45 protein-coding genes and 2 pseudogenes (2 of these 47 running past the window's edge) are annotated in these 57,671 nt (G+C 35.8%); 4 read left to right on the forward strand and 43 right to left on the reverse strand.

Going from position 1 to position 57,671, the window contains the following annotated elements; genetic code table 11:
* Positions 1-411, reverse strand: partial view of a Gfo/Idh/MocA family protein gene (locus IGJ76_RS08960; RefSeq protein WP_067480593.1) — the 5' portion only. It extends 603 nt beyond the left edge of the window; only the first 411 of its 1,014 coding nucleotides appear in the window; it begins with the start codon at positions 409-411; its stop codon lies off the left edge, out of view.
* 18 nt (positions 412-429) lie between these two features.
* Positions 430-1,167 carry a DNA/RNA nuclease SfsA gene (sfsA, locus tag IGJ76_RS08965; RefSeq protein WP_067480590.1) on the reverse strand — a complete coding sequence of 246 codons (738 nt, stop codon included), beginning with the start codon at positions 1,165-1,167 and terminating at the stop codon, positions 430-432.
* A gap of 171 nt (positions 1,168-1,338) precedes the next feature.
* On the opposite strand from sfsA, the gene IGJ76_RS08970 reads away from it, so the two are divergent.
* From IGJ76_RS08970 to zwf, 3 genes are all read left to right on the forward strand, one after another.
* Positions 1,339-1,695, forward strand: coding sequence for a DUF4828 domain-containing protein (locus tag IGJ76_RS08970; RefSeq protein ID WP_067480587.1), 357 nt, complete (start codon positions 1,339-1,341; stop codon positions 1,693-1,695).
* 219 nt (positions 1,696-1,914) lie between these two features.
* Positions 1,915-2,562: a metal-dependent transcriptional regulator gene (locus tag IGJ76_RS08975; protein ID WP_067480584.1), complete on the forward strand. Its 648-nt coding sequence runs from the start codon at positions 1,915-1,917 to the stop codon at positions 2,560-2,562.
* Positions 2,563-2,576: 14 nt separating this feature from the next.
* Positions 2,577-4,100 (forward strand): glucose-6-phosphate dehydrogenase, encoded by a 1,524-nt coding sequence (zwf, locus tag IGJ76_RS08980; protein WP_067480580.1) that lies wholly within the window; start codon positions 2,577-2,579, stop codon positions 4,098-4,100.
* 150 nt (positions 4,101-4,250) lie between these two features.
* Here the strand turns inward: zwf and ileS are convergent, their stop codons facing one another.
* The 18 genes and pseudogenes from ileS to IGJ76_RS09070 form a co-directional block, all read right to left on the reverse strand.
* Positions 4,251-7,043 (reverse strand): isoleucine--tRNA ligase, encoded by a 2,793-nt coding sequence (gene ileS, locus IGJ76_RS08985; protein WP_067480578.1) that lies wholly within the window; start codon positions 7,041-7,043, stop codon positions 4,251-4,253.
* Between the two features lie 254 nt (positions 7,044-7,297).
* On the reverse strand, positions 7,298-8,002 hold the full coding sequence (locus IGJ76_RS08990) for a DivIVA domain-containing protein (RefSeq protein WP_067480576.1): 705 nt from the start codon (positions 8,000-8,002) through the stop codon (positions 7,298-7,300).
* Positions 8,003-8,022: 20 nt separating this feature from the next.
* Positions 8,023-8,805, reverse strand: a complete 783-nt coding sequence (locus IGJ76_RS08995; protein WP_067480574.1) for an RNA-binding protein — start codon at positions 8,803-8,805, stop codon at positions 8,023-8,025.
* An 18-nt stretch (positions 8,806-8,823) separates the two neighbouring features.
* A complete protein-coding gene (locus IGJ76_RS09000; RefSeq protein ID WP_075491582.1) occupies positions 8,824-9,087 on the reverse strand; it encodes a YggT family protein in 264 nt (87 codons plus the stop codon).
* 20 nt (positions 9,088-9,107) lie between these two features.
* Positions 9,108-9,482: pseudogene (locus tag IGJ76_RS09005) on the reverse strand (cell division protein SepF); the annotation flags it as partial.
* A gap of 122 nt (positions 9,483-9,604) precedes the next feature.
* Positions 9,605-9,701: pseudogene (locus IGJ76_RS09010) on the reverse strand (cell division protein SepF); the annotation flags it as partial.
* Positions 9,702-9,714: 13 nt separating this feature from the next.
* Positions 9,715-10,392 carry a YggS family pyridoxal phosphate-dependent enzyme gene (locus IGJ76_RS09015; RefSeq protein ID WP_067480565.1) on the reverse strand — a complete coding sequence of 226 codons (678 nt, stop codon included), beginning with the start codon at positions 10,390-10,392 and terminating at the stop codon, positions 9,715-9,717.
* A gap of 17 nt (positions 10,393-10,409) precedes the next feature.
* Positions 10,410-11,648, reverse strand: coding sequence for a cell division protein FtsZ (gene ftsZ / locus IGJ76_RS09020; RefSeq protein ID WP_067480562.1), 1,239 nt, complete (start codon positions 11,646-11,648; stop codon positions 10,410-10,412).
* 22 nt (positions 11,649-11,670) lie between these two features.
* The gene (gene ftsA, locus IGJ76_RS09025) at positions 11,671-12,993 is read right to left on the reverse strand and encodes a cell division protein FtsA (RefSeq protein WP_067480559.1); all 1,323 of its coding nucleotides are present in this window, start codon (positions 12,991-12,993) and stop codon (positions 11,671-11,673) included.
* Between the two features lie 150 nt (positions 12,994-13,143).
* Positions 13,144-14,283, reverse strand: a complete 1,140-nt coding sequence (locus tag IGJ76_RS09030; protein ID WP_071868213.1) for a cell division protein FtsQ/DivIB — start codon at positions 14,281-14,283, stop codon at positions 13,144-13,146.
* Positions 14,284-14,298: 15 nt separating this feature from the next.
* Positions 14,299-15,390, reverse strand: coding sequence for an undecaprenyldiphospho-muramoylpentapeptide beta-N-acetylglucosaminyltransferase (murG, locus tag IGJ76_RS09035; RefSeq protein WP_270608081.1), 1,092 nt, complete (start codon positions 15,388-15,390; stop codon positions 14,299-14,301).
* A gap of 20 nt (positions 15,391-15,410) precedes the next feature.
* Positions 15,411-16,772: a UDP-N-acetylmuramoyl-L-alanine--D-glutamate ligase gene (murD, locus tag IGJ76_RS09040; protein ID WP_430596567.1), complete on the reverse strand. Its 1,362-nt coding sequence runs from the start codon at positions 16,770-16,772 to the stop codon at positions 15,411-15,413.
* 13 nt (positions 16,773-16,785) lie between these two features.
* Complete coding sequence (mraY, locus tag IGJ76_RS09045) at positions 16,786-17,748, reverse strand: phospho-N-acetylmuramoyl-pentapeptide-transferase (protein ID WP_071868210.1); 963 nt, start codon at positions 17,746-17,748, stop codon at positions 16,786-16,788.
* A gap of 26 nt (positions 17,749-17,774) precedes the next feature.
* Complete coding sequence (locus tag IGJ76_RS09050; RefSeq protein ID WP_067480544.1) at positions 17,775-19,970, reverse strand: penicillin-binding transpeptidase domain-containing protein; 2,196 nt, start codon at positions 19,968-19,970, stop codon at positions 17,775-17,777.
* The gene (gene ftsL, locus IGJ76_RS09055; protein ID WP_067480541.1) at positions 19,971-20,363 is read right to left on the reverse strand and encodes a cell division protein FtsL; all 393 of its coding nucleotides are present in this window, start codon (positions 20,361-20,363) and stop codon (positions 19,971-19,973) included. It abuts the gene before it with no gap.
* A gap of 4 nt (positions 20,364-20,367) precedes the next feature.
* Entirely contained in the window at positions 20,368-21,330 is a 963-nt protein-coding gene (gene rsmH / locus IGJ76_RS09060) for a 16S rRNA (cytosine(1402)-N(4))-methyltransferase RsmH (protein ID WP_067480538.1), read from the reverse strand.
* A gap of 19 nt (positions 21,331-21,349) precedes the next feature.
* On the reverse strand, positions 21,350-21,781 hold the full coding sequence (gene mraZ, locus IGJ76_RS09065; RefSeq protein ID WP_067481326.1) for a division/cell wall cluster transcriptional repressor MraZ: 432 nt from the start codon (positions 21,779-21,781) through the stop codon (positions 21,350-21,352).
* Positions 21,782-21,947: 166 nt separating this feature from the next.
* Entirely contained in the window at positions 21,948-22,316 is a 369-nt protein-coding gene (locus IGJ76_RS09070; protein WP_067480535.1) for a DUF3397 domain-containing protein, read from the reverse strand.
* A gap of 352 nt (positions 22,317-22,668) precedes the next feature.
* Between IGJ76_RS09070 and IGJ76_RS09075 the strand changes: the two genes are divergently transcribed.
* Positions 22,669-22,785 (forward strand): DUF4044 domain-containing protein, encoded by a 117-nt coding sequence (locus IGJ76_RS09075; RefSeq protein WP_067480532.1) that lies wholly within the window; start codon positions 22,669-22,671, stop codon positions 22,783-22,785.
* 52 nt (positions 22,786-22,837) lie between these two features.
* Here the strand turns inward: IGJ76_RS09075 and recN are convergent, their stop codons facing one another.
* From recN to IGJ76_RS09190, 23 genes are all read right to left on the reverse strand, one after another.
* On the reverse strand, positions 22,838-24,526 hold the full coding sequence (gene recN / locus IGJ76_RS09080; protein ID WP_067480529.1) for a DNA repair protein RecN: 1,689 nt from the start codon (positions 24,524-24,526) through the stop codon (positions 22,838-22,840).
* 16 nt (positions 24,527-24,542) lie between these two features.
* Positions 24,543-24,992 (reverse strand): arginine repressor, encoded by a 450-nt coding sequence (gene argR, locus IGJ76_RS09085; protein ID WP_067480526.1) that lies wholly within the window; start codon positions 24,990-24,992, stop codon positions 24,543-24,545.
* An 81-nt stretch (positions 24,993-25,073) separates the two neighbouring features.
* Positions 25,074-25,892, reverse strand: coding sequence for a TlyA family RNA methyltransferase (locus IGJ76_RS09090; RefSeq protein WP_071868208.1), 819 nt, complete (start codon positions 25,890-25,892; stop codon positions 25,074-25,076).
* 8 nt (positions 25,893-25,900) lie between these two features.
* Positions 25,901-26,791 (reverse strand): polyprenyl synthetase family protein, encoded by an 891-nt coding sequence (locus IGJ76_RS09095; RefSeq protein ID WP_071868207.1) that lies wholly within the window; start codon positions 26,789-26,791, stop codon positions 25,901-25,903.
* On the reverse strand, positions 26,791-27,015 hold the full coding sequence (locus IGJ76_RS09100) for an exodeoxyribonuclease VII small subunit (RefSeq protein WP_067480516.1): 225 nt from the start codon (positions 27,013-27,015) through the stop codon (positions 26,791-26,793). Before IGJ76_RS09100 ends, IGJ76_RS09095 begins: the two co-directional genes overlap by 1 nt.
* A gap of 3 nt (positions 27,016-27,018) precedes the next feature.
* Complete coding sequence (xseA, locus tag IGJ76_RS09105; RefSeq protein WP_067480513.1) at positions 27,019-28,359, reverse strand: exodeoxyribonuclease VII large subunit; 1,341 nt, start codon at positions 28,357-28,359, stop codon at positions 27,019-27,021.
* On the reverse strand, positions 28,360-29,214 hold the full coding sequence (locus tag IGJ76_RS09110) for a bifunctional methylenetetrahydrofolate dehydrogenase/methenyltetrahydrofolate cyclohydrolase (protein ID WP_071868206.1): 855 nt from the start codon (positions 29,212-29,214) through the stop codon (positions 28,360-28,362).
* 94 nt (positions 29,215-29,308) lie between these two features.
* Positions 29,309-29,758: a transcription antitermination factor NusB gene (gene nusB / locus IGJ76_RS09115; RefSeq protein WP_086270789.1), complete on the reverse strand. Its 450-nt coding sequence runs from the start codon at positions 29,756-29,758 to the stop codon at positions 29,309-29,311.
* The gene (locus tag IGJ76_RS09120; RefSeq protein WP_071868204.1) at positions 29,751-30,176 is read right to left on the reverse strand and encodes an Asp23/Gls24 family envelope stress response protein; all 426 of its coding nucleotides are present in this window, start codon (positions 30,174-30,176) and stop codon (positions 29,751-29,753) included. Before IGJ76_RS09120 ends, nusB begins: the two co-directional genes overlap by 8 nt.
* A gap of 18 nt (positions 30,177-30,194) precedes the next feature.
* Positions 30,195-30,752: an elongation factor P gene (gene efp / locus IGJ76_RS09125; protein ID WP_067480502.1), complete on the reverse strand. Its 558-nt coding sequence runs from the start codon at positions 30,750-30,752 to the stop codon at positions 30,195-30,197.
* A 157-nt stretch (positions 30,753-30,909) separates the two neighbouring features.
* Positions 30,910-31,974, reverse strand: coding sequence for a M24 family metallopeptidase (locus IGJ76_RS09130; protein ID WP_430596568.1), 1,065 nt, complete (start codon positions 31,972-31,974; stop codon positions 30,910-30,912).
* Between the two features lie 195 nt (positions 31,975-32,169).
* Positions 32,170-32,415, reverse strand: coding sequence for a GlsB/YeaQ/YmgE family stress response membrane protein (locus IGJ76_RS09135; protein ID WP_067480496.1), 246 nt, complete (start codon positions 32,413-32,415; stop codon positions 32,170-32,172).
* Between the two features lie 134 nt (positions 32,416-32,549).
* The gene (locus IGJ76_RS09140) at positions 32,550-32,924 is read right to left on the reverse strand and encodes a DUF956 family protein (protein ID WP_067480493.1); all 375 of its coding nucleotides are present in this window, start codon (positions 32,922-32,924) and stop codon (positions 32,550-32,552) included.
* Between the two features lie 121 nt (positions 32,925-33,045).
* Positions 33,046-33,705, reverse strand: a complete 660-nt coding sequence (locus IGJ76_RS09145) for a 4'-phosphopantetheinyl transferase family protein (protein WP_430596569.1) — start codon at positions 33,703-33,705, stop codon at positions 33,046-33,048.
* On the reverse strand, positions 33,702-36,131 hold the full coding sequence (locus tag IGJ76_RS09150; protein WP_430596570.1) for a non-ribosomal peptide synthetase: 2,430 nt from the start codon (positions 36,129-36,131) through the stop codon (positions 33,702-33,704). The genes IGJ76_RS09145 and IGJ76_RS09150 overlap by 4 nt, the downstream gene beginning before the upstream one ends.
* 64 nt (positions 36,132-36,195) lie before the next feature.
* Positions 36,196-37,107, reverse strand: coding sequence for a bis(5'-nucleosyl)-tetraphosphatase (symmetrical) YqeK (gene yqeK / locus IGJ76_RS09155; RefSeq protein ID WP_071868200.1), 912 nt, complete (start codon positions 37,105-37,107; stop codon positions 36,196-36,198).
* Between the two features lie 2 nt (positions 37,108-37,109).
* A complete protein-coding gene (gene panD, locus IGJ76_RS09160) occupies positions 37,110-37,505 on the reverse strand; it encodes an aspartate 1-decarboxylase (protein WP_071868199.1) in 396 nt (131 codons plus the stop codon).
* The gene (locus IGJ76_RS09165) at positions 37,506-53,393 is read right to left on the reverse strand and encodes an amino acid adenylation domain-containing protein (protein ID WP_430596571.1); all 15,888 of its coding nucleotides are present in this window, start codon (positions 53,391-53,393) and stop codon (positions 37,506-37,508) included.
* 69 nt (positions 53,394-53,462) lie between these two features.
* On the reverse strand, positions 53,463-54,377 hold the full coding sequence (locus IGJ76_RS09170; protein ID WP_067480490.1) for a PTS system mannose/fructose/sorbose family transporter subunit IID: 915 nt from the start codon (positions 54,375-54,377) through the stop codon (positions 53,463-53,465).
* Positions 54,378-54,394: 17 nt separating this feature from the next.
* Positions 54,395-55,204, reverse strand: coding sequence for a PTS mannose/fructose/sorbose transporter subunit IIC (locus tag IGJ76_RS09175; protein WP_067480487.1), 810 nt, complete (start codon positions 55,202-55,204; stop codon positions 54,395-54,397).
* Positions 55,205-55,252: 48 nt separating this feature from the next.
* Positions 55,253-56,218, reverse strand: a complete 966-nt coding sequence (locus IGJ76_RS09180) for a mannose/fructose/sorbose PTS transporter subunit IIA (protein ID WP_067480484.1) — start codon at positions 56,216-56,218, stop codon at positions 55,253-55,255.
* Positions 56,219-56,315: 97 nt separating this feature from the next.
* Positions 56,316-56,807, reverse strand: a complete 492-nt coding sequence (locus IGJ76_RS09185; RefSeq protein ID WP_067480482.1) for a mannose/fructose/sorbose PTS transporter subunit IIB — start codon at positions 56,805-56,807, stop codon at positions 56,316-56,318.
* A 205-nt stretch (positions 56,808-57,012) separates the two neighbouring features.
* A protein-coding gene (locus tag IGJ76_RS09190; protein WP_218657888.1) for a sigma 54-interacting transcriptional regulator crosses the window boundary here: on the reverse strand, positions 57,013-57,671 show its end. The gene runs 2,155 nt beyond the window's last position; the window shows 659 of its 2,814 coding nt (coding positions 2,156-2,814); its start codon lies beyond the right edge, outside the window — the gene reads right to left on this strand; its stop codon occupies positions 57,013-57,015.

A 57,671-nucleotide genomic window follows, 5' to 3' on the forward strand; every position in this document is an offset into this window, starting at 1 on the left:
TAAGTGATCTGTAACTTTTTTAAAGCCTTTTTCATGAATATTACGAGCGGCTTCAAAGAAGTACACTTTTTGTTCATTCGCTAGATGAATGATTTCATCCATTTCTTTTGGTGTTGAGAATGCAGGTTTTTCAACGATTACATTCTTACCAGCTAAAATAGCTTGTTTTGCCTGTTCAAAATGAAGACTGTTTGGCGAAGCAATATAAACGGTATCCATATGGGCAATTCCAAAGAATGTTACTAAGTCTGTTGCAAACTCAATATCACCCGAGTATTTTTCGCCAAATGCTTGCGCTTTTTCCAATTTTCTTGAATAAACTGCTGTTAGTTCATATTTTTTTGTACTTAAAGCTGCTTCAACAAATTGATGTGTGATCCAATTTGTTCCAATAATACCTAAATGAATCATTTTCTCGTCCTCTTTTCTTTAATTATTTTCATTCACTGGATTTTTAAACGGTGCATCCAGATCAAAAGGAATTCTTTGCTTTAATCGTACACTATCCGCGTTCACCAAACAATTATACGTAAGAACTTGGACGCCTTCTGTTTGAGCTGCTCGAATAGCCAGTGCAAATTCTGGTTGCATCTCTTGATGAATCGTAGAGACTGTTAATTGTTCAAATTGAGCAATAAACAAAACATATGTCAAGTACCCTTCTTTGTGTGCGTCTACTAATTCCAAAATATGTTTTAGCCCTCGCGTCGTTGGCGCATCCGGAAATGCTCCGACAGCTAAATTTTCTAACGTCATTCCTTTGACTTCCACAAAAATTTTTTGATTCGTTGAAGTTTCCAAATAGATATCAAATTTTGAATGATGATACACAACTTCACGTTTCAAAAAAGTAATTTCCCCCATCAGCTCAGGCAACTGGATTTTCCCATTTAAAATTCCTTCAGCAGCTAACTGATTAGGCAATTGGCTATCAATGTTGAACCAAGCGTCTTTTTTCTTAACTGCAATTAAATCATAATCTGTTTTTCTTTTAGGACTTGGCGTGTAAGTCACTGCAACTTGCGCACCTGGAAGAAACACTTCTCTTCCGCGTCCTGTATTCTTGACATGAGCAGTGATGACCTCGCCGTCTGTTTTTTGACAATAGGCAATAAAACGATTGGGTCGTTCAAGAAAAGAGACGACCTCGACTTGCTGATAATCCACTTGTTGTCACCTATCTTTCTATTTAGTATCCTATCATAATTTTACTAAAAACACTTGAAAAACCAGTCGAAAGTCTTAGAGAATTTTTATCCTTTTTTCGGTAGAATGAATGTAAGCATAAAAATGACTACGAACTTTCCCCGTTTAATTTAGTTAAGAAGGAGCGATTCGATGAAAAAAAGAATTTCGTATCTGATTGGCATGTCGTTATTGACCTTGCTCGGTGGGGTCGCTGTTCAAAAAAGGCAACAAAAAAAGCAAGAAAAAGCAAGTGATGTTACAATTTATGTTCGCACCTGGTATTTTCAAGATCAGCTTCAGCAAAAGCATCAACTAACTGTTCTTCCTGAATACACGTTAGTTTTAGATCAGCAACCAATCCAAGCAACCTTAATCGAATTAAATGCTCAAAAATTTGTTGTTCGTGATCAATATGGTTACCATCTCGTATTGACGAACCAATCGCCGATGACATTTTATGATGAAGCTGAAGATATCTCATATGTTTTGAGCAAAAAAGAGCAATAATTTATTTCAATTTTCTTGTCACAAAAATAACCTAGAAAATCACTTCAAACAATTCAATTGATTCTGGTAAATAATCCAGCTGACCAATTTGTGTCAGCTGTTTTTGTTTGTGAAGAGCGAACAAAAATTCCTCATTTTTTCATTTAGAAAAATAGTCATTTTCATTTTTTTTTGTTACACTTACTATTGATGGTTTTTACCATGAAAGGATGATCGAACATGACACCAAATCGAGAGGATTACTTAAAAATCATTTTAGAGTTGGGTGGCGATACAACCAAAGTTAACAATAAACAAATCGTATCCAGCCTGGATGTCTCGCCGGCGTCCGTTAGTGAAATGATTTCAAAACTTGTGAAAGAGCAATTAGTTGAACATTCACCCTACCAAGGCGTACAATTAACGACCGCGGGACTTTATAAAGCTAGTAGCTTGATTCGCAAACATCGTTTATGGGAAGTTTTTTTAGTTGAACATTTAGATTATCGTTGGAATGAAGTACATGATGACGCTGAAGTCTTAGAACATGTTACGTCAGAACAACTTGCAGATCGTTTAGAAAACTATTTGAATCATCCTAAGCATTGCCCTCACGGCGGCATTATCCCACAAAAAGAACAAGTTGTTCATGAAGAGCGCCGCCAAACATTAGAATCTTATCCACTTGGCACACACATTCGGATTGCTCGCGTACTAGATGAAAAAGAACTACTCGACTACCTTGTAACCATTGATCTAAATATTGATGAAGAATATGAAATCATTGATATCGCAGCTTACGAAGGCCCGATTACGATAAAGAACGAAACCAAACAAATTTCCGTCAGCTTCAAGGCGGCTAGTACCATTTTTGTTGATAAACTATAAAGGAGGACATCTGCATGTCAAATGAAAAAAATGTTTTATTTACGATTTTTGGCGGTACAGGCGATTTAGCACAACGCAAGCTGTACCCTTCCTTATTCCGCCTTTATAAAAAGGGGAATTTAAATGAACACTTTGCAGTGATTGGTACCGCGCGCCGTCCTTGGTCAGATGAACACTACCGTGAAGTAGTCAAAGAGACGATTCAATCATTGAACCCAACTGCTGAAGAAGCTGAACGCTTTGCTGACCATTTCTACTATCAGTCACATGATGTAAATGATTCTACGCATTACCAAACCCTTAAAGAATTAGCGGACGAATTGGATGAGAAATACCAAATCAGCGGAAATCGCGTGTACTATTTAGCAATGGCACCACAATTTTTTGGAACGATCGTTACACATTTGAAATCAGAAAAAATCGTTACCGAGACTGGGTTCAATCGTTTGATTATCGAAAAACCATTTGGCGCAGATTATCAATCTGCTTTTGACTTGAACCAACAAATTCGACAGGTTTTTCCTGAACAGGATATTTTTCGAATCGACCACTATCTAGGAAAAGAAATGATTCAAAACATTTCAGCTATTCGCTTTGCTAACAATATCTTTGAATCACAATGGAACAACCGTTACATTGACAATATCCAAATCACATTTGGTGAAAGCCTCGGTGTCGAAGATCGTGGTGGATATTACGATCACAGTGGTGCACTAAAAGATATGGTGCAAAACCACATTCTACAAGTTGTCGCTTTATTAGCGATGGAACCTCCTGTTGCCTTTTCTGAAAAAGAAATTCGTACAGAAAAAATCAAAGCCTTAAAAGCTGTTCGGATTTATAACGAAGATGAAGTCAAAGAAAACTTTGTTCGTGGACAATATGCAGCTGGAGAATTGGATGGACAACGTTTCAAGGCTTATCGTGATGAAGATAAAGTAGATGAACATTCTGAAACAGAAACATTTGTCGCTGGAAAATTCACTATCGATAATTTTCGATGGTCCGGTGTTCCCTTTTATATCCGAACTGGTAAGCGTTTGACGGAAAAAGGAACCCGAATCAACGTGGTCTTCAAACAAGTACCCGTCAATGTTTTTAAAACTTCTGTTGATGAAGCTTGCGAAGAAACAAACCTTCCACCAAATGTTTTGACCATCTACATTCAACCAACAGAAGGTTTTTCTCTTTCACTTAATGGGAAAGAAGTTGGACAAGGGTTTGATACTGAACCAATCAAGTTAGCCTTTCGAAATAGTGCTGAAATGGTTGAAAATAGTCCTGAAGCTTACGAAAAATTACTTTTAGATTCCTTAAATGGTGATGGAACAAACTTTTCACATTGGGAAGAAGTTGCTCAATCTTGGCATATCGTTGACGTAATTCGTAAAACGTGGGATCAAATCCAGCCAGATTTCCCCAATTATAAAGCTGGTTCAATGGGGCCTGATGAAGCATTCGAACTTCTAGAAAAAGATGGTTTTGAATGGATCTGGCAACCCGACCATTGGTACCGTGAACGTGGAAAATTAAATTAACAACTCTTTTGACTCAAAGAAGTACGTTTCTTATCATCAACAGTTGATAAGAAACGTGCTTCTTTTTTGTCTAGTTAGTTTACATAAAAAAGAACTATCCAACTAAATGGATAGTTCTTTCTTTTGTTCTTTTCTTCTCTTGTTCTTTTCTTATTCGAATCCTTCTGCAACAGCTTCTGGATAGTTTTCTTCAACAATTTTGGCACAACGTCCGCATAAGTGTGGTAATTTTTCATCCACACCAACATCTTTACGGATTTGGCGACAACGATCACAAACTTCTCCGTCTGCTTTTTCAACTAAAATTGCTACATCTTCAAAATCAACTGCGTCAGCTGGAGCAACTTCTCCTGCAGAGGCAATTTCAAAATAGTCAGGAGAAATAATCAACAATTGTGGAATATCAGCATCCACTGCTGTCAATAATTCACGAACTTGTTCATTTGGATAAACCGTTACTTTTGCTTCTAAAGATTTACCAATCAATTTTGCATTTCTTGCTTCTTCCAAAGCTTTCAACACTTTGTCACGGAAATCCATAAATGCTTCCCAAGTATCCATCAATTCAGCTTGATTTGAAAATTCTTCATAACCAGGCAATTCACTCAATTGTACATAGTCTTCTTCTTCTTTTAAGAATGACCAGATTTCTTCTGTTGTATGAGGAATGATTGGTGTTAATAATTTTGTTAATGCAACAGCAGTTTGGTAGAAGACAGTCTGCATACAACGACGTTGATAGTCATTTTCTGACTCGATATAAACAACGTCTTTGGCAAAATCTAAATAGAATGCAGATAAATCAACGGTTAAGAAATTCATCACTGTACGATAAATATGCATGAAATTATATTTTTCATAGCCTTCATCACGGATTTCTTTAATCACTTGGTTCAAACGAACGGTCATATACTTATCAACTGAACGTAATTCATTGTAAGAAACCGCATCTTGTTTTGGATCAAAGTCTTCTGTATTAGCAATCAAGAAACGCATTGTATTTCTGATTTTGCGGTATACTTCTGCTACTTGACCTAAGATATCCATTGAAACACGAACGTCTGCTTCATAATCAACACTTGACACCCATAAACGAAGAATATCTGCACCGAATTGTTTGATTACTTTATCAGGAACAATCGTATTCCCTAAAGATTTACTCATCTTGCGTCCTTCACCATCAAGTGTGAAACCTTGAGAAAGAACTGAGCGATAAGGCGCTACACCATTGATTGCTACACTCGTTGTAATACTTGAGTTGAACCAGCCACGATATTGGTCAGAACCTTCCAAATACATATCTGCTGGGAATGATAATTCTGGTCGTTGACGTAAAACAGCTTCATGTGAAGAACCAGAGTCGAACCAAACATCCATGATATCAGTTTCTTTAGTAAATTCGCCATTTGGTGAGCCAGGATGTGTAAAGCCTTCTGGTAAAAGATCTTTCGCCTCTTTTTCAAACCAAATGATTGAGCCATGTTCTGCAAATAGTTTTGCCACGTGCTCGATTGTTTCTGGTGTAATGATTGCCTCACCATTTTCCGCATAGAAAATTGGTAATGGTACACCCCATGCACGTTGGCGAGAGATAACCCAGTCCCCACGATCACGAATCATGTTGTACAAACGAGTTTTGCCCCATGGGATAATCCAATCTACATTTTCAACTTCATCTAAAATGTTTTGGCGGAAGTCATCAATTGATGCAAACCATTGTGGTGTTGCACGATAGATAACTGGTTTTTTTGTACGCCAGTCATGTGGATAGCTATGTGTAAAGAATTCAATTTTCAATAACGCGCCTTTTTCTTCAAGCAACTCTGTAATCATTGGATTTGCTTTATCATAAAAAATGCCTTCAAAGCCTGGTGCTTCATCAGTAAACACACCTTTGGAATCTACTGGTGAAACAACTGGTAATTTATATTTATTCCCAGCAATGTAGTCATCTTCCCCGTGTCCAGGAGCCGTGTGAACTAAACCAGTTCCTGCTTCTAATGTTACATGGTCACCTAAAATAACTACAGATTCACGATCATAAAAAGGATGTTGTGCTGTCATGAGTTCCATCTCTTTACCAGAGATTTCCTTCAGTACAGTAACATTTTCCCAACCAATTTCAGCTTGAACTTTTTCTAATAAATCTTTTGCTACAACAAACTTGCGTCCGTCTGCTTCAACTAGAACATAAACAAAGTTTTCGTTTACAGCGATTCCTTGGTTTGCTGGCAAAGTCCATGGCGTTGTTGTCCAAATAACAAATGACGTATCTTCATCTAAGATTCCTTTGCCATCTTTCACTTTAAAAGCAACAAAGATTGATGGTGATTTTACATCTTTATATTCAATTTCAGCTTCGGCAAGAGAAGATTCACTTGATGGAGACCAGTAAATTGGTTTTAATCCTTTATAGATGTAACCTTTTTCTGCCATTTTTCCAAACACACGAATTTGTGCCGCTTCGTACGATGGATCTAATGTTACATAAGGATGTGCCCAATCTCCAGCAACACCTAAGCGTTTAAAATCTTCACGTTGCTTATCAACTTGAGAAAGCGCATATTCACGACATTTTTCTAAATACTCAGTGATTGGCATTTCTTTACGTTTGATACCTTTGTTTGCTAATACTTGTTCGATTGGCAATCCATGTGTATCCCAACCTGGAACGTAAGGTGCACGGAATCCAGACATTGATTTTGAGCGAATGATAATATCTTTACTAATTTTATTCAAAGAGTGACCTAAATGAATATTACCGTTCGCATAGGGAGGTCCATCATGTAGAATAAAACTTGGTTTGCCTTCATTTAATTCTTGTCTTTTTTGGTAGATGCCTACTTCTTCCCATTCTTTTTGCCATTCACCTTCACGGTTGGGCAAATTTCCACGCATAGGAAATTTTGTTTTTCCTAATTGTAGTGTCTCTTTCATTTTCATAAAAGAACTTCACTCCTTTGATTTTTTCTAAACGCAAAAAAGGCACGTGCATCCCAAAGGGACGAACATGCCGTGGTACCACCCAAATTTAAGTTACAAAAAACGTAACTTCTTCGAGACCAATAACGAGGTCAGCCGTTACTTCTTACTTTTATTTCAGAAATAATTAAGGTAGAGGATCTTTCACTTTGTAGGGTCTTGCCAAACTCACACTATCATTGGCTCGCTAAAAGAATTCAAAGTGCTTTTCTGTTCTACTCGTTTTCGTCAGCAATAACAGAGAGATCAATTTCTCTCGTATCAAATGTTTGAACTGCTGGAGACTCTAACGTTTCTGATTCTGAGTTTACAACAGGATTATTTTCATTGTCAAGCTGTTTTGCCAAAACTTCTTTAATCACTTCGTGGCTATCATTCACATAACTTGAGAATGGTTGTAAAATTTCATCCCACTCAGGACTCTTCACTTGTTCTAGTTGTGATTCTAACATCAAGCTGATACGTTGGTGGAAGACACGTGTCCGTTTTTTCAAGTCTTCCGTTTCTGTTGCAAGTTGTTTTGCTTTTTCAGTCGCATCTGTTAAGATTTGACGTGCTTTTTCTTCCGCATCAGTTGTTAGTTGGTGTGCGCGTTTTTCAGCATTAGCAACTAATTCATCCGCTTTATTTTGAGCAGATGTCACAATAACTTCTGATTCTTTGCTTGCACTTGTTTTTACTTTATCTGCTGTATCTTGTGCAACAATAATTGATTGGTTCAATGCATCTTTTAATTCATTGAAGTACTCTAATTTTTCTTCAGAATGTTTAATTGCTTTTTCTAATTCACGATTTTTAGTTGTTGCTTCCTCATAGTCACGAACAACTAAATCTAAAAAATCATCTACTTCATCTTGATTATACCCACGCATTTTTGTTGGGAATGTTTTATTTTGAATATCTAATGGAGTTAAAGCCATGAATAAACCACCTCTTTGTTTTATTTGCGTAATACACCAAATAATACCCTATATTTTTCTTTTTTCGTTTTTCCCTCAAGTTCTTGAATCTGGATTCGCCCATATCCACGAATCGAAACAATATCTAATAATTCAAGAATAAAATCTGGTCGTGTGTTTTCCGTCCAGTTCACTTTCACTTTACCAGATTCAATCAATTGTTTCGACCTTTGCCTAGAAATATTATAGATTTCTGAAATGACGCTATCAAGGCGCATCGAAGTCACTGTTCCTCTTTCTTGTGTCCAACTATCTTTTGGCAATAACATTTCTGTATAAGCAATTGGTTCTAATCGAGCCGTTACTTTACCAATTTTCGTTATTTGAGCAACAACAAAGTGTTCAATCTCTCTTGCAACAAAGATTTGCCATCGTTCACCATCTGAGATAATATCTCCAAAATAAGCACGCTTAATGCCAGTACCTACCAATGTACCTAATATTTTCCCATGACTTAAGCTAGCAAATTTACTAGGATAGTGCACCTCATACAAGCTCACTTCAAAATCGTCTTCAGTAGGTTCGTAATACTCCGGATAAATCAAGCATCGTTTTCTCTCCGCTTGTTCATATCCACCATAAAACGTAAAACGCAACTCACTGTCTTGGCGAATCAAAGTTTCCAAAATATAAGCTTGTCTTGGATCTAAGAAATCAGTTAAGTACGGTGCATATTGGCTTTGTACTTGCTCAATCCAATCGCCAACCGAATCAATAAATGTCCGTTCTTCCGTTCGAAAATGTTGGTAGATATTTTCATCCATACTACTCACCTCCTAAAACTATAAAAGTGAAACAATAATCATTGTTAATCCTTGGCTAGCTAGATTCAAAATAATAACTGCCACCATGATTGTAAGGTCGATTGGTCCAAAGCGTAAATTTAATCGATCAAACAAGCTAAGGTAAGGTTCACAGATTCTGGATAAAAATTTTCCAAAAGCTGATTGATACCCTCCAGGAAACCAGGACAACAATGCATAAATAACTAATAAAATAGTATATAGATAAACTGCATCATTAAGTAGATTAAGCAAACGATAAATTAAAATGGTCCTTCCTCCTCTTACAGATCAAAAATATTTGCATCTGCGAATGTTTGAGCAGTTGAACTATCAATTTCCATACCAGTTGGTGTACAAAGAAACATTTCATCGCCAACCCTTTTGATGTCTCCATCCAATGCGTAAACTGTTCCAGTTAAGAAATCAACAATGCGACGTGCTTGTTTTTCTTCCACTAAATGGAAGTTCACTAATGTCGCTTCACCAGCAATGATTTTTTTAGCAATCATCATTGCTTCTGAGTAGGCACGTGGTTCCATCACTGTGATTTTATTTGCCAAATTAGTTTTCGGTTCATAAGATTGACGAGCAGTCTTTTCTTCTTGTTTCACTGGTCGTGTTGGAGCTTGACGAAGCTCAATTACTTTCTTCTGCTCAACAGTCGGTTTTTCCTCACGTATCGCATAATGCGAAGTATTGGTAACTGTTTGAGTTGCCTCACGCGTTGGTTTATTAACTGTTGGTTTTACTGTTTTTTGTGTTTGTGACTGAGTCACCGTTTGTTTTTTTGTTTCAGGAAAATCTGGATATTCGTACTCTTCTTCATCGGCTAATCCGAAAAAATTAGCAATTGCTCCTCTATTTAAAAGTGGCATGACTCTTCCTCCCTTATTTGTCCTTGAATAGCGCTGTACCTACACGGATAAATGTTGCTCCTTCTTGTATCGCAATCGGAAAATCTTGACTCATTCCCATACTTAATTCTTCACACGGTGCATGAGCAAATCCTTGCTGATGGACAAGGTTACGTAAGTCTTCAAGTGTTCCAAATACTTTGTGGATTTGTTCAACAGAAGCATCTTTGGGGGCCATAGTCATCAAGCCAATTACCTTGATTTTTGAATAATCACCTAAAGATTCAACAAATGAAAGCAACTCATCTGGAGAAATTCCATGCTTGGATTCCTCACCTGATACATTTACTTCAATAAAGCAAGCCAATTCTTTCTCAGCCCTCTTTTGGATTTCTTCTGCTAATTTCAAACTATCCAGCGCATGAAAATAATCAATTTCATTTACAATCAATTTTACCTTCCTACGCTGTAAATTACCAATCAAATGCCATTTTATTTCAGGAAAATCAACTAAATCTTGCTTCTTCTGTAATAATTTGTCTACACGATTTTCTGCACAATGCAGAACACCCGCCTCAACAAGTTGTTTGGTCGTATCTGAATCAACTGATTTTGTTACAGCAACTAATTGAACTTCTTTCGGATTTCGATGAACAAGAGCACACGAATCCTGAATTTCTTGCTCAATTTCTTGCAAGTTGTCAGCAATCATGTGCTCTTTCCTCTCCTTTATCGCTTGCGACGGAAAAACGGTGGCGTATTTAATTCGTCATCGTCATTCGCTTTTGTTTCTTCGCGGCTGAATGTATCAAAATCTTTTTTTTCAACATTATCAAAGTTTGATTCTTCAACTTTAGGACGGACATTTTGTTCACGTCTGATATCCCAGTCACCAAAGCTGTTTTCATCTTCAGTTGAAGTTGGTTTTGCTTGGTCCATATCTAAGATTGGTTTTTGAGCTTGTGATTGCATTTGTTGTCTAGCTGGACGGCTAGACTTACGCTCCTTTTTTGACTCATCAATACCTGTTGCAATAACCGTTACGCGGATTTCATCGCCCAATTCTTCGTTAATTGATGTACCTAAGATAATGTTTACATCACCTGTAGCAGCATTGGCAACAATATCAGACGCATCTTGTGCTTCAAATAATGTCATGTCTAGCCCACCAGTAATGTTCAACAATACTTGTTCTGCTCCATCGATTGATGTTTCAAGAAGTGGAGAAGAAATAGCTTTCTTCGTTGCTTCAATGACACGTTCTTCACCGCTGGCAACACCAATTCCCATTAATGCAGTTCCTTGATTTTCCATCACAGTTTTAACGTCAGCAAAGTCAAGATTCACATAACCTGGTGCAGTGATTAGATCAGAAATTCCTTGAACACCTTGTCGTAAAACATTATCTGCTTCACGGAATGCTTCAAGCATTGGTGTCTTCTTATCAACAACTTCAAGTAAACGATTGTTTGAAATAATCAATAATGTATCGACATTTTCTTTCAATCGAGCAATACCTTCAGCAGCGAAACGTCCACGTTTAGGACCTTCAAAAGTAAATGGTCGTGTAACAACTCCCACTGTCAAAGCGCCTAATTCTTTTGCAATTCCTGCAACGATTGGTGCAGCACCGGTACCAGTACCTCCACCCATTCCAGCAGTGATAAAAATCATATCTGCGCCATCTAAAGCTTCACGCAATGATTGTTCACTTTCTTCAGCAGCTTTTTGGCCAACTTCTGGTTGAGAACCAGCACCAAGACCACGTGTATATTTAGGGCCTAATTGAATAACAGTTTCAGCCTTTGAATTTTTTAATGCTTGAACGTCTGTGTTGGCTGTGATGAATTCAACACCTTTAACGTTTTCTTCAATCATACGGTTTACAGCATTTCCACCGCCGCCACCGACACCGATGACTTTGATAACTGCGCCGTCATTGATATTATTATCAATTGAGAATTCCATGTTTTATTCCTCCCAGGATGAATTAATCAAAAATATTTGTAAAGAAACCTTTGATTTTACTTGTTACGTTTTCACCAGATTTTTTTTCTTCTGGTTCTTCATAAGTTACCTCTTCAGCTGATTCGTAAGAGTCATAAGAAGGTGCTTCATGTTCAGTAACTGATACATGCTGAATGGCTGTTTCGCCAGTAACTGCTGATTTAGCAAGTTGATATACTTCACTTAAGTTTGCTGAATAATCAACAATACTAATGACGTTTGTAAAGACTGGATTTCTTAGTCCCATATGGTTAGGAACATACAGTTTTACATTAACACCAAAAATTTCTTGTGCTAGTTCAACTACGCCTGGCAAGCTAGCCGCACCACCTGTTAATATGACACCACCAGGTAATTCCAACGCTTCGATTTGATCCAAAGCATCTTTTGCTTTATTAAAGATTTGTTCCATACGAGCTGAAATTACTTCTGATAGATAACGTTCATCAACCTTGACAGGTTCTGATTGTCCAATTACATCCACAGGAAATTCTTCGTTTTCTGATGTTCTTTCTGGATACGCATCACCATAATTAATTTTTAATGCCTCTGCGTTGTTGAATGAAGTATTCAAAACGATTGAGATATCTTTAGTGACAAATTCGCCACCTTCTTGATCTGTGTTTGTAAATTTCAATTGTTTGTCATGCATAACAGCCGTTGTAGTTTGGCCACCACCCATGTCAATAACAATCGTTCCAAAATCTTTTTCTCCGTCAGAAAGAATCGTTTCCGTTAAAGCTAACGGTGTAATTACTAATTCATTGACAATTAAGCCAGCTTTTTCGACGCACTTTCTGATATTGTGAACAATCGTTTTTGGTCCAGTAAATAATAGACCAAACATTTCTAAGCGCACACCGATCATTCCTCGAGGATCTCTAATCCCTTCAAAACCATCTACAGTAAAGTCTTGTGGCAAAATTGACACGATCTGACGTTCAGGAGGAATTGAACGAACAAGGGCAGCTGAAGCCACATTTCTGACATCTTCATCGGTGATTTCTTTTGAATCCCCATTTACTGCAATCATTCCTTGGCAATTTTCGACTTCAAGCATATTTGCAGGTAATCCCACACTGACACCCTTAATTTGAATGCCGGCTTTTTCTTCTGCTTGTCGTACTGCACGTTGAATTGCTTGAACTGTTTTATCAATATCAACGATAATGCCGCGGTTAATCCCTTCTGATTTTGCGTTTCCTACTCCAATAATATTCATTTGGCTGTCGATATATTCAGCCACGACAACTTTGACAGATGTCGTTCCAATATCAAGGCCTACATACATTCCTGTTTTTGCCATGAATGGGATTCCCTCCTACTTACTATTCCATATACAAGCGAACAACTAACGTTCGTTTTTAAATATACTATATTATAGATATTCACTGCTTTCAATTCTACCATAAATTAATAGTTTTTAGAAAGTAGATTATCACTTTTTAAGGTTGTTTTATTGATTTTCGATTGAACTACTTGAAGATGGCGTTGACTCATCAGCTTGTTGGTCTGCTTCAGTTGACTCACCAGACTCTATTTCTGTTGATGTGACAGCATTTTGATTTGTTTCTTCGTCAGCGGAAGTTTCGGTTTGCTCTTCTGTACTATTTGAGTAAGGATAAGAAAAAATTCCAACTTCCATGTCAATCACACCATTTTCTTGCATCTCTTTAGCAACTTGTGGGTAATATTTCATTTGACTAGCCAAATTCGTGATATTCACTAATACCTGATTACCATCGTTCATGTTCATCTGAAGTAAATTTTCATTACTTTCTGTGGGTGCATATTTAATTTCTGAAATGGCTTTTTGTAGCTCAGCAGAAAGTTGATTGTATTGTTTTACCAAGGCCTTAATTTTTGCATCACTTTTGAAGTCTTCAAGAATCGGTAAATTTTTCGTAGGGTTATCTACTTTTTGATCTAAAACAATGCCATTTTCAAGTACAGGATAATACTTGTTTTCAGTAGCAATTAACGCAATATCTTTATATTCCGTGATTGCTAGCTCAAATTGATTGATTGAATGAAAACTAATTTCTGCTGTCTTCACTCGAGGTTGTTCAGTTTTCAATTCTTTTACATGTTGATCTCTGTCCCAATATTGTGTCCACAAATTGTCACCAATTCTTAACTTTGATTCAGCGATCACTGTCTGATTAGAAATGAGCTCATTTCCAGTTACAGTAACTGCTTCTAGCTTACTATATGGTGAAATATAATAAATCAAAAATAACAACGGAATCCCTAAGATTGTTATAATTAATGACAGTCTACGCATCAAGACTTTGTTACGCTGATTTTTCAAATTAGGCAATCGATTTAAGAAAGAACCATTATATGGACCTGTCTGTTTTGTTGACTCTTCTGGTTCAGTCAGAAACGCTGGAAGTTCATCCTTTTCGTCTTCGTTGGACGAATCTTTTGACTGTTCTTCTTGGTTTGTAACAGATTCGTCTGAATCTTCGTGAAGTTTCTCGTCCTTTTTATGATGTTCAGCTAAATACTTTTGGTTGGCCTTTTGCCACGGAGTTAATTCATCTTGGTTATCAGATGAATTGGGTAAATCATTGGGTTCTTTCTTTTTACTCACTAAGACCACCACCTTTTACTTTTTAATAACACTTTGAACCAATTCATATAAACGTTTAGATGCGTCTGGCATCCCTTGTTTTTTTGAAGCCTGTGACATTTGCTGTTGCACTTTTTCGTCTGTCATGATTTCATTGATTGCTCTTCCTAAAGTTTCACCTGTTAACTCGCCATCTGCGATCATTCTTGCAGCACCCGCATTCACTAAGCTTTGCGCATTTTTAGTTTGATGATCATTAGTAACATAAGGACTTGGGATCAAAATCGCTGGTAATCCTAATGCTGTAAATTCTGCAATGGACGTTGCACCAGCTCTTCCTACAAGCAAATCACTACTTGCCATTACTTCAGCCATCTGTCGAATATATGGTTGAATACTGACATTGCTTAACTTGATAGCACCAACTTGACTTTTAATTTGTTCATAGTAGCGATCTCCTGAAGCGTATAATACTTGATAACTATCATCATTAAAGCTTTCTAGGAAATTAATTACTGCTTCATTCAACTTCAACGCACCTTGGCTTCCACCAAAAATCAGAACTGTTTTTTTATCTGTTGCTAATCCGAAATTAGCTAAAATAGTCGATTTCGGTGTGTCGGCGACTTCCTGTGCACGAGGATTACCAATCAGACTTGATTTTTCTTCTGGAAAAAATTGTGCTGCATCTTGGAAAGAAAGCGCAATGTGGTCAACATAACGACTAAGAAACTTATTGGTAATTCCTGGAACACTATTTTGTTCATGAATGATTGTTGGAATATTCAACTTTGCCGCAGCGTATACAACAGCACCTGATACATATCCACCTGTTCCAATCACCACATCTGGCTGAAAATCTTTCAAGATTTTTTTTGCTTGGCGAATACTTTTCAAAAATAGTTGGACTGTTTTGACATTATCAAATGACAATTTCCGTTTAAATCCTTGAATTTCTAAAGTATGAAAAGGAATACCATTCTCTGGAACAATCTTATTTTCTAATCCTCGTTTTGCCCCGACATACATAAACTCAGCATCTTGATCTTGAGATTTCACATAATTAACAAAGGCTAATGCTGGATAGATATGACCACCTGTTCCGCCGCCTGTAACCAAAATTTTCATTTTTATCGCTCGTTTCTTTTCTATTTTAATTTATTGACAGCTTCCATGAAGCGCGTACCACGAATCTCGAAGTTAGGATATTGATCCCAGCTTGCATTAGCTGGAGATAACAAAATAACATCTTCTTCATCACTCAACGCTAATGCTAGTGGTACAGCTGTTTCAACATTTTCTGTTATTTCAATTACTTGAATACCGGCCTTTTGACCAGCTTCAACTAGTTTATGTTTCGTTTCGCCGAACGCAATCAACGCTTTCACATTTTGAAGAGACGGAACTAGTTCATCAAAACTATTACCTCTGTCTAATCCACCAACTAATAAAATCGTTTTTTCTGGGGCAAAACCACTTAGTGCCATTTCCGTTGCTAAGATATTGGTTGCTTTAGAATCGTTATAAAATTTTCTTCCCTGAATTTCTCCTACATATTGAGTGCGATGAGGAACGCCATGGAATAAATGCAGTGTTTGTTTAATTGCTTCCGTCGAGATATCGTATAATTTAGCAACCGTAATTGCCGCCAAAGCATTTTCAATATTGTGCGCACCAGGAACGCCTAAATCTGAAGCATCCATGATTTTTTCTTGATTATAATAAATGATTCCCTCTACGCAATACGCACCTTTTTCCAATACTTCTGTTGTCGAGAAAGGTAAGATCTGTGCTTGTGTCGTTTGAGATAACATTCGTAGTTCTTCTTGGTTCCAATTCAAAATCAAATAATCTTCAGTTGTCATATTTTTTTGAATTTCCCATTTTGCTTTTACATACTCTTCACGTGTTCCATGATAGTCAATATGTGCTTCATAGATATTTGTGATAACTGCTACATTTGGATGAAAGTCTGTAATACCCATTAGTTGAAAACTTGACGATTCCATAACAATTTTATCGTCTGCTTGTGCTTCCTGAGCTACGCTACTTGCTGGATAACCAATATTTCCGGCTAAACGAGCCATTCCCTTACTTTCTCCTGCATTTAACAGTAATCCCGTCATTGTTGTCGTTGTCGTTTTTCCATTCGTTCCAGTGATACCAATAATTGGACATTCCGCTACCTCGTAAGCTAACTCTACTTCCGTAATTACCGGAATACCCATTTCTTGTGCCTTCGCCACCAATGGATGGTTATAAGGAATACCAGGATTCTTTACCATTACAGAAAAATCTTCATCCAAAAGTTCAATTGGATGACTACCTGTAACTACTTTGATTCCTAAAGCTAATAAATCTTGTGCCTCAGGGTTCTCATCAAATGGTTTTCCGTCGTTAACGGTGACAAGTGCGCCCAATTCATGTAACAATTTGGCCGCACTAAATCCGCTTTTTGCAAGTCCTAAGACTAGGACTTTTTTATTTTCATATGTTGTTATTTTTTTCATTTCCTGTCATCTCCTACCAAACAAGCCATAATGTAATAAGTGAAGTTCCTAAGCTAACTAACCAAAAAACAATATCGATTTTCCATTCAGACCAGCCACTCATTTCAAAGTGATGATGAATTGGTGACATTTTGAAAATTCGTTTCCCAGTTAACTTAAATGAAGCTACTTGTAACATTACACTTGCCGTTTCCATAACATAAATCAAACCAACTAATAACAACGTCCATTCTTGATTTAGCATCATTGAGATTGCTGCTAACAAACCACCTAAAGCCAAAGAACCCACATCACCCATAAAAATTTTCGCAGGTTTGTGATTGTAAGAAAAGAAACCAATTAATCCACCAACGACACTTAAACAAATAATCAAAACATCTAGTTGGTTTTGATGCCAAGCAATAAGGGCATAAGTTGCAAAAGAAATCGTTCCTAGTCCTGCAACTAAGCCATCGATTCCATCCGTCAAATTCACTGCATTTGAGAACCCAACCAACCAGAAAATTGCGAATAGCCCATAGAGAATTCCTAAGCTAATTTCTAATCCAAAAAAGTTAAGTATACCTGGGTAACCTTCTGAACGATAAACGAGATAAAAAGCTACTCCTCCAACAATTTGACCAATCAATTTTTGAATGGAATTTAATCCCATATTTCTTTTTTTAAAAACTTTAATGAAATCATCTAAAAAACCAATGGCACCATATAACGCTAAAACAAATAACAAAATAAAGAGTATGGGTGTTAGCTGGTTTTGCCATGCTCCCACCCAGATGCCAGTTAAGATTGCTGCAATTAGGAACACTAAGCCACCCATCGTCGGAGTCCCGGCTTTGATGTTATGCCATTTAGGTCCTTCTTCACGAATCGCCTGTCCTTGTTTTTTCATTTGAAAGTAGCCAATAAACAATGGCATTACTGCAACTGTCATCGCAAAGCTACTCACAATGGGAATTAATGCTTGTGTCCATTCCATGCTTTTTTTCTCTCCTATTTCTTTTCTTACTCTTTTAAAGTAAAGTGTAATTTTTTATCGGTAATTTTTTCATACGGCGCGAGACTTTGCTCGGTACAATAACCATCACCATCAAAAGTGACTTCAATGCCAAGAATTTTGCCTAACTTCATAATATCGGCTTTTGACCAACCAGTAACATCAGGCATCAGTTCATCGCCACCCGTTTGTAGAATCAATTTTTCTCCCAGAATGAGTTTGTCGCCGTTGGAAGTTGATTGCTTGATAACTTTCTTTCCGTTACCAATCACTACTGGCTGTAAGCCGCTCTTTTGCGCATCAGCCGCAGCAATATCTGATTCTAAATTGCGGTAATCAGCAACCACCACTTTTTCTGTTTGATCCGTCGTTTCTTTAGTGTCGCCTTCTGTTTCTTTGAAGTCCATCGCACGTTTCATTAATGGATTTGCAATTTTTGCTAAAGCCATTCGATCATATGTTTTTGGATGTTTCATCGTTAGATAAAGAACATATTCAGGATCTTCTGAAGGAACCATTTCAACGATTGAATAAAGATAAGAAGTATCTCCAACTTGATAACCACCAGAGTCAGAAGCAATCTGTGCTGTACCAGTTTTTGCTGATACGTTATACCCTGGTACAGAATAAACACCATAAGCACTTCCGTAATTTTCACTTTCAACAACATCACGCATATATTCACGTACTTTTTCTGTCGTTTCTTTTGAATATGGTTGTCCTAATACTTCTGTCTGAGTTGTTCGTTCTTCTCCAGTTTGTGGATCAACGATTTTACTGATGAATCTAGGTTGAAGCATCGTTCCATTGTTAGCGATTGAAGAAAATGCCTTCATCATTTGAAAATTAGTTACACCAACTGCTTGACCATATGCACTCATTGCTCGGTCAACAATATTTTCTGTTGGCAATGTGCCTGCATTTTCGTCGTCTAGTCCAGAGTGAGTACTTTGACCAAAGCCAAGTTTTTGAAGATAGTTGTACCAACGTCCACCTAGTCTTTGTTCTAAAATAACCATCCCCACGTTACTTGACCAAGATAGTGCTTGACGCATTGTCAATACACCTTTTTCACCAAAGTCATGGTCATTGATAGTTGCATCAGCCACAGCGATTTTACCAGAAACAAATGTTTCGTTTTCGTTGTACTCGCCTTCTTCGATAGCCGCAGCAGTCGTAAAGACTTTCATTGTCGAACCTGGTTCATACCGATCCTGTACTAAGAAATTACGCCAAACAGCATTTTCGTCATTTAGCCCCTCCATTGTTTCGGGGTTAAAGGTAGGGCGTTGACCCATTGCTACGATTTCACCAGTTTTAGCTTCCATTAAAACAGCAGTCAGCTCTTCAGGTTGATATTCTTGATTGACTTGATCCATCAAAGTTTCTAAATAACTTTGTAATCTACTATCTAGAGTGGTATAGATATCCTGACCATCTTTAGAAGCAACTTCATCAGCAACCGTTCCTGGTAAAGGATTTTGATATTTATCTTTTTGATAAACAATCTTGCCATCTTTCCCAGTTAAAATATCATTATAAGCGGATTCTAATCCCAAACTACCGACTAGCCCATTGCCTTCCTTATTAGGAATTGCAAATCCAATAAAGTGGGAAGAAAACACACCATTTGGATACATGCGAGACTTGTGAGAATCAAAATAAAGACCAGCTAAACCAGCCTTTTTCATTTGTGACTCAATCGTCTGCTTTGTTTCCTGCGTGATATTCTGTCCGTAATTACCAAATTCAACTTGATATAACTCATTATCCGCTCCATTTTGCAAGATTTTTAGTGCGGCATTTTTCTTAATTGATAAATTATCACTTAAAATTGTTGCGATTTTACTAAAATCTTTTTCTTGAGCATAAAGTTTTTTATTTTCAGACGTATATGTTTTTGAAAGAATTGCTTTGATGGAATAAGAGGTCGCATCTTCAGCAATTGCAATACCATTTCGGTCATAGATTGTGCCTCGTTTCGCCTGCACAACTTCACTTCCTCGGTAAAGCTGCTCTGTTTTTTCAGATAACGAAGTACCAGCCACGTGACCACCTATTATAATGTACGAGAAACGGACGGCAAATAAAAAGAACAACCCAATACTCGTAGCAAATAAAATGATACCTACTTTTTTGCGATTGTTCATCGGATTTTGATTTTTCTTTTCCATAAACCGCCGAAATTTATTTTTAAGACTCATTTACTTCACTTTCCTTAAATTGTCGTCATTAATTGACAATCCTTTTTCTTCTGCGATTTGTTTTACGCGTTCTGTACGCGAAAGTTCATTCTTTTCTTGTTCCAAAGTTGTTTTTTCTGTTTTCTTTTCAGTAATATCCGTTTGGATCGAAGTAATTGCTTGTTCAGCACCACTAATGTTGGTTCTTAACATAATTGTCAAAACGGACAAAGAAATTAGCATAACAATTAAACCACTGATAACTAATTTTTCTAAATTAGAAATTCGTTTCAATCGTCTAGCAGGTGATTGAGGTAGAACAACTTCTTGACTAGAATCTGGCAGTTGTTCAGCTTGATCCACCATGTCGGGGAAATCATATGGATATTCATGTGCTCTTTTTAGTTCTGCCATTATTCTACTCCTCTGTCACTCGTATTTTTTCCGCAATTCGCAGTTTTGCACTACGTGAACGATTGTTTTCTGCTAATTCTTCTTCTGATGGAAGGATTGGCTTTCTAGTGATTACTTTTAATTCCGGTTGAAACTCCTCAGGAACAACTGGTAATCCTGGTGGTAGATCTCTAACTGTACTGTATTCTTTGAATAAACTTTTAACGATTCGATCTTCTAATGAATGGAACGTAATCGCACTGATTCGACCATTTAATTTCAATAATTTGATTGCTTGTTCTAAAGAAGTTTCTTCTGCTCCAAGTTCATCATTTACCGCAATTCGAACTGCTTGGAAAATTCTTTTTGCAGGATGACCACCTTTTCTCCTAGCTGGGGCTGGAATCACACGTTTGATGATTTCAACTAATTCGCCAGTTGTTTCGATTGGCTTTTCTTTTCGTACACGCTCAATTTCACGAGCGATTTGTTTCGAAAATTTTTCTTCGCCATAACGAAAGAAAATTTTTACCAGTTCTTGATAAGAATATTCATTGATAACATGAAAAGCAGAAATTGGTGCTGACTGATCCATCCGCATATCTAATGGTGCATCCTGGTGGTAACTAAACCCACGTTCGGCCTCATCTAATTGAGGTGAAGAAACACCTAAATCATACAAAATCCCATCGACTTCTGTCACTTCTCGTTCAGCTAACTGAAGTTCTAACTCCCTAAAATTAGCCTTGATAAAAGTAACCATTCCTTTTTCAACATATGGCGCTAACCGTTGTTTTGCATGGTCAATTGCCTTTTGATCCTGATCAAAAGCATAAAGATGCCCATCGGTGTTCAATTGGCTTAGTAAATATTCACTATGTCCGGCACCGCCTAAAGTACAGTCTACATAAGTCCCGTTTGGTTTAATGTTTAAGCCATTTACGGTTTCCTTCAACATGACTGTATAGTGTTGAAATGTTTCAGTCATTGGTCAGCCTCTTCCTATTCTATAGTCCAAAATCAATCATATTTTCAGCAATTTCATCGAAGTTACTCTCAGCTTCATCAGAAAATGTTTGCCAACGTGATTCGTCCCAAATTTCGATTCGATTTGAAACACCAATCACTACGCATTCTTTTTCTAGACTTGCATGACTTCTCAAAGTGCTGGGAATGTTGATACGACCTTGTTTATCAAGTTCGCATTCAGTGGCAGCCGAATAAAAAAACCGCACAAAAGTACGTGCATCTTTTTTGGTTAACGGCATTTCGCTAAGCTTATCTTCTAAGTTTTCCCACTCGCTCATTGGATAGCCAAAAAGACAGCCATCTAAACCACGAGTTAGTACGAACTTTTCACCAAGCTCATCACGAAGTTTTGAAGGCACGATCAAACGACCTTTTGTGTCAATATTATGCCGATATTCGCCCATAAACATTGAAACTACCCCCATTCCTCCACTAACTAAAATTAGTCTACCACAATCCCCCACTTTCTACCACCTTTTCTGGAAAATCTGAGACGAACTTTTTTTACATTAACTATTTTTTAAAAAATCAAGCTGCGAAAAATCTTTTAAAAGACTTTCCACAGCTTTTTTGACGTTATAAATAACTCACAATGTTGAACACAATGAGTACTAAATACAAAATGATTGTTAGCAAAAAAGTTAACCGCCACGTCATTTTCAGATAACGTGAATAAACAATTTCTTCATAATAGTATGCCTGAAAAACTGCAATACAAATTCCTAAAAGTAGTACAGAAATAATAAAAAAGGGTAAAACTGAAATTGTGCCCATATTTCTTGAGAGTTCATGCATTCCTCCCCACAGAAATGGGACAGATAAATCAGGAGCCTTTAAATTAAAGCGGCGATTCAATGCAAAGATTCGCACTAAAAATTGGCAACCAAATAAAACGATTGCCGGAAAGATATACCAAAATAATACAATTGGTGTAAAAGTACCCATGTGATGAAAACTCCTTCTTTCTAATTGCTCTAAGTATACTGCAAATACTTTACACAACTATTTCATTTTATTTAATTTATTGTGATTATCATTTTCAGACCATCACTTTTGTTTCTTGTCTATTACAGTCAGATTATTTTTATAGTAGAAACTAGTAAATAACTTGACAGCTGTTACTAATTAGACAACATCTAAAAAAGAGCTTATCATAATTTTCATCTGTGAACCACCGTTTTAAAAAGTCATTCTTAAATATTTTATTTTTAACAACGAAAAATTTACTTCGTAACTTGAACAAAAACACAAAAGGTTGTACACTATTGCTAATGAATCTAACTTAAGGATGAACGCGATGAATAATAAAAAGCAAACAAGTACTTTTTCTAAAGTAACAAAAGTAGTGATTTGGACAATGCTGATTTTAACTGTTGGCTCAGTTGTACTAACTGCTGTAATGAGCGTATTATAAAAAAGAAGCACCAGCTATTCTCTTGCTTTCAAGAGAGAGCTGGTGCTCTTTTTTATTTATTATGATTTTTTTTTGCCATTTTCAATAACTCTTTGGCATGCTCAATCGTCAATGGCGTAATTTCACTTCCAGCTAGCATCCGAGCAATTTCTTCAATTCTTTGTGGTTCAGCAAGTTCTGAAACTGAAGTTTGTGTTCGACCTGCAACAACATCTTTCACAATATAGTATTGGTAATCAGCAACCGCTGCAACTTGCGGAAGATGCGTGATACACAAAACTTGAGAATATTTTGAAATCTGCGCAATTTTGTCTGCGATTGCTTGCGCCACTCGACCGCTTACCCCAGTATCTACCTCATCAAAAATAATACTTGTCACGCCTTGTTCCGAAGAAAAAATCGTTTTTAACGCTAATAACATTCGCGATAATTCTCCTCCAGAAGCAACTTTCACTAAAGGTTTTAATGGTTCACCAGGATTTGTCGTTATGTAAAATTCAACTTGGTCAAATCCATTTTGGTCAAAGGTTGTTTCTTGTTTAGCAAAACGAACTTCAAACTCTGTATTTTCCATGTACAACCCTTTTAGTTCTTGTAAAATTGACGTCTCAAGTTCCTTAGCAATTTTTTGTCGTTGCTCACGCAAAATCATCGCTTGCTGATGAAGTTCTGTTGCCTTTTCTTCGAGTTCTTTTTTCATTTTCTCTAACTGACCCTCAGAAAAATCAGAGTCACCTAACTCTTTGGTGATATCCTCATAGTAAGTTAAGATTGCTTCAATTGACTCGCCATATTTTCGTTTCAATTGACGGATTACTTCTAATCGCTGATTTACCTCTTCCAAGCGATTATCATCAAGTTCCAAATGATCAATTTGACGACTCATATCTCCAACTGCATCTTGTAACAAGTAGTACGCATTTTGAATGTTCTCAAAAATCGCTTCATACTCTGGATCTAAATGTGCAATCCCCTGCATTTCTGAAACCGCTCGTCCAATTCCATCCACGCTACTCTGCTCACCATTATCCAGCGCGCCATATCCAGCATTCAAGCTATCCACGATTTTCTGATAATTACTTAATTTATCGCGTTCCTCAACTAATCGTTCTTCTTCACCTAGTTGAAGCTTCGCAGCCGCAATCTCTTCTTGCTGAAAATGAAGCATATCCATACGCTGAACAAAAGACTTCTCATTTTGCTGAACTTTTCGCACTTTAGCTTCTAACGTTCGATAATGTCCGTATAATTTTTGATACATTTTTTTCTTCTGTTGGAAGGCTGTATCACCGAATCGATCTAGTAAGATTAAATGTGATTCAGGCTGTAATAGTTCTTGATGTTCATTTTGTCCTTGAATATCAACTAAAAAAGCGCCAATTCGTCGTAAATTTGCCAAAGTCACAATGTGTCCATTGACGCGACAAATATTTTTACCTGTCAAAGCCATATCTCGTCGAACGATTAGGTTATCTTCATCTGATTCAATTCCTAATTCTTCCATTAAATCAGAAAATCCCGGCTGTTTAGGCAACTCAAAAAGGCCTTCAAGAATACACTTATCTGCACCTTGACGAATATAATCACTTGAGCCGCGACCACCTGCTAGTAATCCCAAAGCATCAATGATGATTGATTTCCCAGCTCCAGTTTCGCCAGTTAGTGCCGTCATCCCTTCGTGAAAAGACAATTGCAACTCGGGAATAATCGCAAAGTTGGTAATACTAATTTCTTGTAACACAGCAATCACCCCTTAATTACAAGTAATGTAAGAAATCTTTTTTTAATGACACTGCATCTTCTTCTGTGCGTGTAATCATCAAAACATTATCGTCATCATTAATGATCGAAAATAGTTCTTTCTTGTAGCACTTATCGATTAGGTTCGCCGCTGCAGAAGCATTCCCAGGTAATGTTTTCAAAATGACAAATTTTTCCATCTGATCCACTGCAACAAAAGCATCTTTTAAAATTTTTTCTAATTTTGTTTGAACATCTTCACTTGTTTCTGCCGGCAAACTATAACGATAACCACCATCAGAAGCAGGAACTTTAATCAACTTTAGTTCTTTAATATCCCGAGAAATAGTGGCTTGAGTCACAGAAATTCCTTTGTTTTTCAAAATTTCGACAAACTCTTCTTGTTTCCGGATATCACGTTCGCTCAATAATCGAGTAATCAAACGGTGTCGATCTTTTTTTCTCATTGCTTTTCGCTCCTTAGCTCATTCTTCTTGTTAATGATAGCTTATTTTTCCGGCTTAAGAAAGAAGAAATCTGCAAACCGCTTACTTTTGTTCAAATTGTTCATGTGCCTTAGTGACAACTGCTGAAATATCAATTGTCGGACTCATTGTTCCTTTACCAGAAACTTTTTGGAGATGTGCCAAGAATTCGATGTTTCCTTCGCCACCTGTAATTGGTGAGAAACTCAGTTCTAAGACATCGTAACCACTCGCCATTGCAAAAACTAATGTGTCTTCGATTACTTTTTGGTGCGTTTGAGCATTTCGAACAATTCCATTTTTCCCGACGGCTTCTCTGCCAGCTTCAAATTGAGGCTTAATCAGCGTAACGACTTCTCCCTGATCGGCCAGAATTGCATGTAGAGGCGGTAACATTAATTTCAGTGAAATAAAAGAAACATCAATCACTGCTACTTCTGGTACGCCCTGTTCAAAATCTTCTGGTTTTGAGTAACGAAAGTTGACGCGCTCCATCACGACTACTCGTGGATCTTGACGAATTTTCCAAGCAAGTTGGTTGTACCCAACATCTAAGGCGTAGCTCATTTTTGCACCATTTTGTAATGCCGCGTCTGTGAATCCTCCAGTAGAAGCACCAATATCTAATAAAATTTTATCTTGAACAGTTAGATCAAAAGCTTTTAAAGCTTTTTCTAGTTTAAGACCACCACGAGAAACATACGGTAATTTTTTCCCTTTGATTTTCAACTCATTCGTTACAGGAATCTTTTCACCCGGTTTATCAAAGCGTTCATTCTTTTCGTTATAAATTAACCCAGCCATGACAGAGCGTTTTGCTTGTTCTCTTGTTTCAAAAAGTCCTTGTTTAACGGCCAAAACGTCTACACGTTCTTTTTCCATTTTTTTCCTCATTTCTCCATATCAAATTGTCTGATTAATTGACGTAGCAACTCGCCATCAAATACTAAAACATCTTTTTCTAACTGTGTAACCAATTCATTGGCTTGTTGGATTTCATTTGCTAAAGCTGCATACGTTTTTTCAATTCCTAGTAAACGCGGATACGTATTTTTTCCTTCTTGCGCATCTTTACCAGCTGTCTTACCTAATTTTTCGGTTGTACTCACCACATCTAATAGATCATCCCGAATTTGAAAAGCAAGTCCGAGATGTCCAGCCAATTTTTGTAAACACATCAAAACTTCTTCTGGCTGATTAGCTAAAACACCACCTGCTAACAACGCATAGCGAATCAAGCGACCTGTTTTTCGTTCATGGACAAAGGCAAGTTCTTCTATAGTCAATTCTTGTTTTTCACCTAAAATATCTGCCGTTTGCCCGGCTACCATTCCTTGAGCCCCACTATTACTTGCCAATTGTTGGATAAGCAATAACTTTTTTAAGGGTTCTAGTTGTGTCAAACTAATTAATTGAAACGCCCCTGTCAACAGGCCATCTCCAGCCAAAATAGCAATTGCTTCACCAAAAACTTTATGGTTTGTCGGTTTTCCTCTACGTAAATCATCATTGTCCATTGCAGGTAGATCATCATGGATTAATGAGTACGTATGAACCATTTCAAGAGCCCCTGCTACTTGATATATGGGAGTAGATAATGTTTCACCAAAGGAACTTGCTGTCGCTAAAAGTAGTAATGGTCTAATTCGTTTTCCACCAGCATTAATCGAATAAAGCATACTCTCTTTCAATGCTTCATCAGTTGTATATTCCATTAAAAATTGGGTGATTTCTTGTTCAACCATCGGTAAATTGGTTGCTGAAAATTCGGTTAATTGCATCAAGCTTCCTCGCTCTCACCAAAAGCAACTTCTTCGTTTGTTTCAGTCATCATCTTAGTCAAGGTTTCTTCTGCTTTTGTCAGTGTATCTTGACATTGTTTACTTAGTTCCATTCCGCGTTTAAATGCGTCTAATGCTTTTTCCAAAGGTACATCGCCTTGCTCTAATTGCACAACGATTTTTTCTAATTCTTGCAATGATTCTTCAAATGTTGGATTTTCCATCGGTTATTCTCCTTCTTCGATTTCTTGGACTTTTGTAATAACTTGCCCATCTTGGTAGTGAACAGTCAGTAGTTCTCCTTGTTGGATTTCTGTCACACTTTTAGCTACTTGATTATTAGGTAATGTCGTATAGCTGTAACCTCGGCCCATGATTTTCAACGGGCTTAGTAAATCAAGGGACTGAACAGCTGTTTGAAAATGGCTTTTTTGTTGTTGCATATATTGTTCCATTTTTTCTTTCAAACGCTGTTGTAGATAATCGGTTTCTTGCTTAGCTGTTTTTACACGATAATCAGGAGCTACTTGTTCGAGCTGATGTTTAAGAGAAATAACTTGCTTTTCCTTTTCATAATAAACTTGTTGCGCGGCTTGTTGTAAACGTTGCTTGAAGTGATCTAATTTGATTGTTTGTCCTTCATACAGGCGTTCTGGTTGTCTGAAAACATACGACTGTCTCGAATGTTCAAAACGCTGTTGTTTCGTTTGAATTTGACGCGAAAAAGCTTGCTCTAATCGGGCTTGTCGTTCTTTGATTTTCAACAATACTTCTGATAAAACCGGCACCGCTAATTCAGCTGCTGCCGTTGGGGTTGCAGCCCGCACATCTGCAACTAAATCAGCAATCGTTGTATCTGTTTCATGCCCGACAGAAGAGATAATCGGCGTATTTGCCGCATAAATCGCCCTGGCTACCCGTTCTTCATTAAAAGGCCAAAGATCTTCAATTGATCCCCCACCGCGACCAATTATCATCGTATCAAAATTGCCTAGCGCTTCCACTCGTTCAATATTTTTCACAACATCGTCTGCCGCCTGATTGCCCTGAACTACAGTCGGAAACAATACTAACTGCGCAATTGGATAACGTCTTTTCACCGTCGTAATAATATCCCGAATAACTGCACCGCTAGGACTAGTTAGGACAGCAATTCGCTTAGGAAAACGAGGTAGCGGTTTTTTAGGTCCTTGAAACAGACCTTCTTTCATCAATTTTTCTTTTCTTTCTTCTAGCGCTTGATACAGCGCACCGACACCATCTGGTTCCATATGCTCCACATAGATTTGGTAAGAACCACCAGCTTCATAAAGTGAAATTCGACCGACGACTAAAACCTTCATTCCCTCTTTTGGTTGGAATTTAAGTTTTTGAAACGCGCCTTTAAACATAATTGCCGAGATTTTTGCATGATCGTCTTTCAAGCTGAAATATTGATGCGCGTTTGCCCGCAGGCGAAAGTTAGAAATTTCTCCAGTCAAATACACTCGTTCCAAATAAGGATCTAAATCAAATTTTCTTTTTAGATATTTAGTCAACGACGTTACTGTTAAATATTCTTGCGTCATTTACTCACCTGCTCCAAAAGCTTCAGCAGACTTAACTGTTTGATACATCAACATTGTAATGGTCATTGGCCCAACACCTCGAGGTACTGGCGTGATATAGCTTGCTAATGGCTCGACTTCATCAAACTTGACATCCCCAATTAGTTTGCCTTCTTCATTTCGATTCATTCCCACATCAATTACTACTGCACCTGGTTTGATAAATTCTTTTGTTACAAAATGACCGCGTCCAATCGCAACAACTAAAATATCTGCCTCACGCGCAAGTGCTGGTAAGTCTTTTGTTTTTGAATGTGCAATGGTAACTGTCGCATCTGCCATCAATAATAACTGTCCCATTGGCTTACCAACGATATTACTACGCCCAATTACAACGGCTCGCTTCCCAGCAGGATCAATCGAGTAAGCTTCAAACATTTTCATAATTCCATATGGTGTACAAGGAATCATGTCTGGATCACCAGCAAATAAACGACCAAGATTCATTGGGTGGAATCCATCGACATCTTTTTCAGGTCGGATTGCCAATAATACTTGTTCTTCGTTGATATGTTTTGGTAGAGGTAATTGTACTAAGATTCCATGGAATAATGGATCTTGATTATATTTTTCAATTTCTAAAAGTAATTCTTCTTCAGAAATGGTTTCTGGATAACGTTCTACTTTTGAGTGGATACCAATTTCTTTTGCAACTCGTTCTTTATTTCGAACATAAACTTGACTTGCTTGGTTTTCTCCTACTAATAAAACAACTAGACCAGGATGGATACCAACTTCATTGAGTTCATGCACTTTTTCAGCAATTTCTGTTTGCATTTTTTCTGCTAATTCTTTTCCATTGATTGTGACTGCCATAGAACCACTCCCTGAACTTTTTGTCTTTTTATTCTACCATAGAATTTGATTACCCAATAACAATGATTTTTATTTCTCAAAAAAAAGCTAGGGCCTATGCCCCAGCTTCCATTTCATTTAAAATATTGGATAATACGCCGTTCACAAATTTGCGTGAACGATCATCACTAAATGTTTTCGTTAACTCGATTGCTTCATTTAAAGCAACTGGAGCTGGAACATCGGTCACATATTTCATTTCAAAGATTGCAATGCGCAAGATAACTAAATCCATTTTTGAAATTCGATTGATACGCCAATTATTTTTTAAATGTTTTTCAATCATTTGATCTAATTCATCTTTTTTCGCACACACACCACCAACTAGTGTGTCCAGATAAACCGGAACAAATTCTGATTCTTCCTCATTAATCAATTCACGCTGATCTAACCCAATTGCATGCATGATTGCATCTTCTTTTGTTAAATCTGCATTGAAATCTAGTGGAAATAGTGCTTGCAACGCCATTTCACGAATCTTATGTCTTGATATTTCTTTATTCATTTTCGTCCTCATCGTCTTCAAAAAGTTCTTCCAGTGCGGGTTGTTCTAATTTTTCAGGTACCACTGCTACCACGTGAATATTCACTTCAGCTAAAGCCACGTCTGTCATAAATAAAACTTGTTGGACAACACGTTCTTGCATCTCCATTGCCACTTTGGGAACCGATACTCCGTATTCTAAATAGCAATAAATATCTACTTTTAAGCCATCTTCTTCATTCGCAAGATAGACACCTTTACCATGAGCTGCGCGACCTAATAGTTCAGTTACATTGCTAGCAAAAGTACCACGCATGCCATATACACCTTCTACTTTAGAAGCTGCAATTCCAATAATTACTTCAATAACTTCAGGAGCAATAACAATTTCTCCTAAATCTTGATTTGCGTTTAAGACAAGATTTTTTTCTTCTGCCATTTTTCTTCCTCCTTTTACCTAAGCACGAGATACATATGAACCGTCTCCGGTATTAACAATCAGTTTATCTCCTTGGTTCACAAAGAAAGGTACATTAACCGTTAACCCAGTTTCCATAATTGCTGGTTTCGTTCCGCCAGAAGATGTATCTCCTTTGATGTTCGGATCCGTTTCAGCAACCTCGAGAATAACTGTATTGGGTAACTCAAGACCTAAAATTTCTGTGTCATACATGATAATGTTAACTTCCATGTTTTCTAAAATATACTTCAATTCATCTTTAATCTGTTCTTCAGGAATTTCAATTTGTTCATAGGTTTCTAAATCCATGAAAACATGGCTTCCTGCACTTTCATAAAGATATTGCATTTTTCGATTACTGATTTGAGCTTTTGCTACTTTTTCTCCAGCACGAAAAGTTTTTTCCTGTACGCCGCCTGTACGCAAGTTTTTTAATTTTGAACGAACAAATGCAGCACCTTTTCCTGGCTTAACATGTTGGAATTCAATCACTCGCCAAATCCCGCCATCCACTTCAATTGTTAGTCCTGTTTTGAAATCATTTACAGAAATCATAAATAGCCTCCTAATTCTTTACGGAGAAAAACTCCCAGCTCTGCTATCTTCTACATGCGTAAAAGTCCTTCTATAGTGTATCACTAAATCTAGCTATTTTCTATAACAAAAGTCGGTGTGCCAAGCAGGAAAAGAAATTTTTAAACATCGGGTGAAACTATAGAATAATTAATTCTTTTGGTGAGTGAGTCAGCACACGATTTCCCTCTTTTGTAATTAATAAATCATCTTCAATTCGAACGCCACCAATTCCTGGCAAGTAAATTCCAGGCTCATCAGTGATAACATTTCCAGGAACAAATTGTTTTTCTGCACGAGAAGAAACATTTGGACCTTCATGAATTTCTAACCCGATACCATGTCCAGTCGAATGACCGAACGCTTCACCGTGCCCATATTTTGTAATATAATCACGTGCTACCGCATCTAGTTGAATACCTGTAAGCCCAGGTTTTGCTGCATCTAAGACAGCAAGCTGTGCATCTAACACGATTTGATAGATTTCTTTTAACTTTTCACCAGGATCACCAATAGCAAACGTCCGAGTCATATCAGAAACATATCCTTGATAATAACAACCAAAGTCCAGCGTAATCAAGTCACCTTGCTCGATTACTTTATCACTCGCTACACCATGAGGCATGGCTGAACGTAATCCACTGGCAACAATCGTATCAAACGAAACGCTCGTTGCACCTAACGAACGCATGTAGAAATCAACCTGATTTGCTACTTCGATTTCAGTCATTCCTGGTCGAATCATTTTTAGAATATGGTCGTAAGCCATATCAGCAATGCTACATGCTTTTTCAATAATCGCGATTTCTTCTTCGTCTTTTACTTCGCGTAACTCTTCAATCATTCCACTAACTGGGATCAATTCTGCATTGATAATTTCTTCTAACACAGAATATTCTAAGAAGGATACCGTTGTTTCTTCGAACGCTAAAGCATTTAAGTTTTCTCTTTTCACTAAATCAGCTACTTCATCAAAAATCGGGCCAACGTTTTTAATAATTCCAAAACCTTGTGCTTGATTAGCAGCTTGTTCTGTGTAACGGAAATCTGTAATAAAGAATGCTTTGTCCAACGTGATAACTGCTAAACCAGTAGTACCTGTGAAATTGGTCAAGTAACGAAGGTTATAGGGACTTGTAACTAAAAATGAATCCAAATTTTCTTCTTGCATTTTTTTGCGTAGTTTTTCAACACGTACCATCATCAATAAAATCCTTCTTTCTTTACTTTCTTTTTTCTATTATAGCAAATTATTGTTGTTTCTCGTATGAATATGAATGAAAAAAATTTGTTAACTTTCTTTCCTCAGCAAAAAGAAAAAAGAATTTGTTCAGCAAACGCCAAACAAATTCTTTTCCAACAAAAAACAATCGAATCATTGCTTTTTCTATTTAAAAACTTATGCTTTTTTCCCAAAGAAAAATGAAACAACTGCAACTAAAATAACTGCGCCTAAAATTGAAGGCACAATCGCCATGCCTGCAGCACTTGGTCCCCAGTCGCCAAAAATCGCTTGACCAATACTTGAACCAATCAATCCTGCGATGATATTTGTAATGCAGCCCATTGAATTTCCTCTGTTTGTGATGGCGCCAGCAATTGCTCCAATAATTGCTCCAACGATTAGTGTCCATAACCAACCCATAATCTAACCCCCTTCTTTACAAGATAATTTTATCATAATGATTTTCTTACGAGCAAATGATTGAATTTTACTCCAAGAACAAAACAGAAAAAGAACGAGTAACTTTTCCTAACAGAAAAATCACTCGTTCTTTTTTATTTACGTTTAAAGATATTGCGAACGCCTCTCTTAACAACATCAAAGAGACTCAAAGATTTGACCATGTGATCAGGATCAACATAATTACGGACTGCTCTTAAAACGACTTTTGGTTTTTTTGATGAAAAAGAGTACGTACCATTTCTTTTTGTTTGAATAGCATACCGAGGTATCCATTTACCCTTAAACATTACAGAAGCAATCACGTAATCAACTTCTTCCCAAGGGATTTGAACAAACTTACGTGCATCTCTTTCATTATAAAATTCAAACCCTTTATCACCAATCATGATTTTCCCATATTCAGTAATTCCTAAATAAGAAGTAGCATTGACTGTTAAATCGACTTTTGTATTGATTGATTGTACCATGCTAATATTAACTCCATTCAAGTTATTCTCTGTTCCAACAGAACAAAATGCTCGTCAGTATCATTACAATTATAGACATTTCTAAAAAATAAAGCAATGCAGGATGAAATCACTTAACTTGTCAATTTTTCGAGAAAAATTTGGTGAAATTATCTAAAAATTCACTGATTTCTTTTTCCGTTACTAGTTGAAAGGAGGGTTGGTCAGGACTTACACTTGCGACACAAATACACCCTTTACGAAAAGAATACTGATGAAGATAGACTTCACTACTAACTGCATCTTTTAATTCGCCATTAGCGTTGTAGATTAATTCGGTTGATGGCGAAGAGTACCAGTCTTCATTATACAGTTTACTGATTGCTTCTTTAGCAGTCCAGAAAACTACTTTTAGAAAATCATTCTTCATCACTTGTGTCTTTTCACTTATTGAAAAAACTTCATTGACGATCACATCGTTAATATTTGATTCCATCTCACAATCAATTCCAATGTTTTCATTCGAAATTCCGATGCTAACTAATTTATTTGTATGAGAAATTGAAATATGACAATTCATTTCTTCCAGATAAGGCTTTCCATTAGCCCCTATCTTAATTTCTCCAACTAATTTTTCAGTTGCTAAACAAAGTAATACATAGGCTAAAGCCGAGTTATATTGATCCTCTTTTCTATAAAAATTACCTACATAATCATATCGGCTTCGCGAAGCGCCTCTCACAAACGTCATCACTTCTTCAAATAACAGCGTATCAATCGGAGCAATCAATACTCTTTTCATTTTTCAGAACCTCCTGCAGGTATAAGTTGAAGAAGTTTTTTGATTATCAGAGCAGTCTCTTCCTCAACAAATAAATAATCATGTCTTGAAAATACATCAATTATTCGATTATTACTAAACAACCTACAGATTTGTTGGTTGCTTAACGGACGTTCTTCCACCATACTTCGGACAAAAACAGTTGGTACCGCCAGCGTCTTAGGTTCGTAGTCAATTAAATCTTGAAAAACATCATGATTATTTTTAATCAATCGTTCTGTTGTAATATTTTTCTGATCTCTATTTTTAAAAATATGTGTTTCTTCAAAATATTTTCGATAGTAACCATTTTTTTCTCTTGTTTGTGCCAATTTTACGTCTTCTAGATTTAAATAAAACGGAGAATCTAGAATGATTAGTTCTGTAACTTCCTTATACTTTCTATTTGCCATTAACTGATGGCAAATTTCACTAGCAACTACTCCACCATAACTCCAACCCATTAGTTTAATCTGATCGTTCTCTTTTTCTGGAATAAAATTCTCAATAAGTTCGCTGTAATACTTTGCAATATTTTCAATTCCATCAATTCGTTTTCCTGATGTAAGTAAGTTATGAGGCTCAATAACATAGATAGGAAATTCTGGCGTAATGATTTTTTCAAACAAGGGGCGATAAACATCACTGCCAGTATTTCCTGAATGGACAATGAATAGACCTGGATTTCCCTTCATTTTGGCTGTCCTAGCTACAAAAGTATAAATCGACTGAAAATTGTTTTCTTCTAACAACAACATAGCCATATCACAAAGCTTACTTTGTTTGTGCAGTTCTACAAAATTAACTTTTTGATTTCTATCTTGTAAAATTTTCACACCTAATTCCATTATTTGTAGGGAACTGGCACCTAATTTTTTAAAATCACTATCAAAAGTGATTTTTTCTTCATTAATATTTAAAATTTGCGCCCAAGCTGTCGTTAGATACGCTTCTATCTTTTCTTGCTTTTTACTGATGTGACGCTGATCCACTACTTTCACTTGTTCTGACAGCTCAGCGAAAAGCTGGCTTTCATCCGTTTTTCCATTGCCATTAAGTGGTAGTGATTCTATCTGACTGATTCTGGTAGGGATCATTACATCTGGTAAATAGTGATTTAGTTGTTTCAGAATTAGCTTCTCATTCTCAATTTCTTTGCTACTAATCCAACAGTAAATACGATTTTCTCTGACGGTCACATAACTTTGCTGTAGCTGAGAAATAACACATTGTAGAGCTTCTTCAATTTCTGCTAAATCAATTCTCACACCGTTTATCTTGTATTGTCGATCGCGTCTCCCAAGATATTCAATTTCGCCTGATGCTAGTATCCTTGCAAAGTCTCCAGTACGATATCCCCTAATTTTTTGTTGATTATTTGTGTCCTCCACAGTTATAAACGTTTTTGATGTAGCTTCAGGATTAAAGTAATACCCTAGCGCTACTTGTGGACCATAAATAAAAAGCTCACCAACCTCATTTTCAGCAAGAATCTCATTTTGCTCACCAAGTATAAAAGCACTCATTCGGTATACTGGCTCACCAATAGTAATTTTTTTATCGGTATTCTTAATTTCTTTAATTGTTGCAGCCCCGCATTCAGTGTTTCCATAAACATTGAAAATTTTATATGATACCTTACTTAAATCGATATTAGGAAATCTTTGACCTGAAAAAGTTAATATTCTCAAACTAGGAATCTTCATGCACCTAACTATTTGTTCCCCAATCACTGCTGTAGTATTCATAAAGGTAATTGAATGTTTGATTAAATACTCTTCCAATAAATTTAAATCATGGCGAATGAATTCGTTAACTGTATAAAGTGTCGCACCAGAGTAAAGAGTTGAAAAAAGTTCAATATAACTGATTGCAAATGAATAAGGTGTATATGCTGCTACTTTATCTTTCACACTAATTTCAAATTTATTTTTTTCCCATATGACCGTATTCATCACATTTTCTCTAGGAATCTCTACAGCTTTGGGCTTTCCTGTAGAACCAGAAGTAAAATAAATTGCCCACGCATCTGTACGTTTACTTTTTTCTTGTGCAACTTTTTGGAACTGATAATTTCCATCTTTTACAGAAATAATTACTGTCGCTTGAGCCGTCTCAACCATTTGGGTAAGTCTTTCCTTTGGCTGAGTAACATCTTGTGGAATAAAGGTGACAGACAATCTTGTTAGCGCAAGAACCATAATTGGAAAGTAAACACTTCTTGGTATCTGAAGAGCCACACACTGATTATCAAGTTGATATTTTTTTACTAATCTAATCGTCTCATCTATTTTTTCTTTCATTTCAAGATAGGTTAATTCATTTTCATCATCAACTAAAGCTAGTTGATTAGGTATTGTATTTGCATAATCAAAAATTTGTTCTAAAAAATCTTTTGATTCGACCATTGCCTACTCCTCCTGCTCATTCCTCTTCAACAAAATCATTTTGGATATTTGTGTCACTATTTGATTACTCTTTAGCGTTCAATATTGTTTCTAAAATACGAGGATTTTTTACAGCAAATTCATTTTTAGCAAAATAATAATTAATTTGTGCAGCTAGATTAGGTGCGTTGGGATCTAATTGAAGAGCGGAAGCAACTTTTATTTTTTCGTTTTCAAAAATCGTATTGCTTGCATTCATTAAAGCTGCTGCAATAAAAGCTTCATCTGCATCAATATTATTGCTTTTGACTAAGTTTAAAGAATTCTCTGTCCTTTCAAATATTTTTTCATATTCACGAATAATTTCATTTAGAAAATATTTTTTTCTTATTTCTGACGTAATTTCAGTTGTTTTCTCGTTCATTAACAAGTTTTTTTGTAAAGATGGGAAGGTTTGATTTCGAATATAATATCCATAACTTCTTCTCAAAAATGGATGTACCACATATAAATCTGATTCCCATAGCCATTCTAGGAAATACTTGCAGCCTTCATCCAGTGACTGTTCGAGTGCTTTTAGCAATCCATTTAGGTACGGTGGTTCGCCATTTCGATCCCAATGTATTTTGTCAGCAATAAAGACAATTTTTACGAATGAAGAAGCATTATCAATACAAGTCGTATGGTAAAGGATTGCATTTAATATTTCTGTATCTTCGATTTCAAACAAATTTCTGGCAAAAAATTCCCCTTGTTTTGCATGAACAAGCATTGGAATCTTTTTTTCTTCTTCAAAAAGCGGGATGCTATAAAGCTGTGCTACTTCAACTCTATCGCTATCGGGAATGGCTCCCCCTAGATCATGAAGAACACCTGCTACAAATGCACGCTTGGGATCAACATCAAATTTTTTTGCTAACTCATAGGAAACTTTCCCCACGCCAATTGCGTGGAGAAAGTTTTCTGTTACTGGGTTTAAAAAATTTCTTTCTTTCATTTTTATTTTAGCTCCTCTGTTAGTAACCCATACTTTTCGTATCTAACTTTCCGCTGAACTTTATTCGCTTCATCAACCAAAACAACATACGGTTTGTTATCTGTCACCTCACTAATTTTTAACTGACAGTAGCTCATGATAATTATTTTATCTCCCACAGAGACGCATCTAGCTGCTGCCCCATTCAAACAAATCATCCCTGAGTCTCTTGGTCCTGCAATAACATATGTTTCAAACCTTTCACCATTATCAACATCGGCAATCTGTACTTTTTCATATTCAAAAATGTGACTTGCTTCCATCAAAGCTTCATCAATCGTGATACTTCCTACATAATCAAGTTCTGCTTCGGTGACTGTTGCTCGGTGAATTTTTCCTTTTAACATTTCAACTAACATTTAATTTTCCTCCTGAAAAATAGCTTTTATTTGAATCATTGGATTTTCAATTATTAAGTGAACGATTCTTTGATAAACAGCTATGAATAATTTTATTTGATCTGGTTGGAACAAATCTTTAGCATAATTGAAATCCAATGTTTGTCCCCAAACAAAGAGTGTTAAATCGCTGAAAGCATCTTTTTGGACTTGTTGATTCATTTCTTTTATGCCTTCAAACAAATTAGAATGACTCAATGCTTCTCCCTTAAATCCTTGAATTCCAAAATATAGCGTATTTCCGCTTAATTGAATCTTGTTTTCCTCTAGCACTTGTTCAAGTGGAACATCCTGATTACTTTGCGCTGAAACAACTTTTTCATTTAGTTTGTTTACAAATGTTATAAACGTATCTGTTTCATTTATCTCGATCTGCAACAATAACTGATTGACAAACAATCCAATCAACTTATCCGCTCCAGCAACATTTCGATTGAGCGTAGGGATGGCAATAGCAATTTTTGATTGCTTCGTGATTTTTGCACTCATTAAATAGAAAATACTTAATAAAACGTTATGCATGGTCAAATCATTTTTCTTAATTAACTGTTGAAGTTTTTCGTATTGTTTGTCGTCAATATGGAAATATTCATCTCCGCCAGCCATTTGCTGATTTTTAGAAGTAATCTTGTCAGCTAAATAAACACCTTTAAAGTTCCCTAATTCTTTTTTCCAATACTTCAATTGCTGTTGTTTGCGGTCACTGTTCAAGAAGCTATATTGGCAAGCTGAATAATCCTTGTATTGATAAGGCAATTGTTCTAATTCTTTTTTGTCATAAAATGCTTCAATTTCTTTTAAGAATAGTGAAGTAGACCAGCCATCAAAAGCAATATGATCAATCACACAACAGAATTCATCGTTGGTTATATTTACTTTAATTGGAATTTCCTTGCTCAAATCAAATTCATGATTAAAATATCTTTCAGCATCAATTTCATCTGAAGTAACTACTAGTTTTTGCTCATCTACGACTTGGTAATCTTCATAAATTTTGGTTCTAAGAACTTCATGTCGATCAACTACTGCCACTACGGCTGCTGCTACTCGTGCTGGAACAATGGTTTCTTTTAGTTTAAATCTAATTTTGATGTTTCTATAAGAGTTCTTTGGTACTCTTTGGTATAGTTGCTGAGCATATGCTAATTTTTGTTCTTTGACATCATTAAAGTGTTGCTTAGTTACTTCTAGATGGTCGTTGCTTCGTACTTGAGTGTGTTTGTTTTCATCAATAATTTTTGCTATTTTTTCAATCGTTTTATTTTTAAATACTTGACTGATTGTCAGCTTGTATCCCAACTTAGCTTTAACCAAACTAATCAACTTAATTACTTTAATAGAATCACCACCAATACTAAAGAAACTTTCTAGTATTGAAATATTCGTTTTTTCTAATTCAAGAACTTCGCAAACGATATCTAGCATTGTGTCTTCTACTTCATTTCTCGGTGTTATAAATCTTATTTGATTATCATAGGAAATTTTTGGTAAAGCTCGTCGATCTATTTTTCCATTAATTGTTAAAGGAAATTCTTTTACATATTGATAACCAGACGGCATCATATAGTCTGTTAAATACTTCGCAAGGACATCTTCAATGGTTTTACGTTCGATTTCTTGTTCTCCTTGATAATAAACGCCAAGATATTTACTATCTGATTTTCCTAAAGCTAAAGCGAGTACCTGCTTAATCCCAGGAACTTTCAGCATTGCAGCTTCAATCTCACCCAATTCTATACGAAATCCTCTTATCTTCACTTGGAAATCATTACGGCCGATTAATTCATATTCTTGATTCAATAATCTTCGAACGACATCCCCCGTTTTATAGATTCTGGTGTATTCTGGTGAATTAAAAGAATTATAAGGATTTTCGATAAAGCTAGCTTTTGTTAAGCTTTCTTGTCCATAATATCCTGCTGAAAGTTGTGGTCCACCAACATATAATTCTCCAGGTGCTCCATCTGGTAACAACCTCAACTGTTCATCTAAAATATAATGGGCATAATGTGGAAATGGCGTACCTATATTTGAATAGTTGTCTTTTACTTTTTTCATTGAAGTCCATACCGTTCCCTCTGTTGGACCATAGATGTTAATCAAATTGATTGTTTTGAAACGATCAGCAAATGAGGCATTCATTTTTTCGCCACCTACTAAAATAGTTGTTAGCGCACTTTCTAAAATCTTTGCATCATTTTCCTGGAATAAATAACTAATCTTTCCTGGTGTAGATTGTAAAGTTGTTATTCGATTGTTTTTCATAAATATAGGGAAATCTTCTGGCTGTCCCGTAAATAAATGAATTGATTTCCCTCTCAATACTTGTCCAAACACCTCTGTTCCAAAAATATCAAACACAGGTTCAGCAATGCAACCAAATTCAATATCAGTTGTCCCAGTTCTCTCAATTGAAGCAATCATATTAGCCAAATAACAAATGAAGTTACGATGTTCAACCATTACACCTTTGGGATTTCCAGTAGTTCCTGAAGTAAAAATAATATAGGCTAAATCTTGTGGCAGAATCCCTACATTAGGATTGCTATCATTTAAAGAGAACTCTTGTTGCATGAATTCTTCAGTAATTGTCAATTTTGCCTTGACTTGCTTTTGAATATAAGCAATTCGTTCATTAGGGTAGGACGTGGCCATTGGCACATAGACAGCTCCTGCTTTTAAAATGCCAAGCATCGCAATTATTATTTTTTCAGACTTAGGCAACAATAACGGAATCTTATCCCCCGCTTTGATACCATATTTTTCAATTAGTGTATGCGCCAAACGATTGGCTTGTTTATTTATTTCATCAAACAAGTAAATGTGTTGATCGAATTCAATTGCTATATTTTTCGGCGTTTCTACAACCTGCTTTTCAAAAATTTCTACAATTGTTTGCTTAGGGTACTCAGCAAAACCAAATGTTGGTACGTTCTTAACATACTTCAGTTGATTTGATTCATTCATAATTTGTTCAATTAAGTAATGCATCAAATGAAACAGTGCATCAATTGTTCTATCAGCAAATAATTCAGCTGCATATTTTATACGTATATTCAACTCATTTTCTGTCTCATAAGCGACAATTGTCAGAGGATAGTCTAGTTTCTCTACGCCACTTGTTTTCGTAATACGAAGATGATTATCCTCACCACTTCCTTCTGGTACTGGGTAGTTTTCATAAATAAAGAGTGTGTCAAATAGTCGATCACCATTTTGTTGTAGCTCTGAGAGATTGACGTACCCGTTCGTCATTCCTTCATTATTGAGATCCTGAAGTTCATGTAACTGATTGATAATGTTTTCTTCCGAATGCTTCAATTGAATTGGTAAGGTTTGGATGTAAAGACCGACGCTGTTTTCTACATTAGCTATAGGTAAGTTTCTCCCAGCATTAACTACGCCAACTGTCGTCTCTTTCACCCCACCGTAAATACTCAATACTTTATGCCATACATATTGCATAATAATGTTGGTTGTTATTTCATGTTTCTTTAGAAAACCACTTAGCTTTTCATGTTCATTCTTGGACAACTTAAAGATCTTATCCTTGGGATCTTTAATCCGATTAAAGTTTTCAATCTTGGTATCTCTCATCTCATCTTTGAATAGGCCAGAAAGATCTGGGTGTAAAACTTCGTTAAGCTGGATTTTCCAGTATTCTTTATCTTCATTCGTATGTTCTACTAAATAAGCTTGTGATTCAATATAAGCTTTGTCTTTTACTATCCGAACTGGTTGATTATTAACTAAGTCATGATAAATAGCATGAACCGTATTTAACAAGATTGGATTAGACCAACCATCAAGTATTGCATGGTGATTCGTTAGCACGCAGACAAAATGAGTTGAACTCAATTTTATTAGTCTGACTCTAAACAAATTACCTTCTTGTAAGGAAAAAGGAATTTGTCTTTCTCTTTTGACAACCTCTTCAACTGTAACGTTTTCTAGATAGTCAAAATCAACTTGTCCGCGTTTCGCAATGACTTGTAAAATCTCACCGTATTCCGCATTTAATGATAGACGTAGAGTAGGATATTTTTGTTGCGCATAAGCCCAAGCTCTCTGATAATTAACCACATCAATCGCTTGTTCATATTCGAAAATAAATGAACAAACGTAGGCGTCATCATTCGTTAAATTATTTAAACTTTGATAGACAAAACCTTTTTGTAAAGAATTAGCTAGCAAGACCGTTTCAAGTTCCTGCGTGGCTTGGAGTATATCCAGATTTTTTTGAGTAGTAACTTCTTGAACATCCTCAACGGTCAAGTAAGTACGATTCATTTGCTCTAGGTCAGCTATCAATTTTTTTAGTTCTTTTTCATATTCTGAAGCAAGTTCCGTTAATCCCTCAATAACTCCACTAAACTCTAATGTCAACATCTCTTGATAAATTGCACTATTGATTGTTAGAACTTCAGTAAATGCTACATTCGTGGGATTCCCTAATTCTGCTTGGACAATGGACCAATCATTATCTTTTCCAGTAGCTACTTGTCCTAAATAATTAAACATGATTGACGGAAGTTTTTTTGAATGGATTCCCTTATTTGCAACATAATTTATCCCATAGTCTTTCACTTCTCGTCCAAAGGTTTTTGTTTCAAGTAGATTGGTCGAAATCAATTGCGGATATATTGTGGTAAACCACCCGACTGTTCTTTGAATATTCAAGTTAGGGTCTATTTCTCCACGTCCATGAGATTCTACTTTTACACTGGTGATATCTTTTTGATTTACTTTTTTTAATGTTCTAGCTAAAGCCGTCAATAAAAGATCATTCATATTTGTATTAAAGACTTGATTTACTTTTTCTAGTAATTTTTTCGTTTCATTGGAATTAATAGTTAGCTTTGTACTACGGTACGTATCTCCACATCTATATCTTTCAATAGGTAGATTATCCGCTTCAAAAGTGAAGTTTTTTTGTTTAATTGAATTGACTGCTTCGCTCCATTGACGATAACTAGTCTGTTTCTTCAATAAGTTCTTTCCTTCATAAAGTTCTTTTAAATCAGATGCAATAATTTGCCAAGATACACTATCAATTATTAAGTGATGACAGATAATAATCAGCATATTTTCTTTTATTGAAAAACGATACAATTTATCATCAAGTTGAAAACTTTCCTGTATTTTATTGAGATCATCCGTGCTATTCACTAATGAAATGTCAACTGTTGAAATTGATGGACCATAAGTCTGAACACCATCTTTGAATGTTAAACGTAAAGCATCATGATAATTAACCAATTTGACAAGGGCATCCTTCAATTTATCCATGGCTACTTCTTCTGGTAATTGAATGGCAAATGCTTGGTTAAAATGAGCTGAATGATATTCTTCAAAGAACCATTCTTGAATAGGGAGCATTTTGACTTTCCCAGTTAATTCCCCTTCTTCAGAACTCATTTGAACTTCACCAAGTTCATCAATCAGTAACGCTATTTCTTTAATTGTTTTCGCATCAAAAATTTGTTTAATTGAGACAGTTTTGTCCATTTTTTGTTTCAGACGATTGCTCAATTGGATTGCTTTGATTGAGTCTCCGCCCAAATTAAAAAAGTTATCTAATATGCTAATTTTTGCTTGCTCATGTCCCAACAATTCAGAGAAGATTGACCGTATTTCTAACTCAGTCTCATTTCTAGGTTCTAGAAATTCTTCAAGGATCAATTCAGAAGTTGGTAAAGAACTACGATCCAGTTTTCCGTTGATTGTTAATGGAAAATGTTCCATATACATATAGATTTTAGGAACCATATAATCAGGGAGTTTTGTTTTTAACATCTCTCTCAAATAATCTGGTGAGAATTTTTCTGAACTCAAATAATAAGCAATAAGTTGCTCATCTTTGTTTACCACGATTGCTTGCTGGATACCATTTATTTCTGCTAGTTGTTTCTCTATTTCACCAAGTTCAATTCTCAACCCGTGAATTTTTACCTGAAAATCATTTCGACCTAAATAATCGATTTCTCCTTGATTATTGACTCGGACAAGATCACCTGTGAGATAAATCCTCCCAACTTTTGGATGGTTGAAGAACTTTTCGTTCGTTAGTTCTGCTTGATTTAAATAACCTCGTGCTAATTGAACACCACCAATAGCTAACTCACCAATTGCGCCTGCTGGCAATAGCTGGTTATTTGTTCCCAGCACATAGCAATTCGTATTAGCTACAGGTTTTCCTATAAGAATTTTATTGATATTGACAGGATTACAATCATAGGCTGTGACGTCAATACTTGCTTCTGTCGGACCATACAAGTTGTATAAATTTGCGTTGGGAATCATTTTTTTAAATCGTTGAACACTTGCTAAACTTAGTGCCTCACCAGAGCAAAAAACATATTTTAGTGAAGACATATCCACTTGATTAGCCACAATATTATAGGTTTCTAAGGTATCTAAGAATACATCCAACATACTAGGAACGAAATGCATAACAGTAATCTGTTTCTTTTTAATTTCACTTGCAAGGTATAATGGATCCTTATGCCCATTTTCCTTTGCAAAAACGATTCTTGCTCCCGTCAAAACTGCCCAGATTTGTTCCCACACGGATACATCAAAAACATAATTCGTCTTTTGATAAACCTTATCTTCTTTGCCTATTGGGTACACTTCGTTCATCCATTGAATACGATTGCTCAATCCTGCATGTTCAATCATCACGCCTTTAGGTTTACCTGTGGTTCCTGAAGTAAAAATGATATAAGCTAACTCATTGAGAGTTGGTCTCATTTTTATCGAAGATTGACTTCCAGTTAAAAATCCCTCAAAGGATTGTGTTACCACTAACGTACAATTTAATTGATTAAGAATATATTCTTTTCTTTCTTCAGGAAATTCGGGAGAAATTGGGACATAAGCACAACCTGCCTTTAGTACTCCCCAAATAGCAATTGCCATTTTTTCATTCCGTTCTAGAATGAGTGGCACCTTATCCCCTCTCTTGACACCATTACTCAATAAATAGTTAGCAAATTGATTAGTCAATAAATCAAACTCTGCGTAAGTTATTCTTTTCTCTTGGTATTCAATCGCAATTGCTTTTGGTGTTCTGATAACTTGTTCAGCCAAAAGATCAACAACTGTCTTTTGAGGATATTCTTTTTTTACTCCTAGTGACATTTTTTCCGGCAAGTAAAGATTAGCTATCTTTGTTGAATCATTTTCGATTACTTGTCTAATCAATGCTGTATAGCTATCAAGCATTGATCGAATTGTGTCCTCACTATAGATATCCGTACAATAGTTAAAGTTGATAAAACCATTCTCTACCAATACAGATAAGTCATATTTTGCAGTTTTTAAACTTAATTCCTCATTACAGTTTATAAACACATCATTCTTTATCAAATTGGTTGGAGCAAAATCTTGAACACTAAATAGAACTTGAAAAATTGGATTTCTTGAAGTGTCCTGTGGAACATTCAACATCTTGACAATTTGTTCAAATGGAATGTCTTGATTATTTTGAATCTCTAGCACGGCTTCATTATTTTGGATAAATAATTCACCTAGGCTCAAGTTATTTGTAATTTTGGTCCTAATAGGTAATGTATTGATAAAAAATCCAATTAAATCTTCAGTACCCGCGACATGACGATTGGCAAACGGTGTTCCTACAACTACTTCTTGTTGATAGCTGTATTGTGAGAGTACAATATCCAGTAAAGTTAACATAATCGTATAAAGACTTGTCCCATGTTTTTTAGCTAAGTCTTCCAAAGAATTTTGCCATTCTTTCTTGAATACACTTCTGACATCCGCTCCAACATACGAAAATTCTTTTGGCCGTTTAAAATCTGCTGGCAGATTTAACGGTTGATAAGCTGCCAAATATTCTTTCCAGTATTCTTTCTGCTTATCTAGTTGTCTATCAGTTAAAAATTCTCTTTGCCAATAAGCATAGTCTTTATATTGATTTTGTAATGGTGGTAATTCATTGTCATGATACAAATCATTTAATTCTTTTAGTAAGATCTCCGTTGACCATCCATCAAAAGCAATATGATGGATACTAATCATTAATTGATTCTTATAAATATTGACTTTGATTGGAATTTCTTTTTCTAAATTAAATCGTTGCTCTACAAATTCTTCTGCAGTTATTTCTTGGTGTGAAATTTTAAGTTTTTCTGATTGAATGACTTGATAACCATCGACAATCAACGTTCGCAACACTTCATGTCTATCAACTATTTGGATTAGGGCTTCTTCTATTTTCTTCCTAACTGTGTTTGTTCTTAAAGTTAAAATAATTGGAACATTATAAGCACTACTATCATCTTCAAACTGATCAATAAACCACAATCTCTCTTGCGCAAATGATAACTCAATTTTTTCTTTCCTTTTTACTTGATAGTTCTGTAGTTGTTTTTGTCTTGGTTTCATTTTCGCCATGGAAAAAATTGTTTTTGCTTGCATGATTTGTTTCACTTGTAGATTTATTTTGTTAGATAGTTTTAACGCTAAAATAGAATTACCACCTAGTTTATAAAAATCATCCATGATAGAAACTTTTTCTATATTCAGTAACTCACAAACAGCATTGGCTATTTCTCTTTCTCTTTTAGTTTGTGGGGATACAAATTTTTGCTGATCAAAAATAGGCTCAGGTAATTGCTTTCTATCTACTTTTCCATTGATCGTTAATGGAATCGTTTCTAATTTTATATATTTATTTGGTACCATATAAGCCGGTAAAACATTTTCTAAAGAAGAATGAAATTCACCCGTGTAATAAACGATAATATTGGCGCCTTTAACTACAGCCACACATTGTTTAACAGATGCTATTTCTAGCATACGAGATTCTATCTCTTTTAATTCAATTCGGTAACCTCGTATTTTAACTTGAAAGTCATTTCGGCCAATGTATAATAACTCTCCGGTTGGTAACTGTTTAACTAAATCCCCTGTTTTATATAGTCTTCCTTTTTCTGGGTGTGAAATAAAAGCTTGTTTTGTTTTTTCATCGTCTTTAAAATAGCCTCTAGCTAAACCATTTCCTCCAATATATAATTCGCCTATTGCGTTATATGGAAGTTGTCTTAATCCTTCATCAAGTACCCACGCAGTAACATTTTTTAAAGGTTTCCCAATGTTTCTAGTATCCATACCTGGCTCATAAAATTTTGTAGTTGCACAAATAGTTGTTTCAGTTGGACCATACGCATTTGCTATGGTTGTACCTTTTTTATTATAAGCTTCATAAATTTCTTTTGGTGTCGTTTCTCCAGCAACAATCAATGTTTTTAGATTTAATAAATCATCCCCATTCAAAATTGCTGGTGGTAATGTAGCTAAATCAATTCCATTTGTAACTATAAATTGTTTCAAATTTTGATAGTCAATTCTAGTGTCCTGATCCAATAAATAAGTCGTAGCTCCTGCTAATAATGTGTAAAATAATTCAAAAACAGATGCATCAAACACAAAGTCTGCAAAATGAATCGCTTTTGTTTCTTTAGTTATTTTGTATAGTTCAATTTGATTGTAAATTGTGTTGATGACATTTTGATGTTCAATCATTACACCTTTGGGAAGCCCAGTTGTGCCCGAAGTAAATATCAAATAAGCAAGATTACTATTTTCTAATTGAACATCTGGGTTTTCTACTTTGTGTGAAGAAACCCTAAACTCTTCTGTAATCACAAATGGTGCATTTGTTTTTTTAATAATGTAATTGATCCGTTCCTGAGGATACTCTGTGCTTAGCGGCACGTAACAAGCTCCAGCTTTTAAAATTCCTAGTATTGCAACTACATATTTTTCCGATCGATCCATGAGTATTGGTATACAAGTTTCTGGGTTTATTCCATACTGGTCAATTAATGTATGAGCAAATTTATTTGCTTCCTCGTTCAGTTCGGCATAGGTTAATCGTTTCTTCTTGTATATAATTGCTAGGCCATTTGAATTTGTTTCAGCTTGTTTTTCAAATAACTGGTGAATCAGCTTATGTGGATATTCTTTTTCTATTTTTTTCACACTATTTTCCGTTAACGTAAGTTCAGCAATTAATTGCCCTGGCTCATCAACGATTTCTTGTAGAATTCGTTCATACGTTTTGGCAATATCTGCAATTGTTTCCTGTCTAAATAAACTTGTAGCGTACGTAAAATCGATTGCGTTTTCTCTATGCATCATTGAAAAATCAAATTTAGTACTATCCAAATCTAACGCTTCATTGATTTCAAGATACACATCTTTATAGGACAATACGTCAGAGACATCTTGGAAACCGAACATAATTTGAAAAATTGGATTTTTTGATAAATCTGTTGAAATATTCAACTCATTTACTATATTTTCAAATGGTAGATCTTGATATTTTTGTGCATTAATTACTTGTTCACTATTCAAACGAATGAATTCATTAATTGTCAATTCAGGGGCTACATTTGCGCTCAAAGCTAGCGTGTTAACAAAAAAACCAATCAACTCTTCCGTACCTTTTATATGGCGGTTGGCAATTGGTGTACCAACAACTACATTTTTTTGATTGCTATACGTTGAGAGTAAGATCATAAATGCACTTAAAGTTACAGAAAATAAACTTGTTTTTTCCGTTTGAGCAAGTTCTTTTAATTTAGTAATTAGTGCTTCGTCTAGCTCATACGTGTATTCTTTCCCTTTATAGTCAAATTCTCTAGGCCGAGCAAAATCAGTAGGAAAATCTAATTCTTCATAATCAGCTAACTGATCGATCCAATAAGCTTTTTGTTCTTTTAATGTTTCATTCGTTTGCACTTTCCGTTGCCAAGTTGCAAAATCTTTATATTGTAAGTCCATATCTGGTAATTTTTCGCCATGATATAACTTAGCTATCTCACCTAATAATAGATTAGTAGACCAGCCATCAAAAGCGATATGATGAATATTAAAAGTTAGAACATGTTGATAGATATTCACTCTTATTGGTATTTCTCTATCTAACTCAAATTCATACGAAAAATAGTCGCTATTTTTAATTGGTTGATGCGTAATTTCGACTTGTGTGTTAAGTACTTTTTGATGAAAATCAACAATAACTGTTCTCAAAATTTCATGTCGTTGAACTACTTCCTGAATAGCTTTTTCTAATTTTTTCAAATCTACCTTTGGATTTAAAACAATAACTATCGGCACATTATAAGCTTGCGTGCCTTCCTCTAATTGATCAATATAAAAAAGTCGTTCCTGCGCATAAGATAACAGTTGGGCTTCTTCATTAGGAAAATTCTGTTTCTCAATTTTTAGGCTTTTAGCTGTAACTCTCGAAAGGTTACGAATCGTCTTCTGTTCAAAAATTTCTTTCACAGGTAAATCAATTAGGTTCGCTAATGAAATAGCTGCAATCGAATTCCCGCCCATTCTAAAAAAGTCAGTACATACGGAAGCTCTTGGTATCTCTAATACTTCACAAAACGCTTGAGCAATCTCGGCTTCTCTGGCTGTCTTAGGTTCAATATATTCTTCTTCATACTTTGGAACTGGTAGTTTACTACTATCTATTTTTCCATTAATTGTTAAAGGTATGTCAGAAATTCGAATATAAGCTGCCGGTACCATATAATCTGGAAGCTTTTCACTAACTTTTCTTCTCAACAACATTGCGTCCAATACTTCATCAGCAGTATAGTAAGCAATCAAATTATCTTTGCTTACTACTATTGCAACTTGTTTGATTTTTTTTACTTCTTTTAGCTGCTTTTCAATTTCTGGCAACTCAATTCTGAATCCTCTAATCTTGATTTGTTGGTCTTTTCTACCATAGTATTGATATGACCCATCTTCCAATTGACGAACAAGGTCTCCAGTGTTATATAAAATTCCTGTTCCAAAAGGATTCATAATATATCGCTGATTCGTTTCGTCTAATTGATTAATGTAGCCTCTAGTTACCTGATTTCCCCCTATATAGAGATTACCTACAGCACCAGCTGGAAGTAGTTTTTGATTATCATCTAATACATAAGGTTTTACCCCGCCTATCGGCTTACCAATAGAAAGGTCCTTTGTATCATTATTTACAAAACTCAAAACAGTCGTTTCCGTTGGACCATAACAATTATTTATTTGTATGCCTGTTTTGGCATACTTTTCAATCACTTCTAAGGTAATGGACTCACCACCACAATGAATAACTTTCATACTTGGAACTAAATTAAGATCAATCTTGCCAGCTAACGATGGTGTCATACCGATTGCCTCTACATGATAATGATTCAAGGTTTTAATAAAGCGATCAATATCATAAATTAGATTCGTATCAAGCATCACGACACTTTCACCCATTGTAAATGGACGTATCAAATCATGAATAGATGCATCAAACACATATTCAAAGAAAGCGCCATTAATCATTCCTGATTTCATTCCTGAATGTTCCATTTTTGGAACTTCTACCACAAAATTACTTAGGTTTCCATGTTCGACCATTACTCCTTTAGGCTTTCCTGTCGTTCCAGAGGTAAAAATAATATAAGCTAAATCATTTGCATTTATACGTTGATTTGGACGAGCTGTGTTATTAGGAAAGTCTTGATGCATAAATTGATCATCAATAATGAAGCTTGATTTACAGGTTTCAATAATGTAATCAATCCGCTCTTGTGGATATTTTGGACTAATTGGAACATAAGCAGCTCCTGTTTTTAAAACAGCTAAAATAGCAATAATCATTTTTTCAGATCTTTGAAGCAATAAAGGAATTTTTTGCTCCGAACCAACTTGATACTCACTGAGCAAGTAGTTCGCTACTCGGTTCACTTCATTATCTAATTCTAGATAGGTCAATGATTTGTTCTCAAACCGCAGTCCAATACTATCTGGATGGATATCGACTTGTTCTTCTATCAAATGAATGACATTTGGTTTAGGCGAAACCTGAGTATGTTGAATTAGTTTTTCTTGCTCTTCTTTGGAAACAAGAGTCACATCTTTTAATCGTTTATTTTCAGAATGTAAGTACGATTCTAATAATCTGAAAAATTGATTACCTAATCTAGCAATCGTAGATTTCTTGAAAAGAGAAGTATCGTAATTCAAGTATAAAGACATTGCCGATCCATAATCTTCTACTTCAAAAGTTAAATGAAATTTAGGCGCTGAAGTTTTGTATGGATTTCTTTTGGCTTCACCAGAAAAATATTCTTGAGAATCTCTTTGCTGGTAAACGTACATACAGTCAAAAAATGGATTTCTCCCATCAGTTGCTACATTTAAATCTTTCGCAATTTCTTCAAATTGATAATTTTGATTCGAAACTGCAGACAAAATATTTTCATTCATCTTTTGTAAAAATTCAACTGTACTTTGATTCTGATCAATACTTACTCTAATTGGTAACGTATTAACAAACATTCCTAACATATCTTCTGTTTTCTCATGCACTCTGCCATTAGCAACTGTGCCTAGAATAAAGTCTTTTGAATAATATATTTTAGATAGTAAGAAGCAAATAGTCGTAAATAAAACAACATATTCACTTACTTTATTTTTTTTCGAGAATGCTCTCAATTCACTCAATAATTTTTCATCAAATGTAAATATTTCTGTTTGTCCAATTGATAAGAGATTCTTCTGGTATTGATAATCAGTTGCCAACTCTAATCTTTGATATCCTTCTAAATAGTTTCTCCACCATTCAGCTTCGTTGACTACATCTTGTTGATTAAACCAATTACTGTAATCTTTATAATGATATGCAGGCATTGATAGGCTTTCATTTTCATAAGCTTCTGATAATTCTTTATAAAAAATTTCTTCACTGGTTCCATCTGTAATAATATGATGCTTATCTATAAATAAAGAATCATTGTTATCTCCTCTTAACAAGCGAACACGCATCGTATGTCCTTCTTCTAAGTTGAAAGGTATAACCAATGACTCGAAATCCGAGACAAAAGGAATAATCTTAAAATCAAGTATCCCTTCTTGCATAATTTTTTGGATATACTTTCCATCTTTTGTAAGAAATCGAGTTCTTAGTGTTTCATGCTTATCCATTAATAAAGATAGCGCTTTCTTTAATTTGTTAATGTTTACATATCCATTAAAATCTAAAATTGTTTGTTCATTATACTTCGTTTGTTTTTTATTTAGTTGATAGAAAACAAACATCCTTCTTTGAGCTGGGCTCATGAATGTTTCTGTAGTATTAATTTGTACTAGTGGGATTTCTTTCACTGAATTTTGAGCAGCAATAGTAGCCGCTAACTCTTGAATACTATCCGTACTTAAAATTAATTTTGTAGATATTTTTTTATTTGTTTGATTCATTAGTTGATTAGACAACTTGATTGCTTGCAATGAAGTACCACCAAGCTCAAAAAAGTTATCTAATACACTGACTTTTTCAACTTTTAATAATTTTTCAATTAAGCTAACTAAGATTTTTTCATGCTGACTTATTGGCGCTACAAAATTTTTTCTGGCAATAGTTACTTCCGGTAATTTTTTCCTATCTAGTTTTCCATTATCATTTAAAGGTAGCTTTTCAAGCCAGACATAAGCATGAGGTTGCATATATTCAGGTACACCCATATTAACGACTTTTTTTATTTGTTGTTCATCAATTCGTTCATCACTTACATAATAGGCAAGAATAAATTGGTTTTTATAACCTATTACTACCGAATTACTGATTCCTTCTACTTTATTGATTTGAACTTCGATTTCCCCCGGTTCAGTTCTAATTCCATTAATATTTAATTGAAAATCATTTCTCCCCACAAATTCATATTCATGGTTAGTCAATTTTTTCACTAAATCACCAGTTTTACACAATCTTCCTTCACCAAACGGATTCACTACAAAATGCTTTTTCGTTTCTTCATCTAAATTTAAATATTCTTTGGCTAATTGATCACCTGCAACACAAATTTCACCAATTTCGCCAACTTCTACTTCGTTAAACGACTCATCTAATACATAAGTAGTCATATTCGTTAACGTAGCGCCAATATTATTGATGTCTTTTAGCGAATCAATAACCTTAGCAGTCACAGAATGAAATTCTGATTGCCCGTATACATTAATAAGCTTCACTTTATTTATTTTCGCGTTTTTGACAAGACTGGGTGGTAGTTTTTCGCCTGCCACGGCTACAGCTTTTAGTTGAGATAATTTTGAAAAGTCTAAGCTATCTGCGAGTGATGGTGTACTTTGAAAATAATTAATTCTTTTTTTCTCAATATATTGTGAAAATGTATCGATATCTTCCAAACAGTTTGGCTCAGAGATAACCAGTTTATGTCCATTGAACAATGCTGTATAAATCTGAGTTGTTGCAACGGAAAAAACATAGTTAACCAAAAAGAGCATATTAAGTGGTGCAGCAGTTTTGATAGCTAAAAACTCAGCATACGCCTTGATATGATTTAAAACACTCTTATGCGTGTGAACTACTCCTTTTGGATTTCCTGTAGTTCCTGAAGTATAAACCAAATACGCTTTTTCATTTTCATTGACTAGAATATCCAGATTAGTTGAATTTTGTTCAAATTTTTGATTCATAAATTCATCATCAATCAGCAGTTTGGCCTTCGTTTGTTTTCGTACAAAATCAATTCTAGCTTCTGGATACTGTTTAGATAGTGCTGTGTATGCTGCACCCGCTTTCAAAACTGCTAACATTGCGATAATAATATTCTCATTTCTTTCCAACAATAAAGGAATAATGTCGCCAACTTTTATCTTTTTTTCTGTCACTAAGTAATGAGCTACAATATTTGCTTTCTCATTTAACTCTTTGTAGCTCATTGATTCATTCTTAAATTCAACAGCTATTGCATTCGGACTTTTCACAACTTGTTTTTCAAACATTTTAACTAAACTATCGGTCATAATAACGCTACCTCCCTAAAAAAAATAGTCTGAAGCTCAAAATGAGCTCAGACTATCTGATTATAATTTTTACATCAATCCGATTAAGTGGAAGACAATACCAACCACGAATAATCCAAGGATAATGATGATAGGTGATACTTTTTTCTTAAGTAACCACATACAGAACAATGTTAAACATAGTGCAGCAAGACCAGGGATCAAGCTGTCTAAGTTGTCTTGTAATGTAGTAACTTTAGAAGAAGTTAAAGATAAACCTGCTGCTTGTTGTTCCAAAGCAGATTTAATTCCTTCAGCACCAGCAGGTAATTTGTCCCACTCGATGTATGCACCTTTATCAAGTTTTACTGTAGATACTGTAGGCGCAAAGCTGATTGATACCCAACGGTTAACTAATGAACCCAAGATAAACATCCCCAGAATTGAAGCACCTTTAGTGATGTCTTGTAGTAATCCACCAGATAAATCTTCCGTGATTTTTGAACCAGCTTTGTAGCCGAATTCCTGTGTGTACCACATGAAAGCCATACGAATAATATTCCAACCTAAGAAATAGATGATTGGACCTAAGATATTACCACTCATTGCAAGAGAAGCTGCTAATGCGCCAAGGATTGGTTTCACTGTGAACCAGAAAACTGGATCTCCGATACCAGCTAAAGGTCCCATCATACCAACCTTAACCCCTTGAATTGTTACATCGTCAACAGGTGCACCATTTGCACGTTCTTCTTCAAGTGCCAATGTAACCCCTAGAATTGGTGAAGCTACATATGGGTGAGTATTAAAGAACTCCAAGTGACGTTCTAGTGCAGCTGCACGGTCTTCTTTTGTTTTATATAATTTTTTGATTGCTGGAATCATTGAGAAAGCCCAGCCACCATTTTGCATACGTTCGTAGTTCCATGATCCTTGGATGAAAGTTGAACGCCACCAAACAGAAATACGATCTTTTTTCGATAATTGAATTCTTTCTTCTGCCATTTTCGTGTACGCCTCCTTTAGTAGTTATCTATGATATCGCCTAGTGGGTCACCAGTATTTGAGCCACCGCCGTTACCTGAACCGCCGCCTTGTTTAGAAAGGGCTAAGTAGATAAGAGCAAGAGCTACACCGATTGCACCAAGTCCGATAAGAGTAATTTCAGAAACAGTTGCCAATACGAAACCAATTGCAAAGAATGGCCATACTTCTTTTGTAGCCATCATGTTGATAACCATTGCATAACCTACAGCTACAACCATACCACCACCGATTGCTAAACCGTCTGTTAACCAAACTGGCATAGATTCAAGTAAGCCTTTCACAGGACCTTCACCGATTGCCAAGATCAAAGCAGCTGGAATCGCAATACGAATACCTTGCATACAAATTGCTACAATATGCCATAATTCAACTTTTCTGAAGTTACCTTCTTTAGCAGCAGCATCCATCAAGTGAACGAAAGCCGTTGCGATTGTACGACAGATAATTGTTAATAATAGACCAGCTACAGCTAGAGGTACAGCGATCGCGATAGCTGAAGAAACCCCAGCTCTTCCTTGACCACCTAATACTAAAATAATTGCAGATGCAACAGATGCTAAAGCAGCATCGGGAGCTACAGCAGCGCCGATATTTGCCCAACCAAGAGCGATCATTTGTAAAGTACCACCTAAAATAAGGCAAGGTATTAAGTTCCCAGTAACTAAGCCGATTAACGTACATGCGATTACTGGTTGATGGAAATGAAATTCATCAAGAATTCCTTCCATACCAGCCAAAAATGCTACGATAACGACTAATATCATTTGAATAAAGTTTAATTCCATGATGTTAAGCCTCCATTTTTCTCTGATAGTTAAAACTATGCTTGTTTATTATTTTTTGTTTAGTTCTTCTTGTGCTTTTTTCAAGATTTCATCCATGTTTCCTTTTGAATCATTTGGTACTTTACGTACATCAAATTTGACGCCAGCGTCTTCAAGTTTACGGAAAGTATCAATATCATCTTGACTAAATGCCAATACTTTATTTGGTTGCACTTTACCTGGTGAATGAGCCATAGAACCAACGTTAACTGTTTCTAATGGTACGCCACCTTCAACCGCTCTTAAAACATCTTGTGGGTTTTCGAATAAAAGTAAAGCACGTTGTCCACCAAAGTGTTGGTCATCTTTAGCTAACTTGATCATTTGTTCAATTGGAACAACATGAGCTTTTACACCTGGAGGAGCAGCTTGTTGAATCAATTTTTTACGAAGTTCGTCTTTAGCTACTGCATCAGAAACAACAATAATACGAGTTGGGTTTGTTGTCTTTGTCCAAGCTGTTGCAACTTGTCCATGAAGTAAACGTGAATCAACACGAGCTAAAACATAACTAAACTTACCTGGAGTTCCAGATGCAGATTGCTGTACTTCAGCTTTTGGTGCTTCTTCTGGTTCCAACTCTTCAGGTTTAACCTTCACACCTTCTTTTGCAGTTTCAATGATATGTGCTGCAATTTCTTGCGCAGATTCCATTGAAAAACGAGAAGCATATGCTTCAATTAACATTGGCAAGTTCAAACCACTGACGATTGCCCATTTGTCTTTGTGTTCTTCAAACAATGTATTTGCTTGATTGAATGGAGTACCACCCCATAAATCAACTAAGAATAACACTTCGTCTTGATTGTCAAAAGAAGCAACAGCCTCTTCTAACTTGGCTCTCAAGTCATCTGGACCTTCGCTTGGTTTCAAAATAACTGCTTTAACGTTTTCTTGTTCGCCAAAGATCATTGAACCAGACTGTAAGATTCCTTCAGCAAACTGTCCGTGACTTGCTAGGATAATTCCTACCATACTTATACCTCCTATTTCTTTTTGTTGTAACAAAAATCAAAATTAAAAATAATTGCTAACCATTACAACAGATTGTTTGACCGACCACAACATCCAACTATGCCTTTTTTGCTTTTGCTAGTAGCTCCATCAAAAGAACTTTTCTGTCTGCGGGTACTTTGCGAATCTCTAACTCTACTTTTTGACTATCCAAATAGTTAAAAGCTTCTATATCGCGCTGATTTACTGAAACAAAATTAGTAATCATTGTTTTACCATCAGTAAAACTCATACCGCCAATATTTAATGAGCTGAGCTGTACACCACAGCGAACAATTGCTTCTACATCCTGAGGGTTGGTGAACAACAGCATTACTTTCGCATTTGCTAATAATCCACTTTGATAAACTTGAATCATCTTTTGAACGGTTATAACGTTCGCATGAATTCCTGGCGGTGCAGCCTCTTTTAACAGAAACTTTCTCAAATCATCTTTTGCCACCATATCGCTGACCACAATGATTCGTTCAACACCAGTCGATTTTGACCAAGCCGTCGCAACTTGTCCGTGGATTAAACGATCATCTATACGCGCTAATCGAATATCCATCTTCAAAACTCCTTTTTTCAAACTACTTCACAGAAACCCCTATCATTTCTGTGAAAGCAACCAATTCCTAGCACACTTATATAAAAGCAAGAAGCGTGCCAACTTTTAAACAATACACTACTGGTTCTTTAAGCTTTTTTAAACAATACACAAAAAGGATACACTAAAAAAGTGTATCCTTTTTGTGTATTGTTTATTTAGTGTGTTACACCTTGGCCAACTGATTATGAATTAAGCGCAAAATATAATAGCTTTCAACTAAAGGAATCTTGAGATTCACTCTTTCTTCCAATGGAACAATTAAATTTTGAAGCATCCTATAAAATGGGTCTTGAACTGTTTCATCCAGCTCTTCTTTCTCAGCAGTTAGCGGTTCATTTAATACGATTCGTTCGATCATTCCTGCGGTGTGCATGACCAAATTGATTTTAAAACCGTATTCCCTACTAGCCAGTCCAATACTTTCTGTCACATGCTCAGCAAAGTCCCAAATAGGATCAATCAGCTTTCTTCCATTAATAAACGTAAAGTTATCTGATATAAATTCCACGCAGGTTTCTTTCGCTGTTTCCTCGGTTAAAGAAACATCTGGTGTTTCTTCTAAATCTGCTTCAAGCAACAGTTGATCTAAAATCAATTCGATATTTTGATCAATGAATCGTTCTAGTGGAATAAATGGCGCTGCAATTTTAGGATCAGTGATTCCCGTTGTAGCAATCACTTGATAATCTGCTTGAATACGTGGTAGTTCTTTTTCTAATTCAACGATGGACAAAGCTAAAACCGTCAGTTCTGCTTCTTGTCGCTTACTTACCGCACGTTCGATCAATTCTTTGATTCTTTTTGCCGTACCTTCACCCGAAG

This window comes from Enterococcus sp. DIV0175 (genome assembly GCF_050529075.1).
GTDB lineage: Bacteria > Bacillota > Bacilli > Lactobacillales > Enterococcaceae > Enterococcus_B > Enterococcus_B thailandicus.

Coding starts and splice junctions, on each gene's coding strand:
- IGJ76_RS08970 (WP_067480587.1), top strand. CDS start 1,339: ATGAAAAAAAGAATTTCGTATCTGATTGGCATGTCGTTATTGACCTTG.
- IGJ76_RS08975 (WP_067480584.1), top strand. CDS start 1,915: ATGACACCAAATCGAGAGGATTACTTAAAAATCATTTTAGAGTTGGGT.
- zwf (WP_067480580.1), top strand. CDS start 2,577: ATGTCAAATGAAAAAAATGTTTTATTTACGATTTTTGGCGGTACAGGC.
- ileS (WP_067480578.1), bottom strand. CDS start 7,043: ATGAAAATGAAAGAGACACTACAATTAGGAAAAACAAAATTTCCTATG.
- IGJ76_RS08990 (WP_067480576.1), bottom strand. CDS start 8,002: ATGGCTTTAACTCCATTAGATATTCAAAATAAAACATTCCCAACAAAA.
- IGJ76_RS08995 (WP_067480574.1), bottom strand. CDS start 8,805: ATGGATGAAAATATCTACCAACATTTTCGAACGGAAGAACGGACATTT.
- IGJ76_RS09015 (WP_067480565.1), bottom strand. CDS start 10,392: ATGATTGCTGACAACTTGCAAGAAATTGAGCAAGAAATTCAGGATTCG.
- ftsZ (WP_067480562.1), bottom strand. CDS start 11,648: ATGGAATTCTCAATTGATAATAATATCAATGACGGCGCAGTTATCAAA.
- ftsA (WP_067480559.1), bottom strand. CDS start 12,993: ATGGCAAAAACAGGAATGTATGTAGGCCTTGATATTGGAACGACATCT.
- murG (WP_270608081.1), bottom strand. CDS start 15,390: ATGAAAATTTTGGTTACAGGCGGCGGAACAGGTGGTCATATCTATCCA.
- murD (WP_430596567.1), bottom strand. CDS start 16,772: ATGAAAAAAATAACAACATATGAAAATAAAAAAGTCCTAGTCTTAGGA.
- mraY (WP_071868210.1), bottom strand. CDS start 17,748: ATGGAATGGACACAAGCATTAATTCCCATTGTGAGTAGCTTTGCGATG.
- IGJ76_RS09050 (WP_067480544.1), bottom strand. CDS start 19,970: ATGAGTCTTAAAAATAAATTTCGGCGGTTTATGGAAAAGAAAAATCAA.
- ftsL (WP_067480541.1), bottom strand. CDS start 20,363: ATGGCAGAACTAAAAAGAGCACATGAATATCCATATGATTTCCCCGAC.
- rsmH (WP_067480538.1), bottom strand. CDS start 21,330: ATGACTGAAACATTTCAACACTATACAGTCATGTTGAAGGAAACCGTA.
- mraZ (WP_067481326.1), bottom strand. CDS start 21,781: ATGTTTATGGGCGAATATCGGCATAATATTGACACAAAAGGTCGTTTG.
- IGJ76_RS09070 (WP_067480535.1), bottom strand. CDS start 22,316: ATGGGTACTTTTACACCAATTGTATTATTTTGGTATATCTTTCCGGCA.
- IGJ76_RS09075 (WP_067480532.1), top strand. CDS start 22,669: ATGAATAATAAAAAGCAAACAAGTACTTTTTCTAAAGTAACAAAAGTA.
- argR (WP_067480526.1), bottom strand. CDS start 24,992: ATGAGAAAAAAAGATCGACACCGTTTGATTACTCGATTATTGAGCGAA.
- IGJ76_RS09090 (WP_071868208.1), bottom strand. CDS start 25,892: ATGGAAAAAGAACGTGTAGACGTTTTGGCCGTTAAACAAGGACTTTTT.
- IGJ76_RS09095 (WP_071868207.1), bottom strand. CDS start 26,791: ATGCAATTAACCGAATTTTCAGCAACCAATTTACCGATGGTTGAACAA.
- IGJ76_RS09100 (WP_067480516.1), bottom strand. CDS start 27,015: ATGGAAAATCCAACATTTGAAGAATCATTGCAAGAATTAGAAAAAATC.
- xseA (WP_067480513.1), bottom strand. CDS start 28,359: ATGACGCAAGAATATTTAACAGTAACGTCGTTGACTAAATATCTAAAA.
- IGJ76_RS09110 (WP_071868206.1), bottom strand. CDS start 29,214: ATGGCAGTCACAATCAATGGAAAAGAATTAGCAGAAAAAATGCAAACA.
- nusB (WP_086270789.1), bottom strand. CDS start 29,758: ATGAATAAAGAAATATCAAGACATAAGATTCGTGAAATGGCGTTGCAA.
- IGJ76_RS09120 (WP_071868204.1), bottom strand. CDS start 30,176: ATGGCAGAAGAAAAAAATCTTGTCTTAAACGCAAATCAAGATTTAGGA.
- efp (WP_067480502.1), bottom strand. CDS start 30,752: ATGATTTCTGTAAATGATTTCAAAACAGGACTAACAATTGAAGTGGAT.
- IGJ76_RS09130 (WP_430596568.1), bottom strand. CDS start 31,974: ATGATGGTACGTGTTGAAAAACTACGCAAAAAAATGCAAGAAGAAAAT.
- IGJ76_RS09135 (WP_067480496.1), bottom strand. CDS start 32,415: ATGGGTTGGTTATGGACACTAATCGTTGGAGCAATTATTGGAGCAATT.
- IGJ76_RS09140 (WP_067480493.1), bottom strand. CDS start 32,924: ATGGTACAATCAATCAATACAAAAGTCGATTTAACAGTCAATGCTACT.
- IGJ76_RS09145 (WP_430596569.1), bottom strand. CDS start 33,705: ATGAAAAGAGTATTGATTGCTCCGATTGATACGCTGTTATTTGAAGAA.
- IGJ76_RS09150 (WP_430596570.1), bottom strand. CDS start 36,131: ATGGTCGAATCAAAAGATTTTTTAGAACAAATTTTTGATTATGCAAAT.
- yqeK (WP_071868200.1), bottom strand. CDS start 37,107: ATGAAAGAAAGAAATTTTTTAAACCCAGTAACAGAAAACTTTCTCCAC.
- panD (WP_071868199.1), bottom strand. CDS start 37,505: ATGTTAGTTGAAATGTTAAAAGGAAAAATTCACCGAGCAACAGTCACC.
- IGJ76_RS09165 (WP_430596571.1), bottom strand. CDS start 53,393: ATGACCGATAGTTTAGTTAAAATGTTTGAAAAACAAGTTGTGAAAAGT.
- IGJ76_RS09170 (WP_067480490.1), bottom strand. CDS start 54,377: ATGGCAGAAGAAAGAATTCAATTATCGAAAAAAGATCGTATTTCTGTT.
- IGJ76_RS09175 (WP_067480487.1), bottom strand. CDS start 55,204: ATGGAATTAAACTTTATTCAAATGATATTAGTCGTTATCGTAGCATTT.
- IGJ76_RS09180 (WP_067480484.1), bottom strand. CDS start 56,218: ATGGTAGGAATTATCCTAGCAAGTCACGGACAGTTTGCTGAAGGAATC.
- IGJ76_RS09185 (WP_067480482.1), bottom strand. CDS start 56,807: ATGGATATTCGATTAGCGCGTATAGATGATCGTTTAATCCACGGACAA.